Annotated in this window: 46 protein-coding genes and 1 tRNA gene; 31 read left to right on the forward strand and 16 right to left on the reverse strand. The window is 38.4% G+C overall.

The window, feature by feature from the left end; all coding sequences use genetic code 11:
• Nucleotides 1–402: 402 nt before the first annotated feature.
• From ASG38_RS07980 to ASG38_RS07995, 4 genes are all read left to right on the forward strand, one after another.
• Complete coding sequence (locus ASG38_RS07980) at nt 403–984, forward strand: phage tail protein (RefSeq protein WP_056068909.1); 582 nt, start codon at nt 403–405, stop codon at nt 982–984.
• A 41-nt stretch (nt 985–1,025) separates the two neighbouring features.
• Entirely contained in the window at nt 1,026–2,141 is a 1,116-nt protein-coding gene (locus ASG38_RS07985) for an ABC transporter substrate-binding protein (protein ID WP_162239675.1), read from the forward strand.
• Nucleotides 2,142–2,157: 16 nt separating this feature from the next.
• On the forward strand, nt 2,158–7,173 hold the full coding sequence (locus ASG38_RS17660) for a T9SS type A sorting domain-containing protein (protein ID WP_056068913.1): 5,016 nt from the start codon (nt 2,158–2,160) through the stop codon (nt 7,171–7,173).
• A gap of 156 nt (nt 7,174–7,329) precedes the next feature.
• Nucleotides 7,330–8,373, forward strand: coding sequence for an NAD(P)-dependent alcohol dehydrogenase (locus ASG38_RS07995; RefSeq protein WP_056068915.1), 1,044 nt, complete (start codon nt 7,330–7,332; stop codon nt 8,371–8,373).
• Between the two features lie 125 nt (nt 8,374–8,498).
• Here the strand turns inward: ASG38_RS07995 and ASG38_RS08000 are convergent, their stop codons facing one another.
• The 5 genes from ASG38_RS08000 to ASG38_RS08020 form a co-directional block, all read right to left on the reverse strand.
• Complete coding sequence (locus ASG38_RS08000) at nt 8,499–9,206, reverse strand: DUF2461 domain-containing protein (RefSeq protein ID WP_056068917.1); 708 nt, start codon at nt 9,204–9,206, stop codon at nt 8,499–8,501.
• A gap of 109 nt (nt 9,207–9,315) precedes the next feature.
• Nucleotides 9,316–9,981, reverse strand: coding sequence for a hypothetical protein (locus ASG38_RS08005; RefSeq protein WP_056068919.1), 666 nt, complete (start codon nt 9,979–9,981; stop codon nt 9,316–9,318).
• A gap of 29 nt (nt 9,982–10,010) precedes the next feature.
• Entirely contained in the window at nt 10,011–10,643 is a 633-nt protein-coding gene (locus tag ASG38_RS08010) for a hypothetical protein (protein ID WP_056068921.1), read from the reverse strand.
• An 18-nt stretch (nt 10,644–10,661) separates the two neighbouring features.
• The gene (locus ASG38_RS08015) at nt 10,662–11,990 is read right to left on the reverse strand and encodes a DUF4831 family protein (protein ID WP_056068923.1); all 1,329 of its coding nucleotides are present in this window, start codon (nt 11,988–11,990) and stop codon (nt 10,662–10,664) included.
• A gap of 2 nt (nt 11,991–11,992) precedes the next feature.
• Nucleotides 11,993–12,838, reverse strand: a complete 846-nt coding sequence (locus ASG38_RS08020) for a caspase family protein (protein WP_056068925.1) — start codon at nt 12,836–12,838, stop codon at nt 11,993–11,995.
• Between the two features lie 265 nt (nt 12,839–13,103).
• On the opposite strand from ASG38_RS08020, the gene ASG38_RS08025 reads away from it, so the two are divergent.
• The 11 genes from ASG38_RS08025 (at nt 13,104) to ASG38_RS08080 (ending at nt 26,650) form a co-directional block, all read left to right on the forward strand.
• A complete protein-coding gene (locus ASG38_RS08025) occupies nt 13,104–13,763 on the forward strand; it encodes a hypothetical protein (RefSeq protein WP_056068928.1) in 660 nt (219 codons plus the stop codon).
• A gap of 673 nt (nt 13,764–14,436) precedes the next feature.
• Nucleotides 14,437–15,213, forward strand: a complete 777-nt coding sequence (locus ASG38_RS08035; RefSeq protein ID WP_056068932.1) for a sensor histidine kinase — start codon at nt 14,437–14,439, stop codon at nt 15,211–15,213.
• A 2-nt stretch (nt 15,214–15,215) separates the two neighbouring features.
• Nucleotides 15,216–15,875 (forward strand): response regulator transcription factor, encoded by a 660-nt coding sequence (locus tag ASG38_RS08040; RefSeq protein WP_056068934.1) that lies wholly within the window; start codon nt 15,216–15,218, stop codon nt 15,873–15,875.
• Nucleotides 15,876–16,019: 144 nt separating this feature from the next.
• Nucleotides 16,020–17,177: a 5-(carboxyamino)imidazole ribonucleotide synthase gene (locus ASG38_RS08045; protein WP_056069099.1), complete on the forward strand. Its 1,158-nt coding sequence runs from the start codon at nt 16,020–16,022 to the stop codon at nt 17,175–17,177.
• A gap of 30 nt (nt 17,178–17,207) precedes the next feature.
• Nucleotides 17,208–17,690, forward strand: coding sequence for a 5-(carboxyamino)imidazole ribonucleotide mutase (purE, locus tag ASG38_RS08050; protein ID WP_056068935.1), 483 nt, complete (start codon nt 17,208–17,210; stop codon nt 17,688–17,690).
• Nucleotides 17,691–17,863: 173 nt separating this feature from the next.
• On the forward strand, nt 17,864–19,891 hold the full coding sequence (locus ASG38_RS08055) for a M3 family metallopeptidase (protein ID WP_056069102.1): 2,028 nt from the start codon (nt 17,864–17,866) through the stop codon (nt 19,889–19,891).
• Nucleotides 19,892–20,043: 152 nt separating this feature from the next.
• The gene (locus ASG38_RS08060; protein ID WP_162239676.1) at nt 20,044–23,811 is read left to right on the forward strand and encodes a gliding motility-associated C-terminal domain-containing protein; all 3,768 of its coding nucleotides are present in this window, start codon (nt 20,044–20,046) and stop codon (nt 23,809–23,811) included.
• A 108-nt stretch (nt 23,812–23,919) separates the two neighbouring features.
• Nucleotides 23,920–24,423 (forward strand): GbsR/MarR family transcriptional regulator, encoded by a 504-nt coding sequence (locus tag ASG38_RS08065; protein WP_056068938.1) that lies wholly within the window; start codon nt 23,920–23,922, stop codon nt 24,421–24,423.
• Nucleotides 24,424–24,477: 54 nt separating this feature from the next.
• Nucleotides 24,478–24,798 (forward strand): hypothetical protein, encoded by a 321-nt coding sequence (locus ASG38_RS08070; protein WP_056068940.1) that lies wholly within the window; start codon nt 24,478–24,480, stop codon nt 24,796–24,798.
• Between the two features lie 56 nt (nt 24,799–24,854).
• Complete coding sequence (locus tag ASG38_RS08075; RefSeq protein WP_056068942.1) at nt 24,855–25,676, forward strand: DCC1-like thiol-disulfide oxidoreductase family protein; 822 nt, start codon at nt 24,855–24,857, stop codon at nt 25,674–25,676.
• Nucleotides 25,677–25,744: 68 nt separating this feature from the next.
• A complete protein-coding gene (locus ASG38_RS08080; RefSeq protein WP_056068944.1) occupies nt 25,745–26,650 on the forward strand; it encodes a TIGR01777 family oxidoreductase in 906 nt (301 codons plus the stop codon).
• A 44-nt stretch (nt 26,651–26,694) separates the two neighbouring features.
• Here ASG38_RS08080 and ASG38_RS08085 read toward each other — a convergent pair whose 3' ends face one another.
• On the reverse strand, nt 26,695–27,504 hold the full coding sequence (locus tag ASG38_RS08085) for a hypothetical protein (protein ID WP_056068946.1): 810 nt from the start codon (nt 27,502–27,504) through the stop codon (nt 26,695–26,697).
• Nucleotides 27,505–27,641: 137 nt separating this feature from the next.
• Here ASG38_RS08085 and gcvP point away from each other — a divergent pair, with 137 nt between their 5' ends.
• Nucleotides 27,642–30,491, forward strand: coding sequence for an aminomethyl-transferring glycine dehydrogenase (gcvP, locus tag ASG38_RS08090; RefSeq protein ID WP_056068948.1), 2,850 nt, complete (start codon nt 27,642–27,644; stop codon nt 30,489–30,491).
• Between the two features lie 65 nt (nt 30,492–30,556).
• On the opposite strand, the gene ASG38_RS08095 is transcribed toward gcvP, so the two are convergent.
• On the reverse strand, nt 30,557–31,081 hold the full coding sequence (locus ASG38_RS08095) for a hypothetical protein (protein WP_056068950.1): 525 nt from the start codon (nt 31,079–31,081) through the stop codon (nt 30,557–30,559).
• A gap of 119 nt (nt 31,082–31,200) precedes the next feature.
• Between ASG38_RS08095 and ASG38_RS08100 the strand changes: the two genes are divergently transcribed.
• From ASG38_RS08100 to ASG38_RS08125, 6 genes are all read left to right on the forward strand, one after another.
• A complete protein-coding gene (locus ASG38_RS08100; protein WP_056068952.1) occupies nt 31,201–31,575 on the forward strand; it encodes a group III truncated hemoglobin in 375 nt (124 codons plus the stop codon).
• Nucleotides 31,576–31,704: 129 nt separating this feature from the next.
• A complete protein-coding gene (locus ASG38_RS08105; protein ID WP_056068954.1) occupies nt 31,705–32,763 on the forward strand; it encodes a 3-oxoacyl-ACP synthase III family protein in 1,059 nt (352 codons plus the stop codon).
• Between the two features lie 52 nt (nt 32,764–32,815).
• Nucleotides 32,816–33,346: a methyltransferase gene (locus tag ASG38_RS08110; protein ID WP_056068956.1), complete on the forward strand. Its 531-nt coding sequence runs from the start codon at nt 32,816–32,818 to the stop codon at nt 33,344–33,346.
• 4 nt (nt 33,347–33,350) lie between these two features.
• On the forward strand, nt 33,351–34,199 hold the full coding sequence (locus tag ASG38_RS08115) for a glycosyltransferase family 2 protein (RefSeq protein WP_056068958.1): 849 nt from the start codon (nt 33,351–33,353) through the stop codon (nt 34,197–34,199).
• A 90-nt stretch (nt 34,200–34,289) separates the two neighbouring features.
• Nucleotides 34,290–35,039, forward strand: a complete 750-nt coding sequence (locus ASG38_RS08120) for an ABC transporter permease (protein WP_056068960.1) — start codon at nt 34,290–34,292, stop codon at nt 35,037–35,039.
• On the forward strand, nt 35,036–35,827 hold the full coding sequence (locus ASG38_RS08125) for an ABC transporter ATP-binding protein (protein ID WP_056068962.1): 792 nt from the start codon (nt 35,036–35,038) through the stop codon (nt 35,825–35,827). Before ASG38_RS08120 ends, ASG38_RS08125 begins: the two co-directional genes overlap by 4 nt.
• 100 nt (nt 35,828–35,927) lie before the next feature.
• Here ASG38_RS08125 and ASG38_RS08130 read toward each other — a convergent pair whose 3' ends face one another.
• The 5 genes from ASG38_RS08130 to ASG38_RS08150 all read right to left on the reverse strand — a co-directional run bounded on the left by ASG38_RS08130 (nt 35,928) and on the right by ASG38_RS08150 (nt 39,819).
• Entirely contained in the window at nt 35,928–36,767 is an 840-nt protein-coding gene (locus tag ASG38_RS08130) for an alpha/beta hydrolase (RefSeq protein ID WP_082482184.1), read from the reverse strand.
• 58 nt (nt 36,768–36,825) lie between these two features.
• Complete coding sequence (locus ASG38_RS08135; RefSeq protein ID WP_082482185.1) at nt 36,826–37,311, reverse strand: SRPBCC domain-containing protein; 486 nt, start codon at nt 37,309–37,311, stop codon at nt 36,826–36,828.
• 74 nt (nt 37,312–37,385) lie between these two features.
• Entirely contained in the window at nt 37,386–37,958 is a 573-nt protein-coding gene (locus ASG38_RS08140) for a Crp/Fnr family transcriptional regulator (RefSeq protein WP_082482186.1), read from the reverse strand.
• A 119-nt stretch (nt 37,959–38,077) separates the two neighbouring features.
• Entirely contained in the window at nt 38,078–39,136 is a 1,059-nt protein-coding gene (locus ASG38_RS08145; protein WP_056068968.1) for a mannose-1-phosphate guanylyltransferase, read from the reverse strand.
• Nucleotides 39,137–39,213: 77 nt separating this feature from the next.
• A complete protein-coding gene (locus ASG38_RS08150; protein WP_056068970.1) occupies nt 39,214–39,819 on the reverse strand; it encodes a SprT-like domain-containing protein in 606 nt (201 codons plus the stop codon).
• A gap of 47 nt (nt 39,820–39,866) precedes the next feature.
• Here ASG38_RS08150 and ASG38_RS08155 point away from each other — a divergent pair, with 47 nt between their 5' ends.
• Nucleotides 39,867–40,595: a bifunctional 2-polyprenyl-6-hydroxyphenol methylase/3-demethylubiquinol 3-O-methyltransferase UbiG gene (locus ASG38_RS08155; protein ID WP_056068972.1), complete on the forward strand. Its 729-nt coding sequence runs from the start codon at nt 39,867–39,869 to the stop codon at nt 40,593–40,595.
• Nucleotides 40,546–41,253 (forward strand): VanW family protein, encoded by a 708-nt coding sequence (locus ASG38_RS08160; RefSeq protein WP_082482187.1) that lies wholly within the window; start codon nt 40,546–40,548, stop codon nt 41,251–41,253. The genes ASG38_RS08155 and ASG38_RS08160 overlap by 50 nt, the downstream gene beginning before the upstream one ends.
• Here the strand turns inward: ASG38_RS08160 and ASG38_RS08165 are convergent.
• On the reverse strand, nt 41,242–41,919 hold the full coding sequence (locus tag ASG38_RS08165; RefSeq protein WP_056068975.1) for an SDR family oxidoreductase: 678 nt from the start codon (nt 41,917–41,919) through the stop codon (nt 41,242–41,244). The genes ASG38_RS08160 and ASG38_RS08165 overlap by 12 nt on opposite strands.
• Before the next feature lie 538 nt (nt 41,920–42,457).
• On the opposite strand from ASG38_RS08165, the gene ASG38_RS08170 reads away from it, so the two are divergent.
• Together ASG38_RS08170 and ASG38_RS08175 are read left to right on the forward strand one after the other, a co-directional pair.
• Nucleotides 42,458–42,751 (forward strand): hypothetical protein, encoded by a 294-nt coding sequence (locus ASG38_RS08170; protein ID WP_157486102.1) that lies wholly within the window; start codon nt 42,458–42,460, stop codon nt 42,749–42,751.
• 152 nt (nt 42,752–42,903) lie between these two features.
• Entirely contained in the window at nt 42,904–44,253 is a 1,350-nt protein-coding gene (locus ASG38_RS08175) for a sigma-54 dependent transcriptional regulator (protein WP_056068979.1), read from the forward strand.
• 223 nt (nt 44,254–44,476) lie between these two features.
• Here ASG38_RS08175 and ASG38_RS08180 read toward each other — a convergent pair whose 3' ends face one another.
• Nucleotides 44,477–46,891, reverse strand: coding sequence for a hybrid sensor histidine kinase/response regulator (locus ASG38_RS08180; RefSeq protein WP_056068983.1), 2,415 nt, complete (start codon nt 46,889–46,891; stop codon nt 44,477–44,479).
• 88 nt (nt 46,892–46,979) lie between these two features.
• Nucleotides 46,980–48,122, reverse strand: a complete 1,143-nt coding sequence (locus ASG38_RS08185) for an acyl-CoA dehydrogenase (RefSeq protein WP_056069107.1) — start codon at nt 48,120–48,122, stop codon at nt 46,980–46,982.
• A 97-nt stretch (nt 48,123–48,219) separates the two neighbouring features.
• Between ASG38_RS08185 and ASG38_RS08190 the strand changes: the two genes are divergently transcribed.
• From ASG38_RS08190 to ASG38_RS08210, 5 genes are all read left to right on the forward strand, one after another.
• Nucleotides 48,220–49,287, forward strand: coding sequence for an anhydro-N-acetylmuramic acid kinase (locus tag ASG38_RS08190; RefSeq protein WP_056068986.1), 1,068 nt, complete (start codon nt 48,220–48,222; stop codon nt 49,285–49,287).
• Nucleotides 49,288–49,373: 86 nt separating this feature from the next.
• Nucleotides 49,374–50,600, forward strand: a complete 1,227-nt coding sequence (locus tag ASG38_RS08195) for a Glu/Leu/Phe/Val dehydrogenase dimerization domain-containing protein (protein ID WP_056068989.1) — start codon at nt 49,374–49,376, stop codon at nt 50,598–50,600.
• Nucleotides 50,601–50,671: 71 nt separating this feature from the next.
• Complete coding sequence (locus ASG38_RS08200; RefSeq protein WP_056068992.1) at nt 50,672–51,547, forward strand: hypothetical protein; 876 nt, start codon at nt 50,672–50,674, stop codon at nt 51,545–51,547.
• Nucleotides 51,548–51,567: 20 nt separating this feature from the next.
• On the forward strand, nt 51,568–52,788 hold the full coding sequence (locus ASG38_RS08205; protein WP_056068995.1) for a folylpolyglutamate synthase/dihydrofolate synthase family protein: 1,221 nt from the start codon (nt 51,568–51,570) through the stop codon (nt 52,786–52,788).
• 57 nt (nt 52,789–52,845) lie between these two features.
• Nucleotides 52,846–52,920, forward strand: a tRNA-Val gene (locus ASG38_RS08210).
• Nucleotides 52,921–53,184: 264 nt separating this feature from the next.
• Here ASG38_RS08210 and ASG38_RS08215 read toward each other — a convergent pair.
• On the reverse strand, nt 53,185–54,079 hold an 895-nt coding region (locus tag ASG38_RS08215; protein ID WP_157486104.1), incomplete at its 5' end, for a T9SS type A sorting domain-containing protein.

The following is a 54,079-nucleotide window of genomic DNA, read 5'->3' on the forward strand; positions in this document are numbered from 1 at the left end:
TTCTTCGCACACTGTCATAAAAAACACTCTTTTTTAATTTCTACAGGCAGAAAAAAGCCACTACCCGCATCACCAAATTTAGTGATAAAAAAATATACCAAAATTGTGGTATTGTATGCGTTTTTGAAATATTGCAACTTTGAAAAGTCAAAAAAACAGAGCGTTTTAAAGACATGCCCAAAAACTAACCTGCTAAATCTTTTGTTATGCATACAACTACTATTCAGAAAGTTGACTGCTTATTTCAAGCAAAAAATTCCAGCGTTGCACTTACTTTCAGGAAAGAAAAACTTTCGCACATTGCGAGAACATTTTTCTATGGCATACTTCTTCTGATATTACACCTTCCTATACGAATAAATAAATTCGATAATTCAACTATTAACTTAAACCTTTAAAACTATGTACGAACCATTTCTTGGACAAATTCAGACATTTGGATTCAACTTTCCTCCTAGAGGATGGACTTTCTGTGATGGACAAATCATGTCAATTGCGCAAAACACCGCTTTATTTTCGCTTTTAGGGACTACCTATGGTGGAAACGGACAAACAACATTCGCTCTTCCCGACCTGAGAGGAAGATCTGTAGTTCATCCAGGAAACGGGCCAGGACTAACTCCTGTTGTTTGGGGAGAAGTTGGAGGAATTCAAAACGTAACTTTAACAACAAGCAATATGCCTATGCACGCTCATCCTTTAGTTGACGGTCAGGCTCATGTTGCTACCACTATCCTTGCTACTAACAACAATAATGGAAGCAATACTACTGATGGTGGTTCCAACGGATTTGGAGATTCAGGTAATATGCCGGAAATCTACAGAGAAAGTCCAACGGGAACGAATGTAGTAGGCGGTGTGAAATCTGTAATCAGCGGTACTACCGGCATTGCAGGAGGAAGTATACCTTTTGGAATACGTAATCCATACCTTGGAATATACACGAGCATTGCTCTTGAAGGAATTTTTCCTTCCAGAAACTAATTAATATGGGGGAGTCACTTCCCCCTTTTATTTTATTATTTATGAAAATCGGAATATTGTTGCCCCAATCAAAACAATACCCATCATTAGACAGGGATTTTATGCGAGGCATGAAATTAAATGACCTGGACGTCAAATTTTTTATTGAAAGCATTGGCATTGGCGCAGATGAAAAAATAATTATTGAAAAGATGCAGAAGCTTTCTTTACAGGAAGATATCAGCATTTTTATTGGTTTTTTGGGACATCGCAACATCCAAAGCGTGTATGACTACGCTTCAAATCACAATCTTTTTTTATTGGCTACGGATATGGGCTCAACACTTCCTTATGCTCTGCCAAAGAAACAAGGCGTATATATCAATTCATTTGGTATTGCCGAAAGTTCCTATCATTTAGGCGCTTATTTTGCATCACAGAATTACAAAAACATAGCCACTTCGTCCTCATATTATGATTCAGGCTATGGCATCAACCAGGCCATTGAAATGGCACTTTATCAAAACGACAGTCAATTTTCAGGACATTATATCACGCCTTTGAATCCGAGAGAAAACGAGGCAGACTGTATGCAGGAGACACTGGCTCCATTAAAACCAGACGCCATATTTGCTTTCCACAGCGGCATCTATGCAGAAGAACATGCTTCCTATCTTACTAAAAACAAACTGACCCAAGACTATCCTTTTTATTTCACTTCTTTTTCTATATCAGATAAGATAAAGGAAGAAAACAGGGAGGCTCTTAAAAACACTATGATTGTATCCTCATGGTCGGATAGTTTAAGAAGCAAAAAGAACCTATCCTTTGTAGAAAAACATAAGGCTATATTTCATCAGGCTCCAAATATTTTCGGTTTACTGGGTTATGAAACCGGAATGATTCTGGAAAACTTATTAAAAGACAACGACAGTATTCCGAGTCTGGAACAGCTTATTGACAAAATGGAAGAAGCCCTGGAAGGCCCGAGAGGAAAAATACAGTTCCATCCGGAAACCAACAGAACCAGCTTTGACAACTATATTTTCAAAATTACAGACGATGGAATCCAAATTGAAACTGTCTTGAAAAATGACGGACAGTTCATCCAAAACATCATGTCTGACCAGCGCCCGCAATCTATGGGAGGCTGGCACAATGCTTATCTGTGTCATTAAACCTTAAATCAATCATATGAAAACAACAATTACTTTTTTTAAAGCCTGCCTGTTTTTCATGATTTGCCTCCTGAGCGGAGTCAAATCGGAAGCACAGACAATGAATAAAGGCGATATCGCCTTTATAGGCTACAATACCGGTGGCCAGGACGGTTTTGCGTTTATCGCATTAAATGACCTTCCTGCCGGACAGACGCTCTATTTCACGGAACAGGGATGGTCCGGAACCCAATGGATGAATACCCTAAACGAACCGCATCTTGCTTATGTTATTCCACCCGGAATTACGTGCGGCAAGATTATCTCGTTTGTAGAAACGGCTCCGGATGTAATTACAGTAACAGGAGGCGGAAGCGTTACTTTTGCACTGGGTACAAGTTTTAATCTTTCCGGTGGTGACCAAATTATTGCTTACCAATCTGCTTCTGGTGTAGCTCCGGCTGCTCCTGTTTTTATTTCAGCAATCCATGGAGATTACAATTCATCAAAGTATGACCCTGTAACAACATGGAATCCGGCGACAGGAAGTAACAGCACTTTATGGGCAACGTCTGATTCAGCCATACCAACCGACTTAGAAAACGGAGTAAATTGCATCTCATTATATCCGGCTCCAGGGCCAGAATTTGCAAATGCAAAATACAACGGAACTTTAACAGGAACTTCTATTGCACTTCGCGCTGCCATTAACAATCCTGCTAACTGGATGCATGACAATTCTACCAGCACGGCCATTCCTATACAGCCTTCCAATTTTCCAACACCTTCTGTGACATGCATCAACTGTACGAACCCAACCGTTCCTACATTGACAGCCTCTACGGCTGTACTTTGTAATGGAAGCAGCAGGACCATCACTATTACAGGAAGCCTGAACAGCGCTACAGCATGGCATGTTTATTCCGGTTCCTGTGGCGGAACATTAGTTACAAGTACCGCAACTGGTTCATTTTCTGTAAGCCCAACCACAACAACAACATATTATGTTCGTGGCGAAGGTGGTTGTGTAACGCCTGGAGCCTGCGCAACGATAACAGTAAGCGTAAATCCGGCTATAGTATTGACCACTGGAGGAGGCTCAACAAACGTAAGCTGCAATGGAGGTAATAACGGAACAGCTACTGTAGCTCCAACAGGAGGAACACCTCCATATACCTATTCATGGGCTCCATCCGGAGGAACGGCGGCTACGGCGACAGGACTGGGTGTAGGAGTTTATACCGTGACAGTAACCGATGCTAATTTATGCCAGGCTACACGTAATTTTACAATTACACAGCCTCCTGTCCTTAACGGAAGTACGGTAGTAACCAACGTTGCTTGCTTTGGAGGCAATACTGGTGCCATCAACCTGACTCCATCAGGCGGTACACCACCTTATACATTTAACTGGGGTGGCGGTATTACAACCGAAGACCGTACCGGATTGACAGCTGGTAATTATTCAGTAACAATTACTGACGCTAATTCCTGTACACGTACAATCAGCAACATTAATGTAACACAACCTGCTGCAGTTGTGTCCGGAACAACAGTAGTAACAAATGTTGCCTGCTTTGGAGGCAGCACCGGAGCAATCAATTTAACTCCTACCGGAGGAGTACCTCCCTATACTTATAACTGGGTTGGCGGTATTACAACCGAAGACCGTTCTGGATTAGCAGCAGGTACTTATTCAGTAACAATTACGGATGCCAATGGCTGTACAGGTACTGTTTCAGGCATTACAGTAACACAACCGACTGCTGCATTAGGTGGCACAGCCATAAAAACAGATGTAAGTTGTAATGGTGGTTCTAACGGTACTGCAACCGTATCTGCCAGCGGAGGAACACCTCCATATACCTATTCATGGGCTCCTTCAGGAGGAACCAACGCTATGGCTACAGGACTAGCGGCTAACACATATACAGTTACTGTAACCGACAACAATGGTTGCCAGATTACAAGAACTGTTACTGTTAACCAACCGGCAGCAGCTTTGAGCGGAACAATTTCAAAAACCGACGTAAGCTGTAATGGAGGTAATAACGGAACAGCAACCGTAACAGCTACCGGAGGAACAACACCTTACAGCTATTCATGGTCTCCATCAGGAGGAACGAACGCTACGGCAACAGGATTGGCAGCAGGAACTTATACTGTAACCGTTACTGATTTCAACGGTTGCCAGATTACCAGAACTGCTACTGTTAACCAACCCGCAACGGCTTTATCTGCTGCAACAGGTGGCGGAAAAACGGATGTAAGCTGTAATGGTGGCTCTAACGGAACAGCAACCGTAGCGGCTACAGGAGGAACACCGCCTTACAGCTATTCATGGGCTCCTTCAGGAGGCACGAATGCTAGCGCTACAGGACTGACTGCAGGAACTTATACCGTAACTGTGACTGATTTCAACGGTTGCCAGGCTACAAGAACCTATACTATCAACCAGCCAACAGCCTTATCTGCTGCAACAGGCGGCGGCAAAACAGACGTAAGTTGCAATGGCGGTGCTAACGGAACGGCAACAGTAGCGCCAACAGGCGGTACGCCACCCTATACCTACTCATGGGCGCCTTCAGGAGGAACGGCGGCTACGGCCTCAGGATTGGCTGTGGGAACTTACACAGTAACGGTGACTGACAATAACAATTGCCAGGTTACAAGAACATTTACTATCAACCAGCCAACAGCCTTATCTGCTGCAACAGGCGGCGGAAAAACAGATGTGAGCTGTAATGGAGGTTCCAACGGAACGGCAACGGTAGCGCCAACAGGCGGTACGCCGCCCTATACCTATTCATGGTCTCCTTCAGGAGGAACGGCGGCTACGGCTACAGGACTGGCTGTGGGAACTTACACAGTAACCGTGACTGACAGTAACAATTGCCAGGTTACAAGAACATTTACTATCAACCAGCCAACAGCCTTATCTGCAGCTACAGGAAGCAAGACTGACGCAAGTTGTAATGGAGGTACTAACGGAATGGCAACCGTAACGCCAACAGGCGGTACGCCACCATATACCTACTCATGGACTCCATCAGGAGGAACGAATGCTACAGCAACAGGACTGGCAGCAGGAACCTATACGGTAACTGTAACCGATGCCAATAACTGTCAGGCAACCCGAAGTTTTACAATAAATGAACCAACCGCATTGACAGCCACCACATCACAGAATAATACTAGCTGCAATGGAGGTGCAAACGGAACTGCTTCTGTTACGGTTTCAGGAGGAACACCTGGATATACTTATTCATGGTCCCCATCAGGAGGAACAGCTGCCACGGCTTCTGGATTGGCTGCAGGAACCTATACGGTAACCATAACTGATGCCAATAACTGTCAGATTACAAGAAACTTCACAATTACCGAGCCTGCTATATTATCAGCTACAACATCACAAATTAATGTAAGTTGTAATGGCGGTACTAACGGAAGTGCTACTGTTACAGTAACAGGAGGAACAGGCGCTTATTCCTATGCATGGGCTCCATCCGGAGGAACAGCGGCCACGGCTTCTGGATTGGCTGCAGGAACCTACACGGTAACTGCAATTGATGCCAATAACTGCCAGATTACGACTACTGTCACAATAACTGAACCTGCTGTACTATCAGCTACTACAGCGCAAACTAATGTTCTTTGCAACGGTGGTGCTACCGGAAGCGCTACAGTTACGATAGCAGGAGGAACAGGCCCTTATACCTATTCATGGGCTCCATCCGGTGGAACAGCGGCTACGGCTTCAGGATTAGCCACAGGAATTTATACTGTGACCGTAACTGACGCCAATAACTGCCAGCTTACAAGAACTTTCACAATAACTGAGCCTGCTGTATTATCCGCTACAACATCGCAGACAAATCTAAGTTGTAACGGTGCCACTAATGGAATCGCTGGTGTTACAGTGACGGGCGGAACAGCTCCTTACACCTATTCATGGGCTCCTTCAGGAGGAACGGGCGCTACAGCAACAGGACTGGCTGCAGGAACCTATACGGTGACAATCACTGATGCCAATGCGTGTCAAATCACAAGAAGTTTTACAATAACTGAACCTACTGCATTATCAGCAACTACATCCAGCACTAACGTAAGTTGTAATGGAGGTTCTAATGGTTCTGCAACAGTAACAGTTACTGGCGGAACAGGTGCTTATACTTATTTATGGGCTCCATCCGGAGGAACAGCTGCTACGGCATCTGGACTTGCGGCCGGAAACTATACCGTAACAATCACTGATGCTAATATGTGCCAGATTACAAGAACGGTTTCCGTAACGCAACCTTCTCCAATCGTAATCGTTCCATCACAGTCCAACGTGAGTTGTACAGGTGGCTCTAACGGTTCGGCTACAGTAGGAGTATCAGGAGGAACAGGTAATTATACCTTCTCATGGGCACCTTCAGGAGGTACCGGAGCTACTGCTACCGGATTAGCGGCAGGAACCTATACTGTAACTGTAACTGATGCAAACTCTTGTACAGCTACACAAAGCTTTACTATTACTACCACCGCAGATACAACACCGCCAACTGTTGTTACTACCAATATTACGGTACCACTTACGGCAGGAGTTGCTACAATTACCGCAGCACAGGTGAACAATGGAAGTACAGACAATTGCGGCATCGCCAGCATTTCTGTTTCGCCTAGCACTTTTAACTGTAGTAATGTAGGCCCAAATACCGTAACATTAACAGTAACAGATAACAGCGGCAATACCGCAACAGGTACGGCTACAGTAACTATCACAGACCCTACCAATTTCTGTGGTCTTTCTGTACCGGAGTTTGGAGACATCAAAATGAGATTGTATCCAAACCCTACCAACGGAATTGTAACTGTTGAATTCTCAAGAGATATAACGGCAGAAAAGATAGAAGTTTATTCAATCACCGGACAGCTTATTCTTTCTGACACCAATACAACAACTCAATCAAGCCGTCAGTTTAACATGGAAAGATTCCCTTCAGGAGTTTATCTGGTTAAGATTACAACTGCTCACGGAACACAAGTAAAACGCTTGATGAGAGAATAATTTAGTTAGGTTAAAGTGAATATAGTTACCCGAAACCGCCCATGCAATATGCATGGGCGGTTTTTTTCTGATTAAAAGCTAAAAACGGCTTAACAAATCGGATTGCTTTTTTCGCTAATTTAGTAGTACCGATTTAATCCCTTAAAAACAAAAAAGATGATAGCAACAAAAGGATACGCTGCCCAGGACAATAAAAGTCCGTTAGCGCCATGGAACTTTGAAAGGCGTGAAGTTGGTCCTCATGATGTGCAGTTCGACATACAATATTGTGGAGTATGCCATTCAGACCTTCATCAAATTAAAGATGACTGGTTTCCGGGAATTTTCCCAATGGTGCCGGGCCACGAAATTGTAGGACGGGTTGTCAAGGTTGGTGACCATGTTAAAAAATTTAAAGTAGGCGATATTGCCGGAACCGGATGTATGGTTGATTCCTGTCGGGAATGCGAAAACTGCAAAAAAGACCTGGAACAATACTGCCTTAAAGGAAATTCGCAAACCTATAACGGTTTGGAACAGGACGGAAAGACGCCTACTTACGGAGGCTACTCCAATACTATTGTAGTCCATGAAGATTTCGTTCTGCATGTTTCAGACAAACTGAATCTTGCAGCTGTTGCTCCGTTATTATGTGCCGGAATCACAACCTATTCACCTTTACGCCACTGGAAAGTAGGAAAAGGACACAAACTGGCTGTACTTGGTTTGGGAGGTTTGGGTCATATGGCAGTAAAATTTGGGGTATCGTTTGGAGCGGAAGTTACGGTTTTAAGTACTTCTCCTTCCAAAGAACAGGATGCCCGAAAACTTGGCGCCCATAATTTTGTGGTAACCACAGATGAAGCACAGTTGGCAGCGGCCCGAAATTCTTTTGATTTCATCTTAGATACGGTTTCTGCAGAACATGACCTGAATCTGTATCTTTCTTTGTTGAAAACAGACGGCACACACATTTGTGTTGGTGTTCCATCCCAACCTGCTCCTGTTGCGGCGTTCAGCTTGTTAGGAGGGCGAAAAAGCCTGGCCGGTTCCGGAATTGGAGGTATCGCCGAAACTCAGGAAATGCTTGACTACTGTGCAGAGCACGGCATTGTTTCAGAAATCGAAATGATAGACATCAAAAATATTCAGGACGCTTATGACAGAATGCTGAAAGGCGATGTGCGTTACCGTTTCGTTATTGATATGGCGACTCTTTAAAAAATAAAAAATTATTATTGGCTTTATGCGGAAGAATATACTTTCTGCATAAAGCCAATTTTAGTACTGTTTTCTCTTTACCTCTTCCCTGCTCTTTTTGTATTTCGAAAATTCAGACAATCCTTTTAAGACAAGCCCGGAAGTTGTTCTCCATTGGCATCTGTAGTCAAAACTTCACTCATATAATCAAAAAAAGGACGCATGTTTTTGAAGGTCTGGTCTGCTTCTTTCAAAAAAGAAGGACTTAACACCTCAGCATCTGCAAACTTTCTGATTAGCAGGAATTGTTTATAGCGTAATAAATCAATAGCCTCATCTGTAGTATCAAAGCCTTTTGGCGCTTTCTTTAGCTGTTCTCCCTGCAAGGAGCCGAAAGTTTTTACGAAGGATTTACTATTTATAATTTTTCGTAAAGGTTCCGGGTCAAAACTGATGTCTTCACGAATGCGTTTGATATCTTCTGTATTGGGAGCCCAAAAACCACCGGCTATAAAACTGTTGCCGGGTTCGATATGAAAATAATAACCTCCCCTGCGCAAGGCAGTTGCTCTTTTAAAGCCACCACTCCAGTTGGTTTTGTAAGGTGTTTTATCTTTCGAAAAGCGGGTATCTCTGTAAATCCGATGCAGGCTCTTTTTACCTGAAACCGTTTCGATAACATCGTGGTTTCGGAGTTCCTGTAATAACGACTCCGCAAATTTTTCTATAGCATTGTATTCTTTCAAATACAGGTCCTTATTATCATTAAACCATTCCCTGTTATTATTTTCTTTGAGCTGTTTTAAAAAGTCCATGCTTGAAGCAGGTATATTTGTCGGCATCTTTGAATCCATGTTTTTGGTTTTGTTCTGTCAAAGTTAGTTCCTTTTTGAATGGTTTTCAATGTAAAAAAGCTGTATTGACGAATCGATTTGCGTAATACATCCATAAGACAATCATTATCTATCCTTTATCTAATCTAAAACTTTTCCTTTCGCTAACAGTAGATTGATTTAAGGTTTTTACTGTTTTTTTATATTCTTTATTACCTTCTAAACTCCATGGGGAAAGCACAATTGATAACATGATAGCTCCTGACTTCCCATTAATTCTTTCAGTAGTAAAGGAATAACCTACATTTGTCTGAATAGCCAGCAAATCAAAGCCTATCGAAGGTCCGAAATGAAAAAATTGCCCTGGCATACTTTCTTTAGAACTGAATGAGTATCCTGCTCCTAATTCTCCATAAAGGAATAAATAACGATAGCCATAATGAACACTCATATTACCTGTTCTGGTGTCTGGATAATATCCAACAGCTGCCCTATAAGTAGAACCTGCAACAAAACAAAGACCTCCTAATGTGGCATTACAATCGCATTTCTTCTGAGGAGTGACTTTTTTTATTCCTAAAAAAGCCCCATGTCTCAAATGGTCATCAAATCTATATTCAATAGAAGGCAACAGGAAGGAACAGTTTTTTTCATTATCCAATCCTATGGTATAAGGAGCATCCAGTAATGGCACTTTCTCTGCTTCTTTATCATTCAATGCTGTTTCTATATCCTGCCCTATTACATTTTCAGTAAAAACAGTCAGTAAAATCAATATTCGTATTATTTTTTGCATTTTTCTGTTTTTAAGATTCAAAATATTCTTCAAGCTTTAAGCTTCAGATAACCGCTAACGGTTTTAGAACCCGTACAGCTTCCATTAACCTTAACAACGACGGTCTTTCCTTTTCCTATAAGACTACTTCCGCTCCAGAATGTCAATATATTGTTGTTATTGTCTTTAATTGGAATGTTATCTATAATTACCTGGAAGGTTGCGTCACTACAGTCAAAAACTTCATGGACTTCAATAATAAATTCTTGTTCCGTCTTTAGATTTGCCACGAGAATTTCTTTGTTTAAGGACGGATACCCTACCCATGGTATTACTATTGCTCCTATTTCGGGTTGCTGGATTATTTTCCAACCACCTTTTATCATTCTTCCAGGTTTTGTCTGCCGAATAAAAATGTTCTTCCCTTCAACAGCAACACAGCCGCCTTCATAAAGTTTTGCGGGAATAGTCAAACCATCAGCAACAATTTCAAATTCCAAGATAGCGTCATCCATCATAATTGTATTTTGTATGGAATATACTTTTGGGTCTAAATTATTAGTTGCGGTTATACGAGTAAAAGAACCAGGACCTGAAGTAGACCATCCTCCCACGTTTAAGGTATTTTGCGAATAAGTAATTGTTACGATAAAACAAAAGATAAAAGAGAAACTGTTTTTCATAAGTATATATTTTCATGTCTATTCTGAAGTAGCATTTAGTTTATTTTGAAGTTCTTGTATTCTTACATCCTGTTCCAATTGCCTAATAAACTTGTCTTTAGGGTCGACAGGTTCTTCTTTTTTAAACTTATCCAAAATATCGGAAGCTTTTTCTGGAATAGCATTCAATTTTTCCAAATCAACAGTAGCGGTAGTTCCAGAGACAGATAGAATAGAACCTAATCCGGGGTGCAACTTGAAAGTCGTATTTTTCATATTGGAAGGAGCCGCAGCTACAATTCCGTACTGCGGAATCATAAGATCAGTTTGTTTTTCAACAGTACTTGTTGAATTTGTTTTTTTCAATATCTGGAAACGGGTCTCAGCAGGAATGTTATAATAAAAAGATGCCTTACCTTCTCTTTTATTGTTAGTTCCTACTACTTCCCCTATTCCCTTTTCAATTTTTTGAACTTGAACATACATAGTTTCTGTAGGAGTAATTTGATTATTTTCGAATCCTGTATTGACATAATTTGAAAATTCCGGCGCCATTTTAATCCCTTCAGTTTTGTTAACAGATAAGAGCATTATTTTGTTATAGGTAATTACATTATTATTTTTTGTAATCATTTTTTCCGGATCAATTTCAAATTGAACTTTTACAGTTTTAGTTGTAATCTTCCCAGTGAAGTCACTAAGTAGTTCATCTCTTAACTGTTTTACTTTTTGCAATTTGAAATCCACAACTTCTTTACCGGAACCATCAGAATTTTCAAGAATCTTATCCTGCATACTTTCATATTGTATTATCCTATCGTATTTCTCCTTAGCTAACCTGTATTCTTTTTCTTCTGTTTTACTACAAAGATCTAATCCTGCCGTAAATGCCTTTTTTTCATCACCTTTTAATGTTGCTAAACCCGGAACGAGAGTTGCATAATTAACTATAGTACTAATCAAAGGAATTATCTGATTTTCATTTTTAATATCTGATGAGGTCAATTCTCCTTCTTTGGAATATTCGAGAGAAAAATCATTTTTATTCAGAAAATTTCGACTCATATTCATCTGATAAACTTTGGTCTCATCAAGGATAGATCTCGATGTAATTTCTATATTTTTTATCTTAAAAGAAGTCCCCGAAGAATCTTTCTTTTTGATATCAAAACATCGAGCATATTTACTAAAATCCCCATCTTCTACTGTCTTCTTCTCAATTTCAAAAGAAACTATTAAGATTGTTTTAGGTAATGCATAATAAAAACCGTTTTTAGTAGATGTGGCGGTAGAATTTAGTTGCGAGGTTCGTACTGTTGAGCAACTCCACAAAAGGATAATTGCAAATAGTGTGATAATTTTTTTCATGATTAGTTAATTTTAAAAGGTTGTTGGTTTAAAAACTGAGGCGATGTATAACCCGTATAAAGGGTTGGAAAATTTTTTTTGTGCCGCATGGCCTGACTTATATTATTGAAATAGTCTACATAGCTCCCTTGAAATGATTTATCTTTTAAAACAGATTCAATTGTGGATGTAAAGAGACTAGTAGAAGCAGATGCAGTAGTATAATTCCCATCCTGTGTAGCTCCTAGATATAAGAAATCCAGCTCCATTTCATTTGCCTGCTTACTTTCGAAATAATCTATAGAGTAAGCTGGTTGGAATCTTTGACTAAAATTCAGATTTAATTTATAGACGGAACCGGAATTACAGGCATCTACAATAAATAATACTCTTGCTCTGGTTTTAATGCTGGTAAGTATTTCATAGATTTCATCATCAACCAATTTTCTGTCAGCAGTTATTAATACTTCATCTTGGTAATCTTTTTCATCTTGTATCCCTGTATCAGGGATTTGATCACCATGTCCAAAAAAATAAAAAACAAAGAGGTCGTCTTCTTTTAATTTTGTCAATTGTGATTGAAGTTCCAACTTAATCACGTCTGCCGTGGGAGAATGTAACTTAGTAATACACTGCTTTTCAAATTCATTTTTAAGCAATATTTTTTCCATTGCTTCAATATTATAACGTGCACTTCTCGTAAATACATTGCTATAACCTGGAAGATCTGTTTTTGCCATCCCTATTAATAAAGCATAACCATTTTTTTGTGGTAAAGCCATTTCTAAAGTAGGCTCTTCCTGTTTTTTTGTTTTTGCACAGGAAATTAAAGACAGACTAAACAATATGGTATAAAAATTTGTTTTCATAATGTATAATTTGAATTATTATCCAAAGCTATTTTGATATAATTCAAAGCACAATAGGGAAAACCCTATCTCCTGCAAGACTTTTACATAACCTACTGAAATAATGATAAATACAATAAATTATTAAGAAAAAAGTGATATTTTAGCCAGGCTAGCTGAAGAATAGGGTAACACCTAAAAGAAATAGGGAAAACCCTATTGAGTTGGAAGTATAGAAAAGTAAACTTTGTAACAAACTTAATTATCAACCTCCAATATTTACATTATGAAAAAAACAGTATTATTTTTAATCTTGTCATTGGTGATGATGGGATGTAATGACAAGAAAAAAGAAACAGTTTCTGAAGACAAAATTCAAAAAATTCAAAGAAAAGACATAGTAGCAGGAGCTCCAACTGACTGCGAAAACAATCCTATAATGAAATCTCTTCGCTCCATGTCCCATTCAGAACGGGAAAAATGGCTTAATAAATATGGTGAAGCAATATGTATGTATGACTTATATAGCTGTATTGAAAACATTCATTTCATTCATGATACAGTATTTAGACGATTAGCAAGACAGCATAGCAGGAATACAACAGGTATCAAGTTGTATGAATTACCATGGAAAGATTTGGAATCTTTCATTAAAAAAGAGGGAATCAAATGTTATGATGCCTATATAGCTTTTGATATTGACGCTGAAAATAATAAAGTGAGTTTAAGAAAAACTCCTTTTTCAACAACAGAAGCTACATATTCAATCCCGTTGTTTGAAGGAATAAAAAAAGTACATGGAAACATCCAGACAATTTATGTGACAGATGCAGTAGTGGGTAAAAAAGTAATAAGTAAAGAAAGAATCATTTTTAAAGTGAAAGATGCATCTGGAAATTTTTTTCATTATGACATTAGTGATGATCCAGCTATAATGAATATGTAAAAGCAAAAACATTTCTAATCTACAATTAATATTTTCATGAGCTTTTTTGAATTACTAACTCCCATAAGAATTTATATTCTTTTTACTTTTATCATGTTAGCCATAAGCTATGATAAAGGCAAAAAGGCTCATGTTATACTATTTATCATCTTGCTTTTAAGTGTAATAAATGAATCAATGTCTGCTATACTTAAATATAACAACATTCCGATTCGCCTGAATGCTTCCATTTTTATTGTCATCAATAACATCCTGTGGTTTTTTATCTTATATAATGTATCCTCTATAAAAAAATCTTTGCTTTTAATAGTGATATTATTTTTTCTAAGCTTCACTGTATATAATCTTTTCCTTTTAAACGGAATCAAGGAATTCAACTCCTATTCTTTTGTGATAGGCGCTTTTTTGTATTTAATCCTTTTCATTTATAATTGCTCTTCAGAATTAAAAAAAGAAAATTTAAATTATTTTTTATCCAATAATTTCATACTGATGTTATCGCCGGTATTGTTCTTTATAGGATTTAGTCTTTTATTTGGATTTAACAATAAGAACATCCATAAAATAATGATTTTAAATCGTTTTAAACTCTATGATTTCATTAGTTATTTTGTAAACATAACTTATTATTCGCTACTTAATGTTTACATTTATCGTGAAAAAAAGTTGAAACATGTTGAATAATGTAGCCTTCGGAATTATCATCGGGTTGCTTTTTATCAGCCTGCTAATCCTTTTTTGTGTGGTATTGGTAAAACTATACATCCGCAAAATCAAAAACTACACCGAGGTCATCTACCAAAAAGACATTGATTTTCAGAAAACAGTAAACCAAACAATTCTTGAAACGCAGGAACAGGTATTGCAGAACATTTCCCAGGACCTTCATGATGATGCCGGACAACAGCTCACTTATATTAATTTCCAGATTGAAAACCTTAAACTTGATTCGCCGGAACTGAACCAGACCTTACAACCCTTATCAGAATCCGTTGGCAATCTGTCGCAATCCATACGAAATATCAGCCATTCCCTAAACAGCCAGATGCTCCTGCAACAAGACCTGATAAAAGCTATAGGATCTGAAATTATACGCCTGCAAAAAGGCTCCATTCCCATCCATTTTGCATTCAAAGGAAAAGGAGAAAGGATATTTTCAACAAATGAAAAAATTGTCATCTACCGGATTTTTCAGGAAATCATGAATAACTGCTTCAAACATTCCAAAGCCAGCCTTATTGAAATAAGATTAAAGGCAAATCCTGACTTTGAAATGGTAATTTCCGACAACGGAAAAGGATTTGATTATGAAAAAATCAAAAACAGTACTGCCACGATAGGACTACAGAACATAATCGGTCGGGCGGCTATTATTGATTATTCTGTAACTATCTGGTCCGAAAATGGAAAAGGAACAAAAATCACGCTTACCGAAAACAAACTTACCTAAACATGGAAAAAATTACGATAGGCATTATTGACGACCATAAAATTGTGAGACAGGGATTGAAAGAGCTTCTGCAAAAAATCAGCAATTTTGCCGTAACCGCAGAATTTGACAACGGGACCGATTTTCTGGCATCGCTGCCTTTGGAAAATAAGCCAGACCTGTTTATTTTAGATTATTCCATGCCGGCAATGAACGGTATTGAAGTATTGAAAGCACTGGAAGAAATAGACGAAGAATATAAAATATTGCTATTGACCCAGCATTTTGACGAGCAGATTATCGATGCAGCCTACCATCATGGAGCAAGGGGATTTCTCCATAAAAACTGTACCGCCCATGACCTGAAATTTGCGATTGACAATATCGTAAAAATAGGCTACAACAACGTTTCTGAAATACTGAAACGCATGAGAAACTATGAAACAGCTCCCGACAAGGATGCTAAAAGTCAAATTGTATTGTCTGAAAGAGAGCTGGAATTTCTGAAACTGGTTTGTGATGAAAGAGAATTGACCTATGACCAAATGGCTGATAGCATGGGATTATCTGTAAAATCTATCGAATCCTACCGTACGGCACTTTTTGAAAGATTTGGTATTAAATCAAAAGTAGGACTGGTTTTGTTTTCTTATAAATATCAGATTACACCACCTTTTATTTAATTTCTAAAAAATTTGCTTACCGTCACATTGCCGATTATCTATGCTTTAGCACTTCTCTTCTTTTAAGAAAGCATTTAAATCAGATACAGAATAATTTCATCATTCTAAAGAATGCTTATCTTTGCAGCAAACAACAACACAACAATGAATTACTTCTCATCCGATTTTAAGCTCGGAATACTAGGCGGAGGACAGCTTGGCAAAATGCTTCTGACCGATACCCGAAAATTTGACATACAGACTTATGTACTGGACCCAAGCGAAGAAGCCCCAAGCCGAATAGGCTGCAACAAATTCTTTCAGGGCAATCTTATGGATTTTGATACGGTTTATGAATTTGGCAAAAAAGCCGATGTCCTGACTTTTGAAATAGAACTGGTTAATTTAGAAGCCCTCGAAAAACTGGAATCAGAAGGTACAAAAATATATCCATCGCCAAAAACACTCAGAAATATCCAAAATAAAGGAAGGCAAAAAGATTTTTATAAAACCCATAATATTCCAACTGCTCCTTTTCAAAGATTCCAGACACTGGAAGAATTAAAAACAAGCCTTGAAAAGAATAATACCGCCCTGCCTTTTGTTTGGAAGAGTGCTGAATTTGGCTACGACGGAAACGGTGTTAAAATTGTACGCACGGCAACTGACCTCGCAAACCTGCCGGATGTAGAATGCATTGCCGAAGAAATGATTCCTTTCAAAAATGAACTGGCTGTAATAGTTGTTCGAAATCCAAAAGGCGAAATCAAGACCTATCCGGTGGTTGAAATGGAATTCCATCCCGAAGCCAATCAGGTAGAATATGTTATCTGTCCGGCACGTATTGACGACAAGGTAGCAGCAAAAGCAAGGGAAATCGCTTTGAAAGTTTCGGAAGCTTTTGAACATGTAGGATTACTGGCTGTTGAAATGTTCCAGACAGAAAATGACGATATTCTGGTTAATGAAGTAGCGCCAAGACCTCATAATTCAGGTCATTACAGCATTGAAGCAAGCTATACTTCCCAATTTGAAAACCATTTAAGAGCCATTCTCGACCTGCCTTTAGGCAATACCGAAAGCAAAGTAGCCGGAATTATGGTCAACCTTGTTGGAGAAGAAGGTCACTCGGGTCAGGTAGTTTATAAAAACATAGAACAGATTTTGGCCATTGACGGTGTAACGCCACATATTTACGGAAAACGCGAAACAAGACCTTTTAGAAAAATGGGCCATGTTACTATCGTAAATGAAGACATCGCCAAAGCCAGAACAACAGCAGAAGAAGTAAAAAAACTAATACGGGTAATCAGCAATTCGTAATCACTATTTACTCAATTATAACTTATATCCATGAAGATTGCAATCATAATGGGCTCTATTTCTGACATGCCGGTCATGCAGGAAGCCATCGACATACTGAAAGAATTTGGAATTGAAACCGAAGTAGATATTGTTTCGGCACACCGCACACCGGAAAAATTATTCGACTTTAGCAAAAACGCACATACACGTGGTATCGCTGCTATTATTGCAGGAGCCGGAGGTGCTGCCCACCTTCCGGGAATGGTAGCCTCAATGTCGCCGCTTCCCGTAATTGGCGTTCCGGTAAAATCAAGCAATTCTATCGATGGTTGGGACAGCGTACTTTCCATTCTTCAAATGCCTGGCGGTGTTCCGGTTGCGACAGTTGCCTTAAATGGTGCTAAAAACGCAGGAATTCTGGCAGCACAAATTATCGGAAGTAGCAACAAAGTCGTTTTAGATAAAATTATTGCTTATAAAGAAGGCTTGAAACAGGCTGTGCTTAAAGCATCCGAAAACCTGAAAAAATAACTTCAGATAAAAACAATAGAAACCAAGCCCGATAAGCTTGGTTTTTTTATTTTAAACCTCAACGTTTTCATAACGCCATAGGTAATTCCTTTCCAATTTTATACTTTTGGGAACAGCATGCCGGAATGCATTTCCCATGCATAAACTTATTATATTTAAAAAAAGACCCTGATATGTCAGTTCTTACCAAAAAATTTACAACAAAATACGATACCGCGCCTTTTTCTCAAATCAAAAAAGAGGATTTCCTTCCGGCATTTAAAGAAGCAATTGCCAGCGCAAAACAGGAAGTAGACGATATAGTTAACAATCCTGAATTACCAACATTTGAGAACACAATAGAAGCCATGGCTTTTAGTGGAGCCACTTTAGACAGGATATCTTCTATTTTCTTCAACCTGCATTCTGCCGAAACCAACGACGAACTTCAAAAAATTGCACAGGAAGTTTCTCCGCTATTATCCGAGTTTGGAAATGACATCCGCCTCAATGCCGATTTGTTCAAAAAAGTAAAAGCGGTTTATGACAAAAAAGACAGCCTTTCGCTTACGGCAGAACAGGCAACTCTGTTAGACAAACAATACAAAAGCTTTTCCAGAAACGGAGCGAATTTATCTGAAGACAAAAAAATGGAACTGCGTAAAATCGACAAGCAACTTTCCAAACTCAGTTTAGAGTTTGGCGAAAACGTACTGTCTGAAACGCACGCTTTCCAACTCCATATTACAGACGAAAAAGACCTTTCCGGACTGCCGGAAGGCACCATTGAAGCCGCAAAAGAACTGGCACAAAGCCATGAAAAAGAAGGCTGGATTTTTTCGTTAGACTATCCAAGCTATATTCCTTTTATGACCTATGCTGACAACAGGGAGCTTCGTAAAAAAATGGCAATTGCCTTTGGTGCGAAAGGTTTCCAGAAAAACGAGCATGACAATCAGGAAATCGTGCTTCAAATTGCCAGACTCCGATTTGAAAGAGCCAAACTTTTAGGCTATGCCTCACATGCCCATTTTGTATTGGAAGAAAGAATGGCAGAAAGCCCTCAAAAAGTAAATACTTTCCTGAATGACTTGTTAGCGAAAGCACGTCCGGCGGCGGAAAGAGAATTCAATCAACTGACGCAGTTTGCCAAAGAACTGGACGGCATTGAACAGCTTGAAAAATGGGACGGAGCTTATTATTCTGAAAAACTAAAACAGCAACTGTTCAATCTGGATGACGAAAAACTAAAGCCTTATTTCAAACTGGAAAACGTATTGGAAGGTGCCTTTACCGTTGCCGGAAGATTGTATGGACTGACTTTCGTAGAAATAAACGACATAGAAAAATACCATCCTGATGTAAAAACGTATGAGGTAAAAGACATTGCCGGTAATCTCGTTTCTGTTTTCTATGCTGACTTTTTCCCTAGAAAAGGAAAAAGAAACGGTGCATGGATGACTTCATTCAAATCGCAATACGTTTTGGGAGGCAGTAACGAAAGACCACATGTTTCTATTGTCTGTAACTTTACAAAACCAACAGAAACCAAGCCTTCATTACTTACTTTCAACGAAGTAACCACTTTATTCCACGAATTTGGACATGCCCTGCACGGGATGCTTGCTGATACCATATACCCAAGCCTTTCCGGAACCAGCGTATATTGGGATTTTGTCGAATTGCCAAGCCAGATATTTGAAAACTGGTGTTATGAACCGGAAGCTCTGGCATTATTTGCACGCCATTACCAAACAGGCGAAATCATCCCTACAGAATACATTCAGAAAATAAAAGAAAGCGCCAGCTTCCAGGAAGGCATGGCTACTTTGAGACAGTTAAGCTTTGGCTTACTGGATATGGGATGGCATGGTCAGGATCCAACACCTATCAAAGATGTAAAAGAATTTGAAAACGTTCAGTTTGCTTCCACCAAACTTTATCCGGATGTGAAAGAAAACGCCATGAGTACTTCTTTTTCTCACATCTTCCAGGGTGGTTATTCTTCGGGCTATTACAGTTATAAATGGGCTGAGGTACTTGATGCAGATGCTTTCGAATATTTTAAAGAACAAGGAATATTCAATTCTGAAGTGGCTACAAAATTCAAAGAAAACATATTGTCAAAAGGCGGAACGGAGCATCCGATGATTCTATACAAAAGATTCAGGGGAAGCGAACCAAAACCGGATGCCCTGCTAAAAAGAGCCGGATTACTTTAACACACAATTATTTGATTTCAAAATACTTGGGACTACCTGTAAAATAAGGCAGTCCCTTTTTTTATGTGTTTTTTTTGCCTTTACGGATGTGGGAAACCGTAATTTTTCTTACAGTTTTTTATATATTTGGAATCATCCTTAACGATTTGCTTATGAAAAAACTTTACCTCAATTTTATATTTGCATTAATTTTTTCTTTAAACGCAATTAGTTCCTACGGACAGTTACCCGATTTTACTCTTACCGTCACCGGAACGGATGAAACTTGTAACAGAAACGGAACCTTATCATTTACAGTAAGCGGAACCCATCCAAATGCCGGTATTATTTACACAATATACAAACTGCCTGTACTTAACAGTCCTTATGCCACAGTCTCAACCAATTCTTTATCGGGGCTCACAGGAGGAACATACAGGGTTATCGCTACGCAGACTTTAGGCACTGAAAATAATCAGCAACAAAAAGACTTCGTTATAAACAGTACGGCTTCTTTCTTAGAATTCAATATGACTTTTAGTGATATTGCCTGCAGTCTTAATAGAAATATAATCGTGAATGTCACCAGTGGGAATCCTATAGGATATGAAATCATTTCAGGCCCCATAATAAAACCCCGCCAAACTTCCAACATTTTCACTGATCTTGTGGCGGGAAACTACCTGATCAAAGTTTATGATTCCTGTGGTAACGCAGTATCCAGGTCCTACACCTTAGTAACTCTCGAAGAAATTCCCAACAATCTGGAAGTTTCTGTTGGCACAACACCTCATTCTGAATTGGTTAATTGTAATACGATTGGGGCTTCTTTTACTGTAGATGCAATAGCAGGATCAACGGTAAGCTATCCGCTCACTTTTGTATTTACTATTTTCCCACCGGGAGGCGGTACTCCTATTACAAAAACCTATATAGCAAATGGCCCTCAAGATTCCTATACCATAGAGCTTCCATTTTACAATGCTCCTTATAGCTATAGTTTAGTAGTTACTGACGGTTGCGGCAAAGTATTCCGGCAAGATGTCACCCCTATGAATACCCTATTTTCAATATTACTGGAGCGGCAAACATTGAGATGCGGTATACAATCCTTTACGGTTACGACATCAAACTTTACCTATCCAATAACGGTAGAGTTTCTTTCTGCACCAGCCGGATTCAACCCTTCTGTTTACAACTCTTCACATCCTACTTATTTTTCTAATCCAACTTTTGGAAATACTACCAATGTACTTCCTGAAGGTTCCTATGTAGTAAAAGTAACTGATGCTTGCGGAAGAACGGCTACAGAAAATGTAACCATTGACCATGAAACTGATGCCAAATTTGTTGCTACAGGGTCATGCGGCATATCTGGCGTTATCTTTGGTGAAATTCTGGGTTCTAATATCGTTTCCGCAACCATAAACACTGCCCCTTCTGGCTTTACTTTTCCTACTCCTCATAATGTCAATGCCTACATACAAAGTGATGGAGGCCTTATTATCTCCAATATTCTTGTCCCTGGATTATACTCTATAACTCTGGTAGACGAATGCGGAAATACTTATACAAAACCGGTTACCGTACCCGCTGGCGGCTCTGGTGCGCCAAGAATCAATTATCTGGGCGGATGCGAACCCGGATTTGGTTCTGTCTATATCGGTGGCGCACCAGATGTTCAAATAATGAGTGCTGAATTTGTATCTGTACCTAGTACTTACAATGGCCCGATGAATGTTTCTGTCAACATCAGAGGCGCCTATTTCATGATGAGTTCGCTACCCATTGGAACCTATCTTATTAAAATAAAAGACTCGTGTAATTCAGAATATACCTTGACCTTACAAATCAAGGAATATATTGGCAACACTACTTTTGAAATTGCAGAAGCATGTTCTTCTTTTAATATCCGATTTAACCATACAAATAACAACGGCTCAGTTATAAACCTCGGATACTGGCTGCAAAAGTTCAATCCGGCAACAGGCCAATGGGGCCATCCTAATACAAATGTTCCCTATACTGAAAATTCCCTTCCTAACATTACCAATTCAATCTCAGTTACCAATAATAATACGTGGAACCTGAATTTTCCAATAGGAGGAAAATTTAGGATTGTAACTGCTTCATCTATCTACAATAGCGTAGGTGCCAACAATTCATGTATATTTACTATAAAAGAATTTGAAACAGGAATGCTTCCTGAAATAAAAGGAGCCTTAAACTTTTCTTGTTCCGGCACCCTCTCAGACGTTTTGCTAAATGTAGTTGGCGAAGGAAACTTTACTTTCAGAATCATCGAAAAAAACGGTCAGCCTTTTGTTTTTTCAAACGGCAGTAGTCCGTTATTTACTGATTTGGAATCTGCGGTTTATGTTTTCGAAATAAAAGACCAATGTCAAAATACGAGCACCTATACTCATGATGTTACGACTCCGTTTGTATTTTCTATAGCAGCTTCTTTATGTGACGCACAAAACAGTACGCTTTCTGTCCCTAACTTCCCTTACCTGCAATACAAATGGTATAAACAAGGAGCGGAAAATGTCACATTGGGCACAAGTTCTACGCTAACTTTTAATCCTTTAAATATCAGCACACAGTCAGGAATGTATCATGTGGCCATTACCTATCCTGCTGAACCGGATTCCTGCCTGAATCAAATCCTAAACTATCAAATCGATGCCGGAAACCCGCCAAATGCCGGAAATGACAACGATGTAGACCTATGTTCTATTCCTCCTTCCATCAATCTGTTTGACTATTTATTAGGCAACGCAGACCAAAACGGAACCTGGGAACAAATCCCTTCTACAGGTGCTCTTTCATCAAATGTATGGAATACCGAAGGAGCCCAACAAGGCTCAACTTATTACTTCAGGTATTTTGTGAGAGGATTTTGCGGCGTAGAAGACGAAGCCATAATTTCTATACATTTTAACAATGTTGTCTCTGTTCCTATTATTAATCCTGTTGGTCCCCTTTGTGAAGGCTCCCCAATTAATATCAGCATTCAAAATCCAAATCTTCTGTACAATTATACCTGGTCCGGACCGAATGGATTTACGGCTACCGGTATCAATCCGGTATTTCCAAATGCGACAATTGCAATGTCCGGAACTTATACCGTTACAACCAACTTGGTCAACTGTCCTTCTGAACCTCTGTCATTTGAACTCGTTGTAACACCACAGCCGGAATTTCATTTTACACAGGAAAACACCAGAATCTGTTTTGGACAGGAAAGCAGAGTAAAGATAGTTCCTGACAATTTCCAGGAATCAGAAGCCAGTTATATTTGGCGTAATGAAAATGGCCAAATAATTGGCGGTAATTCCGTAGAAATTGAAATCAATGAACCCGGATTGTACAGTGTTTTGGTAAACTTAAACAATTGTTCTTTTTCAAAATCAATACAAATTGATGAAAACACAGATACTTTTTCTGTGGGAGCCCAGGCTAAGTGTGAAAATGACCATTATATGCTTACCGCCTATGCAATCGACAACTCATTCAATGAATCAAATGCTACCTATGCCTGGACAGGACCAAATGGTTTTAATGCAACAACACAATCGACAGACATTACCGGGCTGGAATCGGGAGTATATACCGTTGTAGTAACCAATGAAGAAGGCTGTACCACTACAGCATCGATTCCTGTAGAAAAAAGCTATTGTAAAATACCAAAAGGAGTTTCTCCAAACGGCGATAATAAAAACGACACCTGGAATCTGGCCGGACTTGATATCCTGAGAGTTAAAATTTTTAATCGCTATGGAACAGAAGTCTACGAAATGAACAATTACGTAAACCAATGGCACGGACAATGTTCTGACGGCAAACTGCTTCCTACTGCAACTTATTATTATTATATTGCATTTAGGGATGGGAAAGAAAAAACAGGCTGGGTTTACTTAAATCGTGAAGTAAATTAGTCCTCCCTTTTAAAATAAAAAACCGCTGGCAGAAGCTGACGGTTTTTTTATTAATTATTATTTTCAATTATTTTTGAAAGTTCAAAAATAAATTTATACATTTGAAGTATGGAATTCAAAGAGGCAAAAAATAAATTCATCCAAACATGGGGAGCATTAGGTTCTCAATGGGGAATCAACAAAACGATGGCGCAAATCCATGCGTTACTGATGGTTTCTCCAGAGCCGCTTTCTATGGAAGACATTATGGAAGAATTATTGATTTCCAGAGGTAATGCCAGCATGAACCTTCGTGCCTTGATGGATTGGGGAATTGTATACAAAGAATATAAATCCGGCGAAAGAAAAGAATTCTTTATAGCCGAAAAAGATTTAGACGAACTGGCTGTTAAAATAGCGCAGGAAAGAAGTAAAAGAGAAATCAAACCCGCATTAAGAGTCTTAAAAGATGTTTCTTCCATCAAAGCCAACGAAACAGGGGAAACAAAACATTTTGTAGAACAGACTTCCAAGCTCTATGATTTTGTACTAAAAGCCGATAATATGATTGACAAGGTAACCGAATTTAAAGACAATTGGATTGGCCGTCTGGTCATGAAAATCATGAAGTAAAAAAAATTTAGACTAAAGTTTCATTTTTTTCTGAAAGTTTAAAAAATATTAATCATGACACTTATACAAAAAATTAATTGTTTCGCTATAGGCCTTCCCATTACAATAGCCGCTTTGGCTGTATTTGAAGTCGGGATGTTATCATTTGCCTTATTATCAACAGTTATTACAGGATTCCTTCAGGTTTCTATTGCGTTAGTACTTTTTATTAATCATTACAAAAACAGACATCTCCAGGCCTATCTTTTGCTTTGTATCCTATTCTTCTCATTATGGTTTACAATGGATTGGGGATGGATTTGGGCCATGCCGCCATCTTTAGCCCTTTATATGACAGTCATTTTGCATTACATAGTTACAGAAAAGCCACAATGAAACTCCCATACATCGCACATATTATTTCTTCAAATTATTAATCAAAACACCGAATTATGAAAACTCTGGAAAACCAAACATTATTGTATGATGAAGACTGCCCGCTCTGCCAGGCCTACACGACAGGTTTTATAAAAACGAGAATGTTGGACAAGAATGGCAAAAAACCATTTTCTAATCTGACAGAAGATGAGCGCAACTTTATCGATTTCAAAAGAGCTTCTAATGAAATTGCTTTGGTTGATAACAAAAACAAAACCGTCATTTATGGAATAGACAGTCTGTTGAAAGTGATCGGAAATTCTTTTCCATGGATAGAAAAAATCGGAAACATTCCTCCTGTGAAATACCTGTTGAAAAAACTTTATTCTTTTATCTCATACAATCGGAAAGTAATTATCCCTAATCAAAACACCAATACTACTGCTTTGCAATGTGTTCCGAGTTTTAATTATAAATACAGAATTATCTACATTCTTTTCACAATTGTCATTACTGCATTGACACTGCATAATTTTTCAAACCTCATCCCTAATCTGCCTCGCGGAAATTTCGGAAGAGAATTGGCTATTGCTTTCGGACAAATTGTTTTTCAATCCTTGTTTTTACTAAAAATTGAAAAAAGAAATCTGGTAAACTATACAGGAAATCTGATGACAGTGTCATTGGCAGGTGCTCTGCTCCTGACACCCATCTTAATCCTGAACCAATTTATAAATATTCCACAAATCATCATCTTAATCTGGTTTGCCTTTGTAGTTCTATTCATGTTTATGGAACATTCCAGAAGGATTAAAATATTGGGACTTCCAACTATCCTTTCTTACACCTGGGTAATTTACAGAGCAATTGTCTTATTAGTCATCTTAACCTTTTAATGTAACCAACCTTCCCACCCTGGCAGGGTTATTAATCCTGCCAGGGTGGGAGGAAAACATACAAAATCATGAAAAAATTAATAATTGCAGCAGGAACCGGATTCTTAGGACAAGTTCTGGTGAACCATTTTAAAGATAAATTTGAAGAAATTATTATTCTTACCAGAGGAAGTTCGAAAATAAAAGGAAACATCAGGCACATAAAATGGAATGCCAAAACATTTTCAGGCTGGGAAAAGGAATTGGAAAATGCGGATGTACTCATCAATCTTGCCGGTAAATCTGTTGATTGCAGGTATACCGAAGAAAATAAAAAAGAAATTCTGGATTCCAGACTTGAAAGTACCCATATCTTGAATCTTGCCGTACAGCAATGCGAAAATCCACCCAAACATTGGCTAAACTCATCTACCGCTACTATTTACAGACATTCGTTAGACAAAGAAATGGACGAAGAAAATGGTGAAATCGGAAATGACTTTTCTATGAATGTTGCCAAATCGTGGGAAAAAGTCTTCTTTGAAATACAAACTCCACATACTAAAAAAACAGCATTGCGAAGCTCAATTGTGTTAGGAAAAAACGGAGGTGCCTATCTTCCTTTAAAAAATCTGACCAAAGTGGGTTTTGGTGGAAGGCAAGGAAAAGGAAACCAATTTATCAGTTGGATTCATGAAAAAGATTTTGCAAGGGCGGTAGCCTATATTATTGAAAAAGAACTTACAGGAGTTTTAAATATAGTTTCTCCACAACCTATTCGAAACATGCTTTTTATGAAAACGCTTCGTAAAAGTTTAGGTGTTCCAACCGGAATTCCAATAAGCGAAAAACTTTTAAAATTTGGTGCAAAAATGATTGGTACAGAAACAGAACTCGTCTTAAAAAGCAGGAATGTTATCCCGAAACGGCTAACGGAAAATGGTTTTACATTTGAATTTGGAGAATTAAAGAAAGCTCTGGATGATTTACGATAATTTCGACCCTGGCAGGGTTTGAAACCCTGCCAGGGTTAACGTCGTCAAAACAAATACACCAACCCCAACCAAAAAACAGGAATACTCTCCACCCAAAACAACGTATAATATTTTGAACGGTTTTCATTGGCAAAAATCATAAATAATGATGTAACAATAACCAAAATGGCATTGACAAAAAGTTGATTGGTGTCAATAGTACTTTTCAGAAATTCCAGGAAGTAAAGCGGCACCAACAGAAGCAGTCCCACAATTTTGGTCTTCTTCACTCCTATTCGCTGAGGCACAGTGCCCAATGTTGGGCTGTCTGTTTTTAAATCTATAATCTCAAAAATCAAAATCAGGCTGATAACAAGCAAAAATCGTTGAGAAAACTTAAGAATGACATCCGAAAAAACTTCGGTGCCCGCATTAATTAATGGTAACAGTGTAGTAACTCCTGACCAGCAAAGAGCAACAATATAAATCTTGACACCGCTCCAGTTCCTGATGTTTTTTCTGCTTGAAAATACTGGTACCGTATACAAAAAAGTCAGTCCAAAGAAAATAAAAGCTGTAACCTGGGTGATGAATTTCAAATGAAAAAAGAAATAAGCAGCTGCTATAAATGCAATCAGGCTTAAAATAGCTATCCCTTTAAGTTCAAATCGTAAAGGTTTTTTATTTCTGAAAAAATCTTCATATTTGATAAAATTATATCCGAAAATAGTCCCGAAAAAAGCAAAACCAGCCATATACAAATCGAAAGGATTTCGGAACATATGGTTGGTCATTAAAACCAGTGACAAAACGGCTACCGCAACGTGTATGCTGCCATTAATATAAAAATTAAATAGTCGTCTGATAGCCTGCATACTGCAAAAATAACGAAACTGTTAACAACACCGAGTTTTCGTTGAAAATTTCCTAAAAAAACCATGTTAAAAAAGGATTTATTTTTGAGATTAATAAGTATTTTTGTGCCACAAAAAACAACCCACGACAATATTATATGAAAACAGATGCTTTTGCTTTAAGACACATCGGTCCGAGAGAAAACGATTTGCAGCATATGCTGAAAACTATTGGTGTTGAATCAATTGACCGATTGATTTATGAAACGCTTCCTGATGACATCCGTCTAAAAGCGCCGCTGAATTTAGAACCAGCCATGACCGAATATGAATATTTGAATCATATTCAAAAACTAGGAAATAAAAACAAAGTATTCAAGTCATATATTGGTTTGGGTTATCATCCTGCAATTGTTCCTGCAGTTATTCAAAGAAATATCTTTGAAAATCCGGGATGGTATACGGCCTATACGCCTTATCAGGCTGAAATCGCTCAAGGCCGTTTGGAAGCACTGTTGAATTTCCAGACAACTGTTATTGAATTGACAGGAATGGAAATTGCAAACGCTTCCCTACTTGACGAAGGAACTGCCGCTGCCGAAGCAATGGCATTGCTTTTTGATGTAAGAACACGCGACCAAAAGAAAAATAACGCTAACAAGTTCTTTGTTTCCGAAGAAATTTTGCCACAAACCTTATCGGTTTTGGAAACCCGTTCGACTCCAATCGGAGTGGAATTAGTAGTAGGTAACCATGAAGAATTTACATTCGGAAATGATTTCTTCGGAGCCATCCTTCAATATCCTGGTAAATATGGTCAGGTTTACGATTATGCCGCATTCATTGCACAGGCAAAATCCAATGAGATAAAAGTAGCTGTTGCTGCGGACATTATGAGTTTGGTAAAACTAACTTCTCCCGGAGAAATGGGTGCAGATGTAGTTGTTGGAACAACGCAACGCTTCGGAATTCCGATGGGTTACGGCGGACCTCATGCTGCTTATTTCGCTACCAAAGAAGAATACAAGAGAAGTATGCCCGGAAGAATCATTGGTGTAACTATCGACACTAACGGAAACCGTGCGCTTCGTATGGCTTTGCAAACTCGTGAGCAACATATCAAACGTGAAAAAGCAACATCTAACATTTGTACGGCTCAGGTTCTTTTGGCTGTCATGGCAGGAATGTATGCCGTATATCACGGTCCAAAAGGATTGGATTATATTGCCGGAAAAATACATGCTTCTGCAGTAACAACAGCGAATGCTTTAAGTAAATTGGGGATTGAGCAAACAAACTCATCTTTCTTTGACACAATTGTTGTAAAGGCAGATGCTCCGAAAGTAAGAGCTATTGCTGAGAAAAACGAATTCAACTTCTATTATATTGACAACAATACGGTTGCCATTTCATTTAACGAAACAACCGGTTTGGCAGACATCAACACTATCGTTTCTGTTTTTGCAGAAGCTGCCGGAAAAGAAACGATAAAAGTAAACGAATTGGCTACTCAAACACAATACAGTGAAAGTCTGAACAGAACCAGCACTTTCCTTACACATGAAGTTTTCAACAAACACCATTCAGAAACAGCACTGATGCGTTACATCAAAATGCTCGAAAGAAAGGATTTGGCTTTGAACCACTCCATGATTTCTCTGGGTTCGTGTACGATGAAACTGAATGCAGCTGCAGAAATGCTGCCTTTGAGCATGGCAAACTGGAATAACATCCACCCTTTTGCCCCTATTGAACAAGCTGAGGGTTACCAAACTATGCTGAAAAAACTAGAACAGCAATTAAATGTTATTACTGGTTTTGCAGGCACTACCCTACAGCCAAATTCCGGAGCGCAAGGGGAATATGCAGGCTTAATGGTTATTCGTGCTTACCACCAGTCAAGAGGTGAATCACACAGAAATATTGCCTTAATTCCGGCTTCTGCCCACGGTACAAATCCGGCAACGGCAACTATGGCAGGAATGCAGGTTGTGGTTACAAAAACATCAGAAAACGGAAACATTGATGTTGAAGATTTAAGAGCCAAGGCTATTCAATACAAAGATAACCTGGCATGTTTGATGGTTACCTATCCGTCTACCCACGGAGTTTATGAAGCTTCTATTATTGAAGTGACAAAAATCATACATGAAAATGGAGGACAGGTTTACATGGACGGTGCCAATATGAATGCACAGGTAGGATTGACAAATCCGGCCACAATCGGAGCGGACGTTTGCCACCTGAACCTGCATAAAACCTTTGCTATTCCTCACGGAGGCGGAGGACCTGGGGTAGGACCAATTTGTGTTGCTCCACATTTGGTAGAATTCCTGCCTACAAACCCTGTAATCCCTACAGGAGGAGATCATGCAATTACAGCTATTTCTGCAGCACCATGGGGTTCTGCTTTGGTTTGCTTAATTTCATACGGCTATATCACCATGCTTGGCGCTGAAGGTTTGACCAGCTCAACACAGCACGCTATCCTGAATGCCAACTATATCAAAGAAAGATTGAACGGACATTATGCTACTTTATATTCCGGCGAAATGGGACGTGCGGCTCATGAAATGATTATCGAATGCCGTCCGTTTAAAGAAAAAGGAATTGAAGTTACGGATATCGCCAAGCGTTTGATGGATTATGGTTTCCATGCACCTACAGTTTCTTTCCCGGTTGCCGGAACTTTGATGATTGAGCCTACGGAAAGTGAAAACCTGGAAGAATTGGACCGTTTCTGCGATGCCATGATTTCCATCCGTAAAGAAATCGAAAAAGCTTCTGCAGATGACAAGAACAATGTCTTGAAAAACTCTCCTCACACATTGGCTATGCTTACAGCAGACACCTGGGATTTCCCATACACAAGAGAAGAAGCGGCTTTCCCTCTGGAATATATCGCAGAAAACAAATTCTGGCCATCTGTTCGCAGAGTTGACGATGCTTATGGTGACAGAAATCTGGTTTGTTCCTGCGCTCCTATTGAAGCTTACATGGAAAGCTAACAGAAATTTTATATAACAAAAAAGCCGATAGTAAAACTATCGGCTTTTTTTATTTTGGATACTTATTAGTATTTATAAGCAACTCCTTTTTTGATAACCTGTGAACCACCCAAAGCATTAGAACTAGCACCAACAGTAGCTTTATCTGCCATAAGCAAAATAAAAGGACATCCTAATTTAGCAGCTTCCATTTTTAGTTTTTTCTCTGCTTTCTTATCACCTGTATTACCTGTCTGGAAATTGATAAGACCGGTCTTACCTCTTACCTCATCTACTTTTTTCAATCCTGCGATATAAGATTTCTCCTCAAGGATAACAACTTTTTCCCAGTCTTTTTCAGAGCTCACTTCAATTTTCTCAGAAACCTCTTCTACTCTCCCGCTTTTGCCGTAAACAATTTTTTCAATAGCATATTTCCCTATTGAGTTTTCAGCATCCTCTCCATCATATTTGAAAACAACCACATATTCATCCAAACGAATAACTTTCCCGTTTACGGTTTCCCCGCTGTGTTTAAAAATTTTGTCCGATTGTGCAAAAATTAACGACGAAGTCATTAATAACATTAATAATAAAATACTTTTTTTCATTTTTTTAAGTTAAAGATTGATTTTTGGCGCAAATATAAGATTTTTACTCACAAAAAAAAGTCCAATTACTTTTAACCTTCAGATTATTAAGCTAATTTTAAGACTCACAAAAAAGCGTCATGAAAGACCTCGAAAATCGCGAAGATTTAATTTTGTTAATGGATAAATTCTATCAGAAATTGCTTCAAAATAAAGCAATTAGTTATCTGTTTACAGATATTGCCCAAATAAACATGGAACATCACCTGCCGGTTATTGTAGATTTCTGGAATCTCAGCCTGTTTGGAAAAGGCAATTATAAAAACAATGTGCTTAAACTCCATTTAGACCTTAATGAAAAATCCAAACTGTCTCCGCAACATTTTAAAATCTGGCTTGATACGTTCTACCTGACTGTAGACGAAAACTTTTCAGGAGAAAATTCGGAAAAAATAAAGACCAAAGCACTTTCCATTGCCAATGTAATGCAAATTAAACTGCATAAATCAGCTTAAAATAAAATCATATTCTTAGTTATTGAGCTTAAAAAATAACTATTTGATAATTATATGCATGCATAATACTTTTTTACAAAGAAGCGCGTTAATTTTTAATACATTAGCAAAAAACATAATCATTCAATAATGAACATAAAAATCATAGGTTCTGGCAGCTATATACCGGAAATCAGAGTTGCTAACCACGACTTTGACAATCATATTTTTCTGGACGACAATAGTGAGCCCTTATCACACCCTACTGAGCTTATTATTGAAAAGTTTAAGGATATAACAGGAATAGAAGAACGTCGCTATGCTGACAGACATTTACTGGCTTCTGATATTGGTTTTCTGGCTTCTCAAAAAGCAATTGAGGATGCCAATATAGATGCCGAAACTATAGACTATATTATTGTCGCCCATAATTTTGGTGATGTCCAATATGGAAAAATCCAATCCGACATTCTGCCGAGTCTGGCTTCAAGAATCAAACACAAGCTCCAGATAAAAAATCCCAAGTGTGTAGCCTATGATATCCTTTTCGGATGTCCCGGCTGGATTGAAGGCATACTGCAAGCCAATGCTTTCATCAAATCAGGAATGGGAAAACGCTGTCTGGTCATTGGAGCCGAAACACTTTCAAGGGTTTTGGACCCGCATGACCGCGATTCCATGATTTATGCTGATGGCGCAGGTGCCACCATAGTAGAAGGCACTGATGGAAATGACGGTTTACTATCCTATGAAAGCGCAACTTTTGCTTATGAAGAAGCAAACTACCTGTTTTTTGGGAAGTCCTATAATAAAGAACTTAATCCGGATGTACGCTACATTAAAATGTACGGTCGAAAAATTTATGAGTTTGCCTTGAGTCAGGTTCCTATGGCTATGAAAAGCTGTCTTGAAAAAAGCGGAATCGACATTTCGGAAGTCAAAAAGGTACTTATCCATCAAGCCAACGAAAAAATGGATGAGGCAATCATCAACCGTTTTTACAAACTCTTCAAGGCAGTTCCGCCAGCCGGTGTTATGCCTATGAGCATTCACAAATTGGGCAATAGCAGTGTGGCAACTGTACCAACACTATATGATTTACTTATCAAAGGAAAAATCGAAAATCAGGAACTTCGTAAAGGAGATGTTATTATCTTTGCATCCGTTGGTGCGGGAATGAATGTAAATGCATTTACGTATCGGTTATAACAAAAGTTCCGGTTTCAGGCTTCATTGCTCGAAGCCTTAAACTTGAAACAAGATGTACGAAAAAACTTTTCCAGAAAAAAGATTCAAGCTTACGCTCGATTTTTTAAATAAACATATCAATTCTTCTGAAACAATCCTGGACCTGGGAGTTGAAAATCCATTCTCGAAAATTATGAAGGAAAACGGATTCCAGGTTATTAATACCACAGGAGAAGACCTTGATAAAGATCAGACAGCTCTTCAGTCACAGCAATACACAGTGACAACGGCGTTTGAAATTTTTGAACATCTGCTGAATCCGTACACTGTGCTTCAAAATATTAAGTCCGATAAATTATTTATATCTATCCCAATGCGCCTTTGGTTTTCACCTGCTTACCGTAGCAAAACCGATATGTGGGACAGACACTATCATGAATTTGAAGATTGGCAACTGGACTGGCTATTGGAAAAAACCGGATGGAAAATACTCGACCGTCAAAAATGGACAAATCCGGTAAAAAAGTTTGGAATCAGGCCTTTATTGCGAAGATTTACAAACAGGTATTATATAGTATACGCAGAGAAAGTACATAATTCCTGACTTTATGAACTATTATATCGTCATTCCTGCCCACAATGAAGAAGCTTTTATTGCACTGACATTACAGTCGTTGGCAGACCAGACAGCTGTTCCGGCAAAGGTTGTTGTGGTAGATGACAATTCAACCGACAATACTTCGGCAATAGTCCAGGAATTTGCCTCAAAATACCCCTACATACATCTTATTCAAAAAAAATCTGAAGTTATCCACCTCCCGGGAAGCAAGGTTATTCAGGCTTTTCACAAAGGATACGAAACTCTGGACAGCAATTATGATATAATTGTAAAATTAGACGCCGACCTAATACTGCCGGAAAACTATTTTGAAACGATAATCAATATTTTCAAATCAGACCCAAAAACAGGCATGGCGGGCGGTTTTGCCTATATCGAAAAAAACGGCGATTGGATTCTTGAAAACCTGACAGACAAAGACCATATCCGCGGAGCTTTTAAAGCCTATCGCAAACAATGTTTTCTACAGATTGGTACTCTTAAGCCTGCTATGGGATGGGATACCGTTGATGAATTGTTGTGTAAATTTTACGACTGGAAAGTAGTAACAGACCAATCATTAAAGGTTAAGCATTTAAAACCGACCGGCGCCAATTATAACAAAACAGCACGTTACAAGCAGGGCGAAGCTTTCTATACATTAGGTTATGGTTTTTTTATTACGGCAATTGCTTCCGCAAAACTGGCAATGCTAAAGAAAAAACCTTTTTTGTTTTTTGATTACATCAGAGGCTTTTTTAAAGCCCAGTCTCAAAAAAAGCCGTTACTCGTTACCCGAGAACAGGCTAAATTTATCAGAAACTACCGATTGAAAAAAATGAAAGAAAAGCTATTCTGATTTGCAGGGTTATTTATTAGTTAAAAAACTCACAAAGCAAAACCAGCTACTCTTGACAATTTTCGTATTTTAGCCATTATTTAGAAACTCATAATGATAATTCGATACTTAACCCAGATAGGACGCTATTTTATTATGTTGAAGGAAATCTTCAATAAGCCAACAAAATGGTCCTATATGAAACAACTTATCCTGAAGGAAATTGACGATTTGATTATCGGTTCCTTAGGAATTGTTTCTTTTATTTCATTCTTTATCGGAGGGGTTGTTGCCATCCAGACGGCGCTCAACCTGACAAATCCTCTGATACCAAAAACCCTAATCGCTTTTGCCACAAGGCAATCTGTTATTCTGGAGTTTGCCCCTACCTTTATTTCCATTATCATGGCCGGAAAAGTAGGGTCTTTTATTACTTCGAGTATTGGAACAATGAGAGTAACGGAACAAATTGATGCATTGGAAGTCATGGGAGTTAACTCTCTCAACTATCTGGTATTTCCAAAAATCATTGCCTTGATGCTTTATCCTTTCGTGATTGCCTTAAGTATGTTCTTAGGTATTTTGGGAGGTTATATGGCTTCCGTATACGGAAACCTGACATCAAGCGACGAGTTTATTATGGGTCTGCAAACGGAATTTATTCCATTCCATATCGTGTATGCCTTTATAAAAACAATGGTTTACGCCTTAATCCTGGCAACTATTCCTTCCTTTCATGGTTATTATATGAAAGGTGGTGCTTTGGAAGTAGGTAAAGCCAGTACCGTTTCCTTTGTCTGGACGAGTGTCGTGGTGATTCTCATGAACTATATTCTAACACAATTACTTTTAAGCTCATGATTGAAGTAAAAGATATAAAAAAGTCATTTGGCGATGCACAGATATTAAAAGGGATTTCTACCACTTTTGAAGCCGGAAAAACCAATCTTATTATTGGGCGAAGCGGTTCCGGAAAGACAGTATTGCTGAAAACATTGCTTGGAATCCATACTCCTGACGAAGGAACTATTTCTTTCAACGGGAAAATCTATTCTGAATTGAGTAAAGATGAAAAGAGGGAATTGAGAACCGAAATTGGAATGGTATTTCAGGGAAGTGCTCTTTTCGATTCTATGACGGTTGAAGAAAATGTAGGTTTCCCGTTAAAAATGTTTACCAACAAGAAAAAAAATGAGATACGCGACCGTGTCAATCAGGTACTCGAAAGAGTGAATCTGGTGGATGCCAACAACAAGTATCCTTCAGAAATTTCGGGAGGTATGCAGAAACGTGTGGCCATTGCAAGAGCTATTGTAAACAATCCTAAATATCTTTTCTGTGACGAACCAAACTCCGGATTAGACCCGGAAACTTCCATATTGATTGATGTACTCATTCAGGAAATTACCAAAGAATACAATATGACAACCGTCATCAATACGCACGACATGAACTCGGTTTTGCAGATTGGCGAAAAGATTGTATTCCTGAAAAACGGAATTAAAGAATGGGAAGGAACCAATGAAGAAATTTTAGAAACGAAGAACAAATCAATTGTTGAATTTGTTTACTCGTCCGACCTGTTTAAAAAAGTGCGTGAAAGCCTTCTTGCCGATATCGAAGACGAAGACAAAGAAGAAAATAAATAGTTTAAACATTGAATACAGACCCGGTAAATGAATCCCGGTCTGTATTTGTTTTTTTCCTGTTACATAAATTAAAATGTATTCGGCATATTGTTATCAACCATTACTGATAGTGATTGTCCATAATATCTTTATAGCCTTTGGTATTGTGTAACCAGGGGATATGGCCTGAATTTAAAACTATAAACACCTTTGCTGTTGGATAACGGTCAATCACAAAGTTTTTACTTGTTTTATAGATATCCTGTTCACCATACAAGATGGTTATTTTAAAATCCGGATTCGACAATCCCTTCAAAAGCGGGTACTTTATGATTTCTGGCCTTGTCTTATTTATCGGAACTGCTTTCAGCAGATTAAAATCTTCACTATTATTAGAAGTGCCTGTAGGTATAAATCCGTCATTATAGTTTTTCATTACCTGTTTGAAAAGACGCTTATAAGCCTTATCACTTCCTAACATTCCCAGAAAGCTGTTCATACCCATTTTTGTCCATTCCCAGCCAGTAGTTTTGGATTTATTCAACTGCATTACTTCTTTTTCAGTCTGCTTCCACTGAGTATTGGTTCCCGAACCGGGACTACACAAAAACAGGCTGAGTAAATTATCAGCATATTTTTCAGCATAGATTTGGGCATAAAGTCCACCCCAGGAATGCCCCCACAAATGGAACTTATCAATCTGATAAAATTTCCTAATAGCTTCCAGATCGTACAAATAAGCTTCCATTGAATAATCTTTGCTTGGACAAGGTGATTTTTCTGTTCCTCTCTGGTGAAATGTAATGACTTGAAAACTGTCTTTTAAAGAATTGACAACTTCTGTAAGGTCACTGGGAAAACCCGGGCCGCCATGTAAGAGGACTATTGTTTCCTTATCAGATTTTGGATAAATGACAGTAAACAGCCTGTCTGCTTTATTATCGATAATATTGGTTTGCATTTGCTTATCGTATTTCAAGACCGGATAGTCATTGCCGATCGATATCGTCTGTAGCTTCTTAATCTATTTCCTTTTCCGCAAGTTCCTTTAATTTTTCATTCATTCGATTAAAGCCTTCTTTAGTTTTCTTTGGATTGAACATCCATACAAACAGCCCTTTGAACTTTTCGCTTTGGATAAAAGTTACGGTTCCGTCTTGATTGTCTATGAGTTCGAATTTATGTTCTCCATCAAACAATCCTCTAAATAATACCTTGCCTCGCCAACTCAATTCCTTTTCTTCTATTTTAGTAATCACGATGGGCTTGAAAGTCATTTTCTTTCCGCCAGGCGGATGGATACCAACCTTAATTTTATTACCTATGTCAACAGCACCTTTAACGGAACTCACAAAAGGATTCCAGTTTGGGTAATTTTCAAAATCGGTAAGGATTGACCAAATTTTTTCGGGTGTTGCCTGAATAACAATTTCTGTTTTGATTTCTTTTGCCATCACTGTTATACTCATCAAAAGGATTGCTGATATTAAAAATAGACGCTTCATTTTGTGTGGTGTTTAATTGAACATCACAAAGGTCTGTTTTGCATAACGATGTCGGCTTGATAAAAATCAAGAATTTAAGAAAATTGCTTTTTTCTTATCCGGCTAAAAGTTTCAGGTGTCATACCCAACATTGAGGCAATGTATTGCAATGGAACCTGATTGAATAATTCTTTATTGTTTTCGAAGAAAAAACAATAGCGTTCTTCTGCTGTCATAGAAAGATGGCTAAAAACCCTGTCTTCCAGTGTTGTAAAGCAATGTACGATAAACTGCTTCTCTAACTCAGCCCATTTTGGAAGAACAGTTTTTATCTTAGCGTATTCGCTTTTCCTGATGGTATAAATCTCTACATCGGTTAATGCCTGAATAGTCCAACGGGCCGGATGGTCAAAAATAAAACTGGATAAATCAGTAACGAAGTAACCTTTTGTAGAAATCCATTGTGTAATTTCTTTGGATTTAGTTTCGAGAAAAATTCTCAAAAAACCGGATTGAATAAAACTTAATCGATCACATTTTTTGCCTGTTTCCAGAAAAAAATCTCCTTTTTTCAATAGCTCCGGCTCAAATAAAGTGGTTATGGCTTTTAATTCTTCTGTGCCAGCAACTCCAAAATATTGTTTCAGACTGATTTCAAACTCTGTCATTCTTTTTCATTTTTTGGAAATATCCCGATTCCATTATTAAAGTCTTTATGCTTTCGCTCAGATGAATTGAATAAAATTGATAAAAAAAGAGGCTGTTATTTTCAGGCAGCCTCTTTTTTTTATTTGTTTACAATCTCTCGGATTCTCTTTATTTCCTGCTCTTTCCCTTTAGGATAAATCAACAGTACATCTTCCTTGTCAACAATGATATAATCGTTTAATCCATCAATAACGATTAATTTTTTAGCATCGGTACGGATAATATTATTGGAAGCATTTTCCAAAACTACAGACGCGTTTACGACAGCATTCAACTGGTTATCTTTTGGAAGTTTTTCATACAAAGAGCCCCATGTTCCTAAATCGTTCCAGTCAAAAGTGGCCGGAAGCACAAACACATTAGGCGCTTTTTCCATGACAGCATAATCAATCGAAATATTTTCAGATTCGGCATAATTCTCTTCAATAAAAACTTTTTCCAAATCTGAATTATAGGCTCCATAACCAAGCATGAACAAAGCATACATCTGCGGCTGATAGGTCTCAAAAGCCTGTATAATCGATTTTGCGCTCCAGATAAATATTCCGGCATTCCAAAGAAAATTACCGCTCTTCAGAAACTCTTTTGCTGTTTCATAATCCGGTTTTTCCCGAAACTGACTTACTTTTTTTACTTGGTTTGCATCCGACTTATCGTATTCGATATAGCCAAAACCTGTGTTCGGAAAAGTAGGCTGTATTCCCAAAGTCATCAAAGCATTGTCTTTTTCGCAGAAGTCAAAAGCAGTCTGTAAATCGCTTACAAATGCCGTTTCATCTTCAATCCAATGGTCGCTTGGAGCCACAACCATAACAGCATCAGGATTTATCTTTTTTATTTTTAATGAAGCATATAAAATACAAGGAGCCGTATTCCTCATGGCCGGTTCAAGCAATACCTGTTCCTGGCTTACCTGAGGAAGCTGGTTTAAAACCAAGTCATTATAGCTCTCATTGGTCAGAATAAAAATATTTTCTTCCGGTATTAGTTTAGACAGTCTGCTGAATGTCTTTTGAATCAGGGTTTCTCCTGTTCCCAACATATCGTGAAACTGCTTTGGAAATTCGCTGGTACTAACCGGCCAAAATCGGGAGCCCACACCTCCAGCCATTAATATGGCAAAATAATTTTTATTCATCTTGGATAAATCGTTTATACAATCTCTATGTAAATATTCTTATTTCTTAATTCAAATCAAAATCGTTTAATCAACATTTAACATCTGGCCGGCAAAAGCTCAACCTCAGCATTGGGACTAAACAAATAGATTCTTCCCGTGCTTACTTCCTGGCATTCGAACCTTTTGATTCTCTGAGCTCCTTTCTTAAATATTTTGCCGTTATGAATCCTGAAAAAACTCCCGTAAGGTATTTCAAAAATATAACTTTTGTCGTTTTCTTTGTCAAATTGTTTTAAGGCCAATGACAAAGTGGCATCGGTATCACTACTTGCCGCAGGATTCCTAAAATGCCTCGCCATTAGCGGTAAAACCTGACTTGGAAAAATCTCAGGACGGATAAAAGGCACCATCAATTGCTGGAAGGTATATTTCCATTCGTTACCATGAGGTTTAATATTCCTTCCAAACTTTTTAAAAGCCACAAGATGCGCAATTTCATGAATCAGCGTCATCAGGAACTTGTATTTATTCAGGTTTGAATTTATGGTAATTTCATGTTTTCCCCCGGGGCCTTTTCTATAATCACCGTGGCGCGTTACCCGTTCATTGACAATTTTAAGATGGACCTCATTAGCCTTAATTAATTCGAAACAGGATTTCACTGCATGTTCAGGGAGATATTTTGATAAGACTTCACTCATTATTACAAATTTATTTATTTTTGGTAGAAATGCTATACATTTAGAATATGATTGAGGAAATAAAAATATATTATGATGAATTAGCATCCACTTACGACCAAAACAGGTTTGGAAATTCCTATGGTACCTACATTGACATCCAGGAAAGAGCCTATTTAAAAAAGTGTTTGCCTCACCTCAGCTCGGCTAACATTTTGGATTTAGGCTGTGGTACAGGAAGATTTCTGGACCTGGCAAGCCACGGAGTAGATATCAGCCCAAAAATGATTGAAGTTGCAAAGCACAAATTCCCGGAGAAAAACATCAGTCTGGGCAGTGTTTCTGATATTCCCCATCCTGATGCTTTCTTTGACATTATATTTTCTTTCCATGTCATAATGCATTTGGACAAAGCCACTGCAAATGATTTCCTTAAGGAGTCGCATCAAAAATTAAAAAAAGGCGGGAAGCTAATTTTTGATTTTCCTTCTCAAAAAAGAAGAAAACTTTTCAATTATAAAAAAACAGGCTGGCATGGCGCCAATGCTCTTTCAATAAAAGATATCGAAAGTCTTATAACTCCAGACTGGACCATAAAATATTACCGGGGAATCCTTTTTTTTCCTATCCACAGATTTCCTTCTTCAGCCCGACCTTTATTGCAAAAAATAGATGCCTTTTTTTGCAAATCCTTTCTCAAAGAATATTCTTCCTACCTCGTCATCGAATTAGAAAAAGCTCAACCAAGTGAAAAAACTTATCCCAACCGCAATAAAACTAAAATTCAGGGTGATTAAAAGACATATTACCGATTTAAAATTTATCTCTAAGAATCGCTTTGCCCAAAAAAGACCACAAGAAAATATATCCGGTTTCTCTATCACAATTAAACAGGAAATAAAAAAAGGAACCCATTTCGACAACAAAATCCACAATCTGAAACTGGCCTCGAAAACAATCAATCAAGTCTGTATTTATCCTGACGAACTTTTTTCTTTTTGGAAAATAGTGGGAAATCCTTCCGAAAGAAACGGTTTTAAAAAAGGACGGAATATCGTAAACCAGAAAATTTCTGAAGAAACCGGCGGCGGACTTTGCCAACTTTCCGGAATTATTTACCACACGGCTCTCCTAGCCAATTTAGAGATACTGGAAAGGCATAACCATTCTGTAGACATCTATTCAGAAGAAGAGCGATTCACTCCCTTAGGGGCAGATGCCACTGTGGTTTATGGTTATAAAGACCTTCGGATTAAAAACAACAATCCTTTCCCTGTCCAATTCAAAATCGAAATCGAAGGTTCCGGCATTAGTTGTTCCCTAAACAGTCAAAAAGAGATTGAAGAACACCATGTAACTTTCAATATCATAGATAAAGGCAGGAAAATTGAAGTGGTTACTTTTATAGAAAATAAAAAAGCGGCAATTTCTTTCTACAACAAATTAAGGAGTTGAGGAAGATACCTGAAGGACTTTTCCGTTATAGAACTTATTCCCTTTTAGGGTAAAATCATAAATATAATCTGCCATTTCTTTGGCCGAAAGTGGTGCCTGGTAACCCGGGAAGGCTTCAGCAAGCATTTCGGTCTGGACAGAGCCTAACGCCAATACATTAAAAGAAATGCCTCTTTCTTTATATTCTTCAGAAAGCAGTTCAGAAAGCGTAATAACAGCACCTTTACTGGAACTGTAGGCAGACAGTCCGGCAAATTTCATACTTCCCTGAATGCCGCCCATACTGCTAATTGTCACTACATGGCTTCCGGGTTTTAAATAAGGCAGTGAGATTCTTGTCAGCGAAGCAACACCAAAAACATTTACCTTATAAATCTGCTCAAAATCTTGCGTAGATGTTTCTGAAAAAGGTTTTAACAACAACGCCCCTGCATTATGAACGATTGCATCAACCTGTTTCCATGCAGAAGAAAGGAAGTTTTCGATTTTAGCCAAATCGGCTTCATTCGCCAGGTCAACAGAAAGACAGGTAATATTTGGATTTTCTATTAATGCCTTTGGTGTTTTTCTGGAAATGGCCAAAACCTGATGGCCTTCGTTTGCAAATAACAAAGCCAGTTCGTAACCAATTCCTCTGCTAGTTCCTGTTATAATGATATTTTTCATCTCAATTTTTAAATCGCAAAGCTATCTTTGCATTATATAAGTTATACTTTTCGATATATAGATCTCTTAAATCTGCATAATTCTTTTAATCTGTGGCTAAAATAAAATTCGTAATTGAAGCCGGTCGGACAAAACAAACGTATCATTAGTCATTAATTATTTTTTTCAAAACTATTTCTTTTTTTGGAAGAATGGGTTGGTTTTAGCTAAAATAAAAAATCCTGCCATTAGTCTTTCAAAATACATCCCTGCACTCTCCTCCATAGAACCATTTTTTAAGTTTTATCGTGAAATTTACGAGAATCATCCTTTTCTTACATTCTCAAAATGCCACTAAAATTGTTGAATTCCACACTTTTTTGGAGCAAATTCCACACTTTTACACAGATTCCCCATATTCCACAATAATTCAAAACCCAAGAATACCATTGATTTACAGTTATTTACATATAATTCGCATTGCTTTCTCAAAATGGCACATTTCTTTCTATTAACTAATCGAAAAAGAAACACAGCTATTACCACAAAAAAAATTGTTATGAAAAAGATTTTAGTATTAGCCGCATTAATATTGAGTTTTGGAGTAAACGCTGCGGCATCAGATAAAGCGATAAATGAAATTTCCCTAACCCAGGAAAAACAATATAAACCTATTGAACCATCTGCTATTCCTGCTGATGTTTTAAAAACCATCAGTTCTAAATATGGCGGATATACAATAAAGGAAGCGCACGTTGCTAGCGACGGAGAATACAAGCTGGTCCTATCAAAAGATGACAAGACCGTTACTGCTTATTTCACGGCTACAGGTGAGTTTATAAAAGAAGCATAGTTTAAGTTAAGTTTGTTGAAGGAAGAATTTATAATTCTTCGCAATATAAAGGAGATGTGGGGGCATCTCCTTTATTGTTTTATATTATAACATATATTAACATTTAAAATTCGTTTAAAATTTTAAATTTGTGAAAACATTTATACCCCAATATGAGCTCGAAAATTTTGGTGATTGATGATGACACGTCTTTTTGCGTAATGCTGAAAACCTTCTTGCAAAAAAAAGGTTATGATGTTACCAACGCTTTCAATGCGAAAGAAGCTGAAGAAGCGATACGAAATCAAATTTTTGATGTTGTCCTTACGGATATCCGATTGCCTGACAGTGATGGTATTCAGATATTAAAATATATAAAAGAGACTTCTTTTAAAACCCAGGTCGTCCTAATGACCGGTTATACAGATATTAAAACAGCTGTCAGCGCCATGAAAATGGGAGCTTACGATTATGTAGGCAAACCTATCAATCCTGACGAAATTCTCCATACTATAGAACAGGCCTTAAAAAAGAGACTTGAAAAGCCGGAACAGCCTGTTACCGAAAAAAAAGAGAAAAAGGAAACTTCCTCTTCCGATTTTGCTTTTGTAAAAGGGGGCAGCTCGACATCCAATCAGCTTCATGAATACATCAGTCTTGTTTCGCCAACCAACATGTCGGTACTCATTATTGGTGATAGCGGTACTGGAAAAGAATATATTGCCCACACCATTCACACACAGAGCAAACGAAAGGACAAGCCTTTTATTCCTGTGGATTGTGGTGCCATTCCTAAAGAACTTGCTTCAAGCGAATTTTTCGGACACATAAAAGGTTCCTTTACAGGAGCTATTAATGATAAAACGGGACATTTTGAAGCGGCAAACGGCGGGACGTTATTTTTGGACGAAGTAGGAAACCTTTCCTATGAAGTCCAGATTCAGTTGCTTCGTGCATTACAGGAACGAAAAGTAAAACCAGTAGGAAGCAATCATGAAGTTAAGGTTGATATTCGTGTTATTGCTGCTACCAACGAAGACCTTTCAGAAGCAGTCAAGCGAGGTGATTTTCGTGAGGACCTTTATCACAGGCTCAATGAATTCTGCATTCAGGCTCCAAAACTGAGTGAAAGAAAACAGGACATCATGGTTTTCGCACACCATTTTCTGGCTTTGGCTAACGACGACCTTGAAAAAAACATCGAGGGTTTTGATGACGAAGTCATTGAACTATTCATGAATTATGACTGGCCGGGTAACTTACGTGAGATGAAGAACACCATCAAACGTTCTGTATTATTAACCAAGAGCAATTCTGTTCCTATTGACGTATTGCCACAGGAAATGCGTTCTGCCATTGAGCAGGAAAACGCTATTCCTTATTATTCGAAAGAAAATGAAGAATCGGCTATACGCTCAGCTTTGGAAAAAGCAGGCTTCAATAAAACCAAAGCGGCTAAATTGCTGAATATCGATAGGAAAACGCTTTATAACAAATTGAAATTATACAGTATCGACCTTTAGTTTTTTAGTTGCTGAGCGACTTAGTATCTCAGCAGCTAAGTACTTAAGTACCCTATTTGACAAACTAACTTCAAATCTCCCTAAGAAATTCATTTTAGACGCAGATTTAAGGAAATCTATATCAATTATAAAAGGTGTGAAAAGCTCGTTTTCTATAACTTCCTATTTCGCAAACAAAACACACGACCTTAGTAACTCAGAACCTTAGCAACTTAGCATCTCTTTAACTAATTTCCTTTTCCAATTCAGAAATAAGGACTGATAATTTTTGGAAAATAATTGCTACATACTTTTCCATTTCTTCCTTATCGTATTCCAAACTCTGGTCTTCTATTGGTTCTAAGAGGTCTGAAATTGAATATACTTCCATTTGTTTCAGCATCGGAATCATTTTATGGGCAACTTCCGACATCCTTTTGAGGTTCATTTCACAGGTAGCTTGTCGCAACGCTTCGGTGTTTTCGGAAACGCTGGTGATAAAAGTATCCACAATTAATTTTAAAGAAACCGGATCGTTTTGAGTAAACTTATTCAGGCTTGACAAATCAAACAGCTTTTCATCTTTCCTTGCTTCTGCTACCTGAACAGCAACATCTACCGGCTTTCCATTAAATATGGATTTCATAAGAAGCAACAACTCTTCCAGGCGCAGTGGTTTTGGATGGAATGCCGTAAATCCTTTGCTTGTAAAATCTTCAGGATTAAGGTTTCTTTTACCAGATAAGGCAATTACAGGAATAGCTGCTATTTCCGGATTATTGTTATTGCGAATAATTCTCACTAATTCAAATCCGTCAATATTAGGCATCTGTATATCGCTCAGGACAAGGTCAAATTGTTCGTGCTCCAACAGATTTCTCACTTTGGCTGCGTCAACCAGTGTAGTCACTTTTACTGGATAATTCGCGAAAATTTCTTTCATAAGCGAAAGCTGCATCGCATCGTCATCAACAATCAGAATTCTTTTGTCTTTCAAAAATTCCGTTTCCGAATCCAAATTTGGAACCCCAACCTCAACAGCTTCAGCTTCTGATTTTATAGCCGGAATCGTAATCGTAAATATGGAACCTTTATTTTCTTCACTATCTACCACTATATCTCCATCTAAAAGCTGCAGCATTCTTTTCGCAATCGTCAAGCCAAGACCAGTTCCTCCAAATTTCTTTTCTATTCCGGCATGCGCTTGCGTAAACTCTTTAAAAACCGCTTTTTGCTTGTTCTTTGCAATCCCGATTCCGGTATCGATTACAGAAACAACAATGGTAGCCGATTCTACCCTGGCATGAACCTCAACAGATCCTTCCTGGGTGAATTTTATAGCGTTTGAAATCAGATTGGTCAAAATTTGCTTCAGCCTGTAGGGATCAGATATAAAATTGTCATCCAACACTTCTTCCACATCCCAATTGAGCTCTATTCCTTTATTCTCTGCATTTGGCTCTAATGGTTTGCAGGTACTTTCAATCAGGTCTTTAAAATTAAAGCTTACTTTCTCAATATTAATGCGGTTGTTTTCCAATTTGGAAAAATCCACCAAATCATTAACCAGCTTTAATATATAATTTGAAGAATGTTTTATATTATCTAAGTATTGTAACTGTTTTGGATTAACATCGGTATTTTTTAACAGGTCTGAAAAACCGATCACGCTTCCCAATGGCGTCTGTATATCGTGCGTAACGGTAGCCAAAAGCATCATTTTACTTCGCAACAGGTCTTCTTTTTCAGCATTAAGGGCTTCAAGCTGGTTTCTGTAATTTTGGTTTATGGTAAGGTCTCTTATTATTATATAGCCAAAAACAATCAGGAGACAGAATGTTATGGCACCAACCCATGCAATAGTTTGGATTGTATTATCAATAGCCCGTTTGGATTCATTAATTTTTGCATATGATTTTTCCAACATCTGCTTTTCTAAAGAAGAAAGTACGGTTCGGAGCTGATCGGAAATATATCGGTTTTCATCAAGCATTTTCTGCTCCTTACCCACTAATTCATATTGCTTATCAATTTCTCTTGAAGCTTCTTTCCTTATTGCTCCTTGAATAGCCATAGTAAGGGAATCATTGGAAAGCGGCAGTTTACTCAAAGAGTCCAGCTGTTTTTTCGTAAGTACTTCATTTAAAAACGAACGGTACTGCTGTCTTCCCGAAAACTGCACCGGTTTTATTTTTTTGACCAATGAATCTTTAGTGTAATATACCTTTCTTTCGGCTCTTTTATAGGTTGCCCTCGTATCGAGATATTTCCTGAATTCTATAATTTCATTGATACTGTTTTTCTTTCTCTGCAAGAGGTATTGAATCGTATCCAGCTTAGGAAGCTGTGTTTTATCCGCTTCTGATTTTATAGCTTCAATTTCTAATTTTATACTGTCAAGCAGTTTGGTATATTCATTAAGATCTGCCTTAGAACCTGTCAATATTGAGTTTCTCCCCACAGTTTCAGAAGCATATAAACTGGCAATGGCATTACTGACACGGATTACCTTTTGGCTGTCTGCATTGGCATTATTACTGGGAGTGGCAATTTTTAGGATTTCAGAATAGATAAACCAGACCGACAAAGCGGCTATTACAAAAAGCAACAAATACCCTATAATAACTTTTACTTTTAAAGATCTCGGTTTCTGACTCATGAGGATAAAGATAGTATTTTAAAATAATTTGTTAAAAAAAAATCCAGCAGAAACTGCCGGATTTTTTTAACGTCAAAATTTGACAAATTTATGCATTCAGGATACTTCTTGAAATTACGATTCTTTGAATTTCTGAAGTTCCTTCATATATCTGGGTGATTTTTGCATCACGCATCATTCTTTCTACATGGTATTCTCTAACATATCCGTTACCGCCATGAATCTGTACCGCTTCAATGGTAGTATCCATTGCTGTTTGGGAAGCAAACAATTTTGCCATTGCTCCTGATTGTGAAATGTCTTGTCCAGCATCTTTTTCACAAGCCGCTTTCAGGCAAAGCATTTCTGCCGCACTGATTTGCGTTGCCATATCTGCCAGTTTAAAAGCAATGGCCTGGTGCTTGGAAATTTCTTTCCCGAAAGCTTTTCTTTCTTTTGAGTATTTCAATGCCAGTTCGTAAGCTCCGGCTGCGATTCCAAGTGCCTGAGAAGCGATTCCGATTCTTCCTCCATTCAATACCGCCATTGCAAAATTGAATCCGAAACCTTCTTCACCGATTCTGTTTTCTTTTGGAACTTTCACATCTGTAAACATTAAAGAATGTGTATCAGAACCGCGAATTCCCATTTTTTGCTCTTTCGGGCCAATTTCAAAACCAGCCCATCCTTTTTCAACAAGGAAAGCATTAATTCCTTTATGTCCTTTTTCAATATCGGTTTGAGCAATTACAATATAAGTAGAAGCTGTAGCTCCGTTAGTAATCCAGTTTTTTGTACCATTCAAAAGGTAATGGTCACCTTTGTCAATTGCTGTTGTTTTTTGAGAAGTCGCATCACTTCCGGCTTCCGGTTCAGAAAGACAGAAAGCTCCTATTACTTCACCTTTAGCCAAAGGCACAAGGTATTTTTGTTTTTGTTCCTCATTGCAGTATTTCTCTATACCTGCACAAACAAGTGAGTTGTTCACAGACATTACTACTGCTGCCGAAGCATCTACTTTTGCAATTTCTTTCATTGCCAAAACGTAAGAAACGCTATCCAATCCGGCTCCACCATATTTTGGGTCAACCATCATTCCAAGGAAACCTAAATCGGCCATCATTTTGACCTGTTCTGTTGGGAATTTTGAATGTTCGTCTCTTTCAATTACACCTGGAAGCAGTTCTGCCTGAGCAAAATCTCTTGCCGCTTGCTGAATCATCAGATGTTCTTCGGTTAGTTTAAAATCCATAATTTTAAAGGTATTATTTGCCGTTTTATTGTTTTTGTGCGCCCAAATGTAAATATTAAATATCAAATTTTCAATAAGATTGCCTAATTTTGGCGCTATGGCTAAAGAAAACTATAACGTTATCGGAGTTATGTCAGGCACATCCTTGGATGGTATTGACCTGGCCCATATAATTTTTAGTCGGTTGGAAAACCGCTGGCACTATCAAATTGAGGAAACCAAGGCAGTTCCTTATACAGAAGACTGGGTTTACAGACTAAAAAAAGCAGTAGATTTTTCACCAGAAGAACTCGAAAAACTAAATACAGATTATACCTTATTATTAGGGAATGTGATTTCTGATTTTATCGCAGCAAATCAGTTGGAAAATCTGGATGGAGTGTGTTCTCACGGACATACTATCCTGCACCAGCCCCAAAACGGTTTTACCTTACAGATTGGAAATCTTCCGGAAATAGCAAAACTTACCAATCAGAAAGTAATCTGCGATTTCCGCGTACAGGATGTGGATTATGGCGGACAGGGAGCTCCATTGGTTCCAATTGGTGACCGTTTCCTGTTTCCCGAATATGATTTTTGCCTGAATCTTGGCGGCTTTTCTAATATTTCCTTTGAACAGGATGGTAAAAGAATCGCATTTGATATTTCTCCTGTCAATACGGTACTTAATTTTTATGCCGACCTATTAGGTTATGAATATGACGACAAAGGAACGATTGCCCGAAGCGGAACTATTTCTGAACTGCTATTACAGGAACTTAACAACATTGATTTTTATGCTCAGGCCTATCCTAAATCCCTAGGCTATGAGTTTGTAAAAACAATCGTACTGCCTATGATGGAAAGACATAACATTTCCATAGAAGACAAATTGCGGACTTTTACAGAGCATATCGCTATACAGACTTTGTTAGCCGTTCCTAAAAAAACAGGAAACCTTCTGGTAACCGGAGGTGGCGCCTATAATAAATTTTTACTCGAGAGAATGGCCTTCCATTTGCCTGAAATGAAATTCGAAGTGCCGGATGACAAAACGGTACAATATAAAGAAGCGCTGATTTTCGCCTTACTTGGCATTTTAAAACTGCGAAATGAAGTGAATGTACTGGCTAGCGTGACCGGAGCCAAACACGACCACAGTTCCGGAAAAATATTCCTGCCTTAAACGGAATTTCTAAAACTTTGCGCATTGATGCTTTTAAAACTATATTTGCAAACCAATAAAAAACAACATACAAATAATACAATATAATGAAAGATTTACTTAAGAAATTTGAGAATAAAGAGCCTGAAATAATATTCAACTGGAAAGATTCCGAAACTGAAGCCGAAGGGTGGACAGTAATCAATTCGCTTCGTGGTGGTGCTGCCGGAGGTGGAACAAGAATGAGAAAAGGACTTGACGTGAATGAGGTTCTCTCTTTGGCAAAAACCATGGAGGTAAAATTTTCAGTTTCAGGGCCGGCAATTGGCGGAGCTAAATCCGGCATCAATTTCGACCCGAACGACCCAAGAAAAAAAGGCGTTTTACAAAGGTGGTATAAAGCCGTTTCTCCTTTATTGAAAAGCTATTACGGAACCGGAGGCGATTTGAATGTTGATGAAATCCACGAAGTAATTCCAATGACTGAAGAATGCGGTGTATGGCACCCACAAGAAGGAGTTTTCAACGGACATTTCAAACCAAGCGAAGCTGATAAAATCAACAGAATCGGACAATTGCGTCAAGGTGTTGTAAAAGTTATTGAAAATCCTATCTACTCTCCTGATGTAAACCAAAAATATACAGTAGCCGACATGATTACCGGTTTTGGTGTTGCGGAAGCGGTGCGTCATTTCTATGACATCTACGGCGGAAACATCAAAGGTAAAAAAGCCATCGTTCAGGGATTTGGAAATGTAGGTTCTGCCGCGGCTTATTACCTGGCTAATTCGGGAGCGAAAATCGTGGGTATTATCGACAGAGATGGCGGAGTTATCAACGAAAACGGTTTTACTTTTGAAGAAATCAGAAATTTATTCGTTAATAAAAACGGCAACCAGCTTGTAGCTGACAATATGATTCCTTTTGCAGAAATCAATCAAAAAATATGGACTATCGGTGCTGAAATCTTCACTCCGTGTGCTGCTTCAAGATTGGTTACTCAAGAGCAATTAGACAATATGGCGGCTGCCGGATTGGAAGTAATTTCATGTGGTGCTAACGTTCCATTTGCTGATAAAGAGATTTTCTTTGGCCCGATTATGGAAGCTGCCGACAAAAAGATAAGCCTGATTCCTGACTTTATTTCAAACTGCGGAATGGCAAGGGTATTTGCTTATTTCATGGAGAAAAAAGTACAGATGACAGACGAAGCTATCTTTAGCGATACTTCTGAAACCATCAAAAATGCAATCCAGAAAGCGCATGACCTGAATGCTGACAAGAAAAACATCAGCGCCACTGCTTTCGAAATTGCCCTAAAACAGTTGGTCTAATTATTGATAGTATTCAGATAACATTTTTTCGATAATTACGTTATCTTTATCAAGCATAATTCGCAAAAACTATGAATGTCACCCTTTCTGACGAACAAAAAAAGTCCTTAGCCATTACAACAGCTTTGTTTGCGTTGCTGCTATTGCTTTTGTTTCTGATCAAATTTGCTACCGAGGAAAGAATCCAGGAACTTGCCGGAGGCGGAGGTGGAGGTGTGACCGTAAATTTTGGCGATAGTGAGTTTGGTTCTGGTGCTGATTATACCAGTGAGGTTTTAAAAGTAACCCAAACGACAAAGTCAGCACCACAGCCAACAGCCAGCTCACAGGAAGACATTTTGACGCAAGACTCTGATGAGGATGCTGTTTCTATTACCGAAACAAAAAAGCCTGTCAAAACAGAAGTCAAAAAACCTACTACTACTCCGGTTGAAGTCAAAAAAACATCCAAATCCACAAATGATGCACTTTCCAGCATTTTGGGCGGCGCCAATAAAGGCGGTGATGGTGACGATGGAATATCCGGAAATAAAGGAAAGCTGAATGGCGATAAAAATTCCAACAATTATTATGACGATGGTGGCTCTGGCGGAGGAACCGGAGGCGGAAACGGACCGGGTAACGGTCCCGGAAATGGACCGGGAAGCGGACCAGGCTCTGGTGGCGGAAGCGGAGGCGGTTATTCATTAGGAAACCGAAAAGCTTTGTCAAAACCAATGCCCAACAGCGATTGCAGTAATGAAACCGGGGTTGTTGTTGTTGAAGTTTCTGTAGATAAAAACGGTAATACCATTAGTGCTACTGCCGGAATCAAGGGAACTACCATTACAGCCAAATGTTTAAGAGACCAGGCAAAACAAGCCGCCATGAGAACTAAATGGCAGGCAAGCAGTGATGCCCCTGACCGCCAGGTTGGTAAAATCATTTATAACTTCGGCTTAAATTAAATTACTGAAATCATCTCCTGATGACCTATACCGAAACCTTAGACTGGATGTTTAGCCAACTGCCAATGTATCAAAAACAAGGCGCTTCGGCTTACAAAGAAGACCTGACCAATACTGTTTTATTAGCCAACCATCTTCATCATCCGGAAAAGACCATTAAAACAATTCATGTAGCCGGAACTAACGGAAAAGGCTCTACCTCTCATTTTCTGGCTTCGATTTTACAGGAAGCCGGATATAAAACCGGACTCTATACTTCTCCTCATTTAAAAGATTTCAGGGAAAGAATAAAAATTGACGGCAAAGAAATCTCAGAAGATTTTGTGATACAATTTATCGCTGCAAACAAATCTTTTTTTGAACAGAACCAGTTGAGTTTTTTTGAAATGACCGTTGGACTGGCCTTTGATTATTTCCGTCAGGAAAAGGTAGATATTGCCATTATTGAAGTGGGTATGGGCGGGCGATTGGATTCCACCAATATCATTTCTCCTTTACTTTCTGTTATTACCAATATCGGGATGGACCATGTACAGTTTTTAGGCAATACGATGGAAAAGATTGCTTTTGAAAAAGCCGGAATCATCAAACCAAAAACTCCTGTAATTATTGGAGAATATACTACAGAAACGAGACCCGTATTTGAGAAAAGAGCAACAGAAATGCAGTCTGAAATATACTTTGCTTCCGATTTAATCAACACTACCTTCCCTTCTACCCTTACGGGAGATTATCAGGAACAGAACAAGAAAACCGTACTGCAAGGCATTAGGGTATTGCAAGCACAAGGCAATTTTATAATTTCTGAAGAAAACATAAAAGACGGATTCTGGAACGTGATTAAAAACACCGGATTGCAAGGACGTTGGCAGCAATTAAAAGAAGCTCCTAACGTAATTTGCGATACAGCTCATAACAAACACGGACTGAAAATTGTTATGAAACAGGTCGCTCGCCAAAAATTTGACATACTGCACATTGTTTTGGGTGTTGTAAATGACAAAGATTTGGATGATGTACTGCCTCTTTTTCCAAAAAATGCCAAATATTATTTTTGCAGGCCAAATATTCCCCGCGGACTAGACGCAACAGCATTACAAGAAAAAGCAGCAACTTTTGGACTTAACGGAAAAGTATACTCCTCTGTTGCAGAAGCTTACAAAATCGCTTTAGAAAATGCTTCTGAAACGGATTTTATCTACATTGGCGGAAGCACATTTGTAGTGGCAGAAATTTTATAATTTTTACGAATATTGTTTGCAGATATAAAAAAACAGTCTATATTTGCACTCGCAATAGGGCGATTAGCTCAGTTGGTTCAGAGCATCTGGTTTACACCCAGAGGGTCGGGGGTTCGAATCCCTCATCGCCCACAGAAACTTAAGCCTCACCAGGAAATCCTGGTGAGGCTTTTTCTTTGGCACAACGTTTACAAATTATTGCCACAGGTTCTTTGTTTTCAGCAATGGCTACAAAAGTAAAACCTCACTAACAGCTTTCTCCCAACCTTCACAATACATCTGTCAATCCAGACAACCTATCTTTACTTTCAAACTTGTTTACTTACTAACCGCATCATAAAAAAATCCCAAACTCTTTTCGGAATTTGGGATTTAGTTATTAAGCAATTGTCTTATTTATCTTTTTATAATTTTAATAATTTTAGCGGAATCACCACTGGTTACCTTAACAAAGTAATTCCCTGACGGTAAATTCGAAAATTCCACTACTCCGTCATTCGCATTTATCGATTTGGCATACACTTCCTGGCCCAATACATTATTTACACTTATAGTATTAATTGTATGGCTATATTTAATGTACAGCACGTCCGAAGTTGGATTTGGATAAAAACTAAGTTTCGTATCATTAAAAGAATTCGTACCCAAGGCAACCGAAACCGTTACCGGATAGGGAGCACTGCTACAGCCTTGACTTGTCGTATAGACTGCATAATAAGTAGCTCCGTTCACCAAAGTTGTAGTGCTGTTCAGCGGATTAGTATGCGATATTGCATCTGATTCAGAGGCATACCAGACAACAGTTGACGGACTGATAACAATATCAGAGATTGTTGCATCACCGGAAACGTCAACGGTTATTATCTGGGACGATTCACCAACCGGAGATTCCGAATTGTTTATGGTTAAATTTAATATTGCCGTGTTGGTACATCCGGAAGCGTTAGTTGTAACATGGGTGTACGTTCCGCTCGTTGTGTAAGTCGTTCCGTTTGCCGCCCAGGTATAACTGTTGCAGGCCGTTTCGGTAAGGCTTGATGTCGTGCTGTTGTTGATGGTCAGGTTCAGCGTTGCGGTGTTCGTGCATCCGGAAGCGTTGGTCGTAACATGGGTGTAGGTTCCGCTCGTTGTGTAAGTCGTTCCGTTTGCTGCCCAGGTATAACTGTCGCAGGCCGTTTCGGTAAGGCTTGATGTCGTGCTGTTATTAATGGTCAGATTCAGCGTTGCTGTGTTCGTGCATCCGGAAGCGTTGGTCGTAACATGGGTGTAGGTTCCGCTCGTTGTATATGTC

This window comes from Flavobacterium sp. Leaf359 (assembly GCF_001423985.1).
Taxonomy (GTDB): Bacteria; Bacteroidota; Bacteroidia; order Flavobacteriales; family Flavobacteriaceae; genus Flavobacterium; species Flavobacterium lindanitolerans.

Excerpts from the sequence above, each read along its gene's own strand:
- ASG38_RS07980 (WP_056068909.1), top strand. The coding sequence starts at position 403 with ATGTACGAACCATTTCTTGGACAAATTCAGACATTTGGATTCAACTTT.
- ASG38_RS07985 (WP_162239675.1), top strand. The coding sequence starts at position 1,026 with ATGAAAATCGGAATATTGTTGCCCCAATCAAAACAATACCCATCATTA.
- ASG38_RS17660 (WP_056068913.1), top strand. The coding sequence starts at position 2,158 with ATGAAAACAACAATTACTTTTTTTAAAGCCTGCCTGTTTTTCATGATT.
- ASG38_RS07995 (WP_056068915.1), top strand. The coding sequence starts at position 7,330 with ATGATAGCAACAAAAGGATACGCTGCCCAGGACAATAAAAGTCCGTTA.
- ASG38_RS08000 (WP_056068917.1), bottom strand. The coding sequence starts at position 9,206 with ATGGATTCAAAGATGCCGACAAATATACCTGCTTCAAGCATGGACTTT.
- ASG38_RS08005 (WP_056068919.1), bottom strand. The coding sequence starts at position 9,981 with ATGCAAAAAATAATACGAATATTGATTTTACTGACTGTTTTTACTGAA.
- ASG38_RS08010 (WP_056068921.1), bottom strand. The coding sequence starts at position 10,643 with ATGAAAAACAGTTTCTCTTTTATCTTTTGTTTTATCGTAACAATTACT.
- ASG38_RS08015 (WP_056068923.1), bottom strand. The coding sequence starts at position 11,990 with ATGAAAAAAATTATCACACTATTTGCAATTATCCTTTTGTGGAGTTGC.
- ASG38_RS08020 (WP_056068925.1), bottom strand. The coding sequence starts at position 12,838 with ATGAAAACAAATTTTTATACCATATTGTTTAGTCTGTCTTTAATTTCC.
- ASG38_RS08025 (WP_056068928.1), top strand. The coding sequence starts at position 13,104 with ATGAAAAAAACAGTATTATTTTTAATCTTGTCATTGGTGATGATGGGA.
- ASG38_RS08035 (WP_056068932.1), top strand. The coding sequence starts at position 14,437 with ATGTTGAATAATGTAGCCTTCGGAATTATCATCGGGTTGCTTTTTATC.
- ASG38_RS08040 (WP_056068934.1), top strand. The coding sequence starts at position 15,216 with ATGGAAAAAATTACGATAGGCATTATTGACGACCATAAAATTGTGAGA.
- ASG38_RS08045 (WP_056069099.1), top strand. The coding sequence starts at position 16,020 with ATGAATTACTTCTCATCCGATTTTAAGCTCGGAATACTAGGCGGAGGA.
- purE (WP_056068935.1), top strand. The coding sequence starts at position 17,208 with ATGAAGATTGCAATCATAATGGGCTCTATTTCTGACATGCCGGTCATG.
- ASG38_RS08055 (WP_056069102.1), top strand. The coding sequence starts at position 17,864 with ATGTCAGTTCTTACCAAAAAATTTACAACAAAATACGATACCGCGCCT.
- ASG38_RS08060 (WP_162239676.1), top strand. The coding sequence starts at position 20,044 with ATGAAAAAACTTTACCTCAATTTTATATTTGCATTAATTTTTTCTTTA.
- ASG38_RS08065 (WP_056068938.1), top strand. The coding sequence starts at position 23,920 with ATGGAATTCAAAGAGGCAAAAAATAAATTCATCCAAACATGGGGAGCA.
- ASG38_RS08070 (WP_056068940.1), top strand. The coding sequence starts at position 24,478 with ATGACACTTATACAAAAAATTAATTGTTTCGCTATAGGCCTTCCCATT.
- ASG38_RS08075 (WP_056068942.1), top strand. The coding sequence starts at position 24,855 with ATGAAAACTCTGGAAAACCAAACATTATTGTATGATGAAGACTGCCCG.
- ASG38_RS08080 (WP_056068944.1), top strand. The coding sequence starts at position 25,745 with ATGAAAAAATTAATAATTGCAGCAGGAACCGGATTCTTAGGACAAGTT.
- ASG38_RS08085 (WP_056068946.1), bottom strand. The coding sequence starts at position 27,504 with ATGCAGGCTATCAGACGACTATTTAATTTTTATATTAATGGCAGCATA.
- gcvP (WP_056068948.1), top strand. The coding sequence starts at position 27,642 with ATGAAAACAGATGCTTTTGCTTTAAGACACATCGGTCCGAGAGAAAAC.
- ASG38_RS08095 (WP_056068950.1), bottom strand. The coding sequence starts at position 31,081 with ATGAAAAAAAGTATTTTATTATTAATGTTATTAATGACTTCGTCGTTA.
- ASG38_RS08100 (WP_056068952.1), top strand. The coding sequence starts at position 31,201 with ATGAAAGACCTCGAAAATCGCGAAGATTTAATTTTGTTAATGGATAAA.
- ASG38_RS08105 (WP_056068954.1), top strand. The coding sequence starts at position 31,705 with ATGAACATAAAAATCATAGGTTCTGGCAGCTATATACCGGAAATCAGA.
- ASG38_RS08110 (WP_056068956.1), top strand. The coding sequence starts at position 32,816 with ATGTACGAAAAAACTTTTCCAGAAAAAAGATTCAAGCTTACGCTCGAT.
- ASG38_RS08115 (WP_056068958.1), top strand. The coding sequence starts at position 33,351 with ATGAACTATTATATCGTCATTCCTGCCCACAATGAAGAAGCTTTTATT.
- ASG38_RS08125 (WP_056068962.1), top strand. The coding sequence starts at position 35,036 with ATGATTGAAGTAAAAGATATAAAAAAGTCATTTGGCGATGCACAGATA.
- ASG38_RS08130 (WP_082482184.1), bottom strand. The coding sequence starts at position 36,767 with ATGCAAACCAATATTATCGATAATAAAGCAGACAGGCTGTTTACTGTC.
- ASG38_RS08135 (WP_082482185.1), bottom strand. The coding sequence starts at position 37,311 with ATGAAGCGTCTATTTTTAATATCAGCAATCCTTTTGATGAGTATAACA.
- ASG38_RS08140 (WP_082482186.1), bottom strand. The coding sequence starts at position 37,958 with ATGACAGAGTTTGAAATCAGTCTGAAACAATATTTTGGAGTTGCTGGC.
- ASG38_RS08145 (WP_056068968.1), bottom strand. The coding sequence starts at position 39,136 with ATGAATAAAAATTATTTTGCCATATTAATGGCTGGAGGTGTGGGCTCC.
- ASG38_RS08150 (WP_056068970.1), bottom strand. The coding sequence starts at position 39,819 with ATGAGTGAAGTCTTATCAAAATATCTCCCTGAACATGCAGTGAAATCC.
- ASG38_RS08155 (WP_056068972.1), top strand. The coding sequence starts at position 39,867 with ATGATTGAGGAAATAAAAATATATTATGATGAATTAGCATCCACTTAC.
- ASG38_RS08165 (WP_056068975.1), bottom strand. The coding sequence starts at position 41,919 with ATGAAAAATATCATTATAACAGGAACTAGCAGAGGAATTGGTTACGAA.
- ASG38_RS08170 (WP_157486102.1), top strand. The coding sequence starts at position 42,458 with ATGAAAAAGATTTTAGTATTAGCCGCATTAATATTGAGTTTTGGAGTA.
- ASG38_RS08175 (WP_056068979.1), top strand. The coding sequence starts at position 42,904 with ATGAGCTCGAAAATTTTGGTGATTGATGATGACACGTCTTTTTGCGTA.
- ASG38_RS08180 (WP_056068983.1), bottom strand. The coding sequence starts at position 46,891 with ATGAGTCAGAAACCGAGATCTTTAAAAGTAAAAGTTATTATAGGGTAT.
- ASG38_RS08185 (WP_056069107.1), bottom strand. The coding sequence starts at position 48,122 with ATGGATTTTAAACTAACCGAAGAACATCTGATGATTCAGCAAGCGGCA.
- ASG38_RS08190 (WP_056068986.1), top strand. The coding sequence starts at position 48,220 with ATGGCTAAAGAAAACTATAACGTTATCGGAGTTATGTCAGGCACATCC.
- ASG38_RS08195 (WP_056068989.1), top strand. The coding sequence starts at position 49,374 with ATGAAAGATTTACTTAAGAAATTTGAGAATAAAGAGCCTGAAATAATA.
- ASG38_RS08200 (WP_056068992.1), top strand. The coding sequence starts at position 50,672 with ATGAATGTCACCCTTTCTGACGAACAAAAAAAGTCCTTAGCCATTACA.
- ASG38_RS08205 (WP_056068995.1), top strand. The coding sequence starts at position 51,568 with ATGACCTATACCGAAACCTTAGACTGGATGTTTAGCCAACTGCCAATG.